The 57,671-nt window shown below is 67.3% G+C and carries 47 protein-coding genes (2 of these 47 running past the window's edge); 39 read left to right on the forward strand and 8 right to left on the reverse strand.

The features are described from left to right. The 4 genes from SFB74_RS01240 to SFB74_RS01255 form a co-directional block, all read left to right on the forward strand. Positions 1-442, forward strand: partial view of a formimidoylglutamate deiminase gene (locus SFB74_RS01240; protein ID WP_432728845.1) — the 3' portion only. Its footprint begins 944 nt before the window's first position; the window shows 442 of its 1,386 coding nt (coding positions 945-1,386); its start codon lies beyond the left edge, outside the window; its stop codon occupies positions 440-442. Positions 443-450: 8 nt separating this feature from the next. Then, entirely contained in the window at positions 451-1,275 is an 825-nt protein-coding gene (gene hutG, locus SFB74_RS01245; protein ID WP_432728846.1) for an N-formylglutamate deformylase, read from the forward strand. 40 nt (positions 1,276-1,315) lie between these two features. Continuing rightward, entirely contained in the window at positions 1,316-2,368 is a 1,053-nt protein-coding gene (locus tag SFB74_RS01250; RefSeq protein WP_432728848.1) for a homocysteine S-methyltransferase family protein, read from the forward strand. A gap of 73 nt (positions 2,369-2,441) precedes the next feature. After that, positions 2,442-3,167: an SH3 domain-containing protein gene (locus tag SFB74_RS01255; protein ID WP_432728849.1), complete on the forward strand. Its 726-nt coding sequence runs from the start codon at positions 2,442-2,444 to the stop codon at positions 3,165-3,167. A gap of 18 nt (positions 3,168-3,185) precedes the next feature. On the opposite strand, the gene SFB74_RS01260 is transcribed toward SFB74_RS01255, so the two are convergent. The 3 genes from SFB74_RS01260 to SFB74_RS01270 all read right to left on the reverse strand — a co-directional run bounded on the left by SFB74_RS01260 (position 3,186) and on the right by SFB74_RS01270 (position 5,887). Next, on the reverse strand, positions 3,186-4,220 hold the full coding sequence (locus tag SFB74_RS01260) for an NADP-dependent oxidoreductase (RefSeq protein WP_432728850.1): 1,035 nt from the start codon (positions 4,218-4,220) through the stop codon (positions 3,186-3,188). A gap of 86 nt (positions 4,221-4,306) precedes the next feature. Then, complete coding sequence (locus SFB74_RS01265; protein WP_432728851.1) at positions 4,307-4,921, reverse strand: TetR/AcrR family transcriptional regulator; 615 nt, start codon at positions 4,919-4,921, stop codon at positions 4,307-4,309. Positions 4,922-4,954: 33 nt separating this feature from the next. Further along, positions 4,955-5,887 (reverse strand): LysR family transcriptional regulator, encoded by a 933-nt coding sequence (locus tag SFB74_RS01270; protein WP_432728852.1) that lies wholly within the window; start codon positions 5,885-5,887, stop codon positions 4,955-4,957. A gap of 101 nt (positions 5,888-5,988) precedes the next feature. Here SFB74_RS01270 and SFB74_RS01275 point away from each other — a divergent pair, with 101 nt between their 5' ends. Continuing rightward, positions 5,989-6,429 carry a PACE efflux transporter gene (locus SFB74_RS01275; protein ID WP_432728853.1) on the forward strand — a complete coding sequence of 147 codons (441 nt, stop codon included), beginning with the start codon at positions 5,989-5,991 and terminating at the stop codon, positions 6,427-6,429. Positions 6,430-6,471: 42 nt separating this feature from the next. Here the strand turns inward: SFB74_RS01275 and SFB74_RS01280 are convergent, their stop codons facing one another. Beyond that, a complete protein-coding gene (locus SFB74_RS01280; protein WP_432728854.1) occupies positions 6,472-7,413 on the reverse strand; it encodes a lipase secretion chaperone in 942 nt (313 codons plus the stop codon). A gap of 7 nt (positions 7,414-7,420) precedes the next feature. Next, the gene (locus SFB74_RS01285; RefSeq protein ID WP_432728855.1) at positions 7,421-8,293 is read right to left on the reverse strand and encodes an esterase/lipase family protein; all 873 of its coding nucleotides are present in this window, start codon (positions 8,291-8,293) and stop codon (positions 7,421-7,423) included. A gap of 353 nt (positions 8,294-8,646) precedes the next feature. Between SFB74_RS01285 and metH the strand changes: the two genes are divergently transcribed. The 4 genes from metH to SFB74_RS01305 are packed head-to-tail and all read left to right on the forward strand — an operon-like array spanning position 8,647 to position 14,606. Further along, a complete protein-coding gene (metH, locus tag SFB74_RS01290) occupies positions 8,647-11,361 on the forward strand; it encodes a methionine synthase (RefSeq protein WP_432728856.1) in 2,715 nt (904 codons plus the stop codon). A gap of 52 nt (positions 11,362-11,413) precedes the next feature. Continuing rightward, a complete protein-coding gene (locus tag SFB74_RS01295; RefSeq protein WP_432728857.1) occupies positions 11,414-13,216 on the forward strand; it encodes an ArnT family glycosyltransferase in 1,803 nt (600 codons plus the stop codon). Then, positions 13,213-14,208: a glycosyltransferase family 2 protein gene (locus SFB74_RS01300; RefSeq protein ID WP_432728858.1), complete on the forward strand. Its 996-nt coding sequence runs from the start codon at positions 13,213-13,215 to the stop codon at positions 14,206-14,208. The genes SFB74_RS01295 and SFB74_RS01300 overlap by 4 nt, the downstream gene beginning before the upstream one ends. Next, entirely contained in the window at positions 14,205-14,606 is a 402-nt protein-coding gene (locus SFB74_RS01305; RefSeq protein WP_432728859.1) for a GtrA family protein, read from the forward strand. Before SFB74_RS01300 ends, SFB74_RS01305 begins: the two co-directional genes overlap by 4 nt. Positions 14,607-14,640: 34 nt before the next feature. Here the strand turns inward: SFB74_RS01305 and SFB74_RS01310 are convergent, their stop codons facing one another. Genes SFB74_RS01310 through SFB74_RS01320 form a run of 3 tightly spaced genes read right to left on the reverse strand, consistent with a single transcriptional unit; the run spans position 14,641 to position 17,367 of the window. Next, on the reverse strand, positions 14,641-15,840 hold the full coding sequence (locus SFB74_RS01310) for an amidohydrolase family protein (RefSeq protein ID WP_432728860.1): 1,200 nt from the start codon (positions 15,838-15,840) through the stop codon (positions 14,641-14,643). Further along, complete coding sequence (locus tag SFB74_RS01315; RefSeq protein ID WP_432728861.1) at positions 15,795-16,574, reverse strand: TetR family transcriptional regulator; 780 nt, start codon at positions 16,572-16,574, stop codon at positions 15,795-15,797. The genes SFB74_RS01310 and SFB74_RS01315 overlap by 46 nt, the downstream gene beginning before the upstream one ends. Positions 16,575-16,593: 19 nt before the next feature. Then, on the reverse strand, positions 16,594-17,367 hold the full coding sequence (locus SFB74_RS01320; protein ID WP_093206758.1) for a ferredoxin--NADP reductase: 774 nt from the start codon (positions 17,365-17,367) through the stop codon (positions 16,594-16,596). Between the two features lie 338 nt (positions 17,368-17,705). On the opposite strand from SFB74_RS01320, the gene SFB74_RS01325 reads away from it, so the two are divergent. From SFB74_RS01325 to SFB74_RS01470, 30 genes are all read left to right on the forward strand, one after another. Next, positions 17,706-19,328 carry a 6-hydroxynicotinate reductase gene (locus SFB74_RS01325; protein ID WP_432728862.1) on the forward strand — a complete coding sequence of 541 codons (1,623 nt, stop codon included), beginning with the start codon at positions 17,706-17,708 and terminating at the stop codon, positions 19,326-19,328. A gap of 2 nt (positions 19,329-19,330) precedes the next feature. Then, positions 19,331-20,248 (forward strand): UPF0280 family protein, encoded by a 918-nt coding sequence (locus tag SFB74_RS01330; RefSeq protein WP_432728863.1) that lies wholly within the window; start codon positions 19,331-19,333, stop codon positions 20,246-20,248. A gap of 21 nt (positions 20,249-20,269) precedes the next feature. Then, positions 20,270-20,911 carry an amino acid synthesis family protein gene (locus tag SFB74_RS01335; RefSeq protein WP_432728864.1) on the forward strand — a complete coding sequence of 214 codons (642 nt, stop codon included), beginning with the start codon at positions 20,270-20,272 and terminating at the stop codon, positions 20,909-20,911. A 43-nt stretch (positions 20,912-20,954) separates the two neighbouring features. After that, the gene (locus SFB74_RS01340; RefSeq protein ID WP_093206762.1) at positions 20,955-21,539 is read left to right on the forward strand and encodes an amino acid synthesis family protein; all 585 of its coding nucleotides are present in this window, start codon (positions 20,955-20,957) and stop codon (positions 21,537-21,539) included. A 79-nt stretch (positions 21,540-21,618) separates the two neighbouring features. Then, positions 21,619-22,824, forward strand: a complete 1,206-nt coding sequence (locus SFB74_RS01345; protein ID WP_369660063.1) for an ABC transporter substrate-binding protein — start codon at positions 21,619-21,621, stop codon at positions 22,822-22,824. Between the two features lie 79 nt (positions 22,825-22,903). Further along, positions 22,904-24,844, forward strand: coding sequence for an ABC transporter permease (locus tag SFB74_RS01350; RefSeq protein ID WP_432728865.1), 1,941 nt, complete (start codon positions 22,904-22,906; stop codon positions 24,842-24,844). Continuing rightward, a complete protein-coding gene (locus SFB74_RS01355) occupies positions 24,841-25,629 on the forward strand; it encodes an ABC transporter ATP-binding protein (RefSeq protein ID WP_093206764.1) in 789 nt (262 codons plus the stop codon). Before SFB74_RS01350 ends, SFB74_RS01355 begins: the two co-directional genes overlap by 4 nt. Beyond that, complete coding sequence (locus tag SFB74_RS01360) at positions 25,626-26,360, forward strand: ABC transporter ATP-binding protein (protein ID WP_432728866.1); 735 nt, start codon at positions 25,626-25,628, stop codon at positions 26,358-26,360. The genes SFB74_RS01355 and SFB74_RS01360 overlap by 4 nt, the downstream gene beginning before the upstream one ends. A 28-nt stretch (positions 26,361-26,388) precedes the next feature. Beyond that, positions 26,389-27,114: a bifunctional nicotinamidase/pyrazinamidase gene (pncA, locus tag SFB74_RS01365; RefSeq protein ID WP_432728867.1), complete on the forward strand. Its 726-nt coding sequence runs from the start codon at positions 26,389-26,391 to the stop codon at positions 27,112-27,114. A 57-nt stretch (positions 27,115-27,171) separates the two neighbouring features. Beyond that, positions 27,172-28,332, forward strand: coding sequence for an ABC transporter substrate-binding protein (locus SFB74_RS01370; protein ID WP_432728868.1), 1,161 nt, complete (start codon positions 27,172-27,174; stop codon positions 28,330-28,332). Further along, positions 28,310-28,810, forward strand: a complete 501-nt coding sequence (locus SFB74_RS01375; RefSeq protein ID WP_432728869.1) for a (2Fe-2S)-binding protein — start codon at positions 28,310-28,312, stop codon at positions 28,808-28,810. Before SFB74_RS01370 ends, SFB74_RS01375 begins: the two co-directional genes overlap by 23 nt. Further along, complete coding sequence (locus SFB74_RS01380; RefSeq protein ID WP_432728870.1) at positions 28,807-32,556, forward strand: molybdopterin cofactor-binding domain-containing protein; 3,750 nt, start codon at positions 28,807-28,809, stop codon at positions 32,554-32,556. The genes SFB74_RS01375 and SFB74_RS01380 overlap by 4 nt, the downstream gene beginning before the upstream one ends. Before the next feature lie 105 nt (positions 32,557-32,661). Next, a complete protein-coding gene (locus SFB74_RS01385) occupies positions 32,662-33,843 on the forward strand; it encodes a fumarylacetoacetate hydrolase family protein (protein ID WP_432728872.1) in 1,182 nt (393 codons plus the stop codon). 152 nt (positions 33,844-33,995) lie between these two features. Then, positions 33,996-35,093, forward strand: a complete 1,098-nt coding sequence (tssA, locus tag SFB74_RS01390; RefSeq protein ID WP_432728873.1) for a type VI secretion system protein TssA — start codon at positions 33,996-33,998, stop codon at positions 35,091-35,093. Positions 35,094-35,177: 84 nt separating this feature from the next. Then, positions 35,178-35,747 carry a type VI secretion system contractile sheath small subunit gene (gene tssB / locus SFB74_RS01395; protein WP_432728874.1) on the forward strand — a complete coding sequence of 190 codons (570 nt, stop codon included), beginning with the start codon at positions 35,178-35,180 and terminating at the stop codon, positions 35,745-35,747. A 30-nt stretch (positions 35,748-35,777) separates the two neighbouring features. After that, positions 35,778-37,286: a type VI secretion system contractile sheath large subunit gene (tssC, locus tag SFB74_RS01400; RefSeq protein WP_432728875.1), complete on the forward strand. Its 1,509-nt coding sequence runs from the start codon at positions 35,778-35,780 to the stop codon at positions 37,284-37,286. Positions 37,287-37,335: 49 nt separating this feature from the next. Continuing rightward, on the forward strand, positions 37,336-37,818 hold the full coding sequence (locus tag SFB74_RS01405) for an Hcp family type VI secretion system effector (protein ID WP_432728876.1): 483 nt from the start codon (positions 37,336-37,338) through the stop codon (positions 37,816-37,818). Positions 37,819-37,955: 137 nt separating this feature from the next. Continuing rightward, entirely contained in the window at positions 37,956-38,819 is an 864-nt protein-coding gene (locus SFB74_RS01410) for a type VI secretion system accessory protein TagJ (RefSeq protein ID WP_432728877.1), read from the forward strand. Positions 38,820-38,827: 8 nt separating this feature from the next. Further along, entirely contained in the window at positions 38,828-39,355 is a 528-nt protein-coding gene (gene tssE / locus SFB74_RS01415) for a type VI secretion system baseplate subunit TssE (RefSeq protein WP_126022556.1), read from the forward strand. Next, positions 39,355-41,226: a type VI secretion system baseplate subunit TssF gene (gene tssF, locus SFB74_RS01420; protein WP_432728878.1), complete on the forward strand. Its 1,872-nt coding sequence runs from the start codon at positions 39,355-39,357 to the stop codon at positions 41,224-41,226. The genes tssE and tssF overlap by 1 nt, the downstream gene beginning before the upstream one ends. Continuing rightward, on the forward strand, positions 41,223-42,458 hold the full coding sequence (gene tssG, locus SFB74_RS01425) for a type VI secretion system baseplate subunit TssG (protein WP_432728879.1): 1,236 nt from the start codon (positions 41,223-41,225) through the stop codon (positions 42,456-42,458). Before tssF ends, tssG begins: the two co-directional genes overlap by 4 nt. Before the next feature lie 124 nt (positions 42,459-42,582). After that, positions 42,583-45,321: a type VI secretion system ATPase TssH gene (gene tssH, locus SFB74_RS01430; protein WP_432728880.1), complete on the forward strand. Its 2,739-nt coding sequence runs from the start codon at positions 42,583-42,585 to the stop codon at positions 45,319-45,321. Between the two features lie 21 nt (positions 45,322-45,342). After that, positions 45,343-47,685 carry a type VI secretion system Vgr family protein gene (locus tag SFB74_RS01435; protein ID WP_432728881.1) on the forward strand — a complete coding sequence of 781 codons (2,343 nt, stop codon included), beginning with the start codon at positions 45,343-45,345 and terminating at the stop codon, positions 47,683-47,685. 84 nt (positions 47,686-47,769) lie between these two features. Continuing rightward, complete coding sequence (locus SFB74_RS01440) at positions 47,770-50,103, forward strand: type VI secretion system Vgr family protein (RefSeq protein ID WP_432728882.1); 2,334 nt, start codon at positions 47,770-47,772, stop codon at positions 50,101-50,103. 39 nt (positions 50,104-50,142) lie between these two features. Next, entirely contained in the window at positions 50,143-52,470 is a 2,328-nt protein-coding gene (locus SFB74_RS01445) for a type VI secretion system Vgr family protein (protein ID WP_432728883.1), read from the forward strand. Positions 52,471-52,519: 49 nt separating this feature from the next. Next, positions 52,520-52,954 (forward strand): hypothetical protein, encoded by a 435-nt coding sequence (locus SFB74_RS01450; protein ID WP_126472482.1) that lies wholly within the window; start codon positions 52,520-52,522, stop codon positions 52,952-52,954. Beyond that, on the forward strand, positions 52,954-55,620 hold the full coding sequence (locus SFB74_RS01455; protein WP_432728884.1) for a DUF2169 family type VI secretion system accessory protein: 2,667 nt from the start codon (positions 52,954-52,956) through the stop codon (positions 55,618-55,620). Before SFB74_RS01450 ends, SFB74_RS01455 begins: the two co-directional genes overlap by 1 nt. Beyond that, positions 55,617-56,702 (forward strand): pentapeptide repeat-containing protein, encoded by a 1,086-nt coding sequence (locus SFB74_RS01460; RefSeq protein ID WP_432728885.1) that lies wholly within the window; start codon positions 55,617-55,619, stop codon positions 56,700-56,702. The genes SFB74_RS01455 and SFB74_RS01460 overlap by 4 nt, the downstream gene beginning before the upstream one ends. Next, the gene (locus SFB74_RS01465) at positions 56,699-57,400 is read left to right on the forward strand and encodes a DUF3540 domain-containing protein (protein ID WP_177213749.1); all 702 of its coding nucleotides are present in this window, start codon (positions 56,699-56,701) and stop codon (positions 57,398-57,400) included. Before SFB74_RS01460 ends, SFB74_RS01465 begins: the two co-directional genes overlap by 4 nt. Positions 57,401-57,444: 44 nt before the next feature. Further along, a protein-coding gene (locus SFB74_RS01470) for a DUF4150 domain-containing protein (RefSeq protein WP_093206783.1) crosses the window boundary here: on the forward strand, positions 57,445-57,671 show its 5' portion. Its footprint extends 157 nt past the window's final position; only the first 227 of its 384 coding nucleotides appear in the window; its start codon is at positions 57,445-57,447; its stop codon lies off the right edge, out of view.

Here is a 57,671-nt window from a genome sequence, read left to right on the forward strand (position 1 = left end):
CAGCCACGGCGGCGCATGGGGCGTGGGCTCGGACAGCCACGCCAGCGTGAACGCGGCCGAGGAACTGCTGATGCTCGAATACAGCCAGCGCCTGGGCAAGCGCCAGCGCAACGTGGGCGCCAGCGCGGCGCAGCCGCATGTGGCGACCGCGCTCACGCTCGAATCGGTGCAGGGCGGGGCGCAGGCCTCGGGCCGCGCCGTCGGCGGACTGGCCGCGGGACAGCAGGCCGACTTCGCCGTGCTCGACGCTTCGCACCTCGCGCTGCAGGGGCTGTCGGCGCCCGATATGCTTTCCGCCCACGTCTTCGCGAGCCATCGCACCTCGGCCATCGATAGTGTCCGGGTGGCAGGCCGCCCGCGCGTCTCGGCTGGCCGCCATGCGCTGCACGACGAAGCCGCCGCCGCCTTCGTGACTGCGCGCACCCAATTGCTACAGGATTGATCCCCACCATGGCCTTCACCACCGCCGAACCGCCGTTCCGCTTCCGCCAGGGCACGCGCCCGCTGCTGATCTCGATGCCGCACGTCGGCACGCACGTGCCACCGGCGCTCGCCGCCCGCCTCACTGAAGAAGCGCGCCACGTGCCCGACACCGACTGGCACCTCGAGCGTCTCTACGACTTCGCCGACGAGCTCGGAGCCTCGGTGCTCGTCGCCACGCATTCGCGCTACGTGATCGACCTGAACCGTCCGCCGGACGGCGCGAGCCTGTACCCGGGCCAGAGCGTGACGGGCCTGTGCCCGGTCGACACCTTCGACGACACGCCGCTGTACGCCAACGCGGCCGACGTGCCGGGCGAGGCTGAAGTCGCCGAGCGCCGCGACGCCATCTGGCAGCCGTACCACGCCAAGCTGGCCGAAGAACTCGCCCGCATCCGCGCGCAGCACGGCGTGGCCGCGCTGTGGGACGCGCACTCCATCCGCTCGGTGCTGCCGCGCTTCTTCGAGGGCAAGCTGCCCGACCTGAACCTGGGCACCGGCAAGGGCATCAGCTGCGACCCGGCATTGGCGCAGACGCTGCTGGGCATCGCCGAGAGCGCCACCGGCTACACGGGCGTGCTCAACGGCCGCTTCACCGGTGGCTACATCACGCGCAACTACGGCAACCCCGCGAAGAACGTGCACGCGGTGCAGCTGGAGATGACGCAGTCGAGCTACATGCAGGAGAAGCTGCCCTTCGACTACCTGCCCGAGGTGGCGGCGGGCGTGCAGCCGCACGTGCGGCGCATGATCGAAGCGGTGCTGGCCTTCGTGGAAGGCCGCGCAAAGAACTGACGGCGGGCAGGGACAGGGCCTCTTCCTACAATCGGGGCCTATGAAGCCCCTCGTCTATACCCGCGGCCAGGCACTGCCCGGCATCCTCGCCAAGCGCATCGCCATCCTCGATGGCGCCATGGGCACGATGATCCAGCGCTTCAAGCTCACCGAGGAGCAGTACCGCGGCGAGCGCTTCAAGGATTTCGACCGCGACATCAAGGGCAACAACGAGCTGCTGTCGCTCACGCGGCCCGACGTGATCCGCGACATCCACGAGGGCTACCTCGCGGCCGGCGCCGACCTGATCGAGACCAACACCTTCGGCGCGACCACCATCGCGCAGGAGGACTACAAGATGGCGCACCTCGCGCGCGAGATGAACCTCGAATCCGCGAAGCTGGCGCGCGCGGCCTGCGACAAGTTCAGCACGCCCGACAAGCCGCGCTTCGTGGCCGGCGCCCTCGGCCCGACGCCCAAGACGGCGAGCATCAGCCCCGACGTGAACGACCCGGGCGCGCGCAACGTCAACTTCGAGGAATTGCGCGCGGCCTACTACGAGCAGACCGAGGCGCTGGTCGAGGGCGGCGCCGACGTGATCCTGGTCGAGACGATCTTCGACACGCTCAACGCCAAGGCCGCGCTGTTCGCGGTCGACGAGTACTTCCACAACAGCGGGCAGCGCCTGCCGCTCATCATCAGCGGCACGGTGACCGACGCCTCGGGCCGCATCCTCAGCGGCCAGACCGTCACCGCCTTCTGGCACAGCGTGCGCCACGCGCAGCCGCTGGCCATCGGCCTGAACTGCGCGCTGGGCGCGGCGCTGATGCGCCCGTACATCCAGGAGCTGGCGCGCGTGGCCGGCGACACCTTCATCAGCTGCTACCCGAACGCCGGCCTGCCCAACCCGATGAGCGACACCGGCTTCGACGAGACGCCCGATGTCACCTCGCGCCTGCTGCACGAGTTCGCGTCGGAAGGGCTGGTGAACATCGTGGGCGGCTGCTGCGGCACCACGCCGGACCACATCGCGGCCATCGGCAAGGCCGTGGCGCCGATGGCCGGGCGAGCCTTGGGAAGCAACGCCGCCGGCTTCTACAAGGAAGCAGCCTGAGCGCTCCGGTCGCGCCCGCGGCCGATTGACGGGCTCCAGCCCCCGGCCTAGGCTGGGTGCAAGGAGCCTTGCCATGAACTCACTCGCACAACGCTGGGCCGCCGTCGGCGCGCTCGCACTGGCGCTTCCGCTCGCGGCGCAGGCGCAGCAGGCCTTCACCCGTGGCGCGGTCAACCTGCGCGCCGGGCCCTCGGGCGACTATCCGCTGGTGGCGCGACTTGGACCGGGCCAGCCGCTCGAAGTGGTCGGCTGCACCAGCGGCTACGGCTGGTGCGACGTGGTGCTGCCCGACGGCGGGCGCGGCTGGGTCTGGGCGCGCAATCTCGATTACGCCTACCAGGAGCAGCGCGTGCCGCTGGTCAGCTACGGCGCGCTGATCGGCGTGCCGATCATCGGCTTCGCGATCGGCAGCTACTGGGCCGACTACTACCGCGACCGGCCCTGGTACGGCGACCGGCGCTGGTGGGGCAATCGGCCGCCTCCGCCGCCCGTGGCGGGCTGGCGTCCGCCGCCGCCGGTGCGTCCGGGGTGGCAGCCGCATCCTTGGCAGCCGGGGCCCGGTTTCCGTCCACCCGGTCCGGGGTTCCGTCCGCCGCCCGGGCCGGGCTTCCGGCCTCCGCATCCGCCCGGCGTTCGTCCGCCGGTCGATCCGGGTGTCAGGCCTCCGCGCCCGCAGCCGGGGTTCCGTCCGGGGCCGCCGCCGGGCATGCCGCATCCGCACCCCGGCGGGGGCGGGCATCGCGGAGGCGGCCATGGGGATGGTCGCGGCGGTGGCCATGGCGGCCGGCACCGGCACTGAGGGCCGGCCCGTTCGTCGTCAATCTCCGGCGACGCGCACCACGCGCTTGCCGAAATTGCGCCCCTGCAGCAGGCCGATGAATGCGGCCGGCGCGTTCTCCAGTCCGTCGATGCGGTCCTCGCGCAGCGTGATCTGCCCGGCGGCGACCCATTCGTCCATCTCGCGCCGGAAGGCATCGAAGCGCTCGCCGTAGTGGTCGAGGATGACGAAGCCCTGCATACGGATGCGCTTCTGCAGCAGCGCCGCCATCAGCAGCGGCAGCCGGTTGGGGCCGGAGGGCAGCGACTCGCTGTTGTAGTCGGCGATATGCCCGCACACCGGCACGCGCGCGCCGACGTTGAGCAGCGGCAGCACCGCGTCGAACACCGCGCCGCCGACGTTCTCGAAATAGACGTCGATGCCATTGGGGCAGGCGGCCGCGAGGCGTGATGCGAACTCCGGGTCGTGACGGTCGATGCAGGCGTCGAAGCCCAGTGTCTCGACCGCGTGGCGGCACTTGTCCGCGCCGCCCGCGATGCCGACCACGCGCGCGCCCTTGAGCCGCGCGATCTGCCCGACCACCGAGCCGACCGCGCCGGTCGCCGCGGCCACCACAACGGTCTCGCCCGGCTTCGGCTGGCCGATGTCGAGCAGGCCGACATGCGCGGTGAACGCCGGCATGCCGAGCCCGCCCAGCGCCAGCGAGGGCTGCGCCATGTCGCCGAGCGGCATCAGGTCCTGGCCGTCGGTCAGCGCGTAGTCCTGCCAGCCGGCGTTGCCGAGCACGAGATCGCCGGGGTGGAACTGCGGATTCCGGGAGGCGACGACGCGGTTGACCGTGCCGCCCGGCATCGCCTCGCCCAGCTGCACCGAGGAGGGCGCGTACAGCGGCGGAACCTCGTCCATCAGCTGGCGCATGTACGGATCGAGCGACAGGTGCAGCGTGCGCAGCAGCACCTGGCCTTCGCCGGGCGTGGGAACGGCGGTTTCCTCGAGGCGGAAGTTCTCCGGCGTCGGCAGGCCGCGCGGCCGGGCGGCGAGGACGATGCGGCGGTTGACGTTGCTCTGGGACATGGGTCATGGCTCCTTGATTAATAGACCAGTCGTCTAGTGAGTGGGCGAAAAAAGCGGGAGCGCGCACGCCTCCCGCCTGGTGGGTTTCAGTGGTCCGAAGACAGGCCCAGCAGTTGCCGGGTGTCTCGCATTGCTGCGTCCAGCGACGAGCGGTCGCGCGTGATCTTGGCCAGCAGGCTGGCGCCGAGCCAGCGCTGGTAGAGCGCGACGGCGACGCCCTGGGCGTCCTGCCCCTGCGGCATCGCCTTGATCGAGCCGTCGGCCCGGCCGGCCTCTATGCAGCGCGCGAGACGATCGGTGATGCCGCCGGTGCCGCGCGCCAACGCCGAGCGCATGCTCTCGGACAGGTCGCAGACCTCCGCGCCGAGCTTGACGACGAGGCAGCGGCTTTGCGCCTCCTCGCCGGTCTGCGAGTCGAGCCAGTCGTCGAAGTAGGCGACAAGCCGTTGGGCGGCGGTGCCCGGGCCTTCGGTCAGGAGGGCATCGGTGCGCCCCAGGTACTCGGTGAAATAGGCTTCCAGCACCGCCTCGCCGAAGACTTCCTTGGAGCCGAAGTAGTGATAGAACGAACCCTTCGGCACCTTCGCCGCCGCCAGCACCTCGGCCAGCCCGACGCCGGTGAAACCCTTTCGCAGCAGCAGCGGATGGGCCACGTCGAGGATGTGCTGGCGGACGTCGGTGATGGGAGCGATCGCGTTCATGGGCCGCACTCTAGCGGCAATTAGACCAGTCGTCTAGTGCGACGGATCCCCGCTGACCTTCGGGCTGCATTCGCCCGCCGCAGCCCGTCCCTTGGCGATCAGATTCACGAAATGCTGGGCTCCCAGGCCGAGTGGGCGCTCACGTGACCACACCACATCCACCCACAGGTCCAGCCCGTTGCTGAGGTTCTCGAACGGAATCTCGACCAGTGCGCCAGCCGCGACGTGCGGCCGCGCGAAGTTGCGCGGCAGCCAGCCCCAGCCCAGCCCGGCGGTGATCAGGCTCAGCGCGGCCAGCGCGTTGTCGGAGCGCCAGACGTGGCGCGCGAACACGAAGCGCGGGTCGCTGGTGGCGAGGTCGCGGCCGGCCACGACGATCTGGCGGGTGTTGGTCAGGTGGTCCTCGCGCAGACGGCCGCCGTTGGCGGCGAGCACTGGGTGGTCGGGCGCCATCACCGCAACCATGAGCTCGCTGCCCACTTCCTGGAAGCCCTCGCGTCCGTCGAGACTGGGGCGCTCGAACACCAGCGCGAGCTGTGCGCGCCCGCTGTGCAGCAGCGCCAGTGCGTCGGCCTGCGGTGCCGCCAGCACTTCCACCTGCAGCAGCGGATGTTCCCGCGCCAGTTCGGACAGCGGCCCGGTCCACGGTGCGGCCAGCAGCTCGGGCGCGATGGCCAGCGTGAGCCGGTCTTCAAGTCCCTGCGTGAGCGCCAGCGCCTGCACCTGCAGCTGCCTGAGTTGCGACGCCAGCAAGCGCGCCTGCGGCTCGAGCGAGCGCGCGGCGGCCGTGGGCTGGGGCTCGCGGCCGCTGCGGTCGAAGAGCGCCAGGTCGAGCTCGGCCTCGAGGTTGGCGATGGCCATGCTCACTGCCGACGGCACCCGGCGCAGCGCCCGCGCGGCGGCCGAGAAGGAGCCGTGGTCGATCACGGCCAGGAAGACTTCGACGTTGTCGCTGGAAAAAGCCATGGCAGCTGACCTATCAATAAAACTGAAACAAGTTAACTTTTTATATCAGCCAATGACAAATAAAGTCCAGTCATCGCATCAACGAACACAGAGAGAAAGCCATGCAAGGGATTCAGCGTCGCATCGTCTACATCAGCCTCTACGAAGGCATCGCCATCGTGGCCGCCAGCGCCGGCCTGGCCCTGATGACGGACGCGGGCCTGGGCCATTCGGGCGTTCTGGCGGTGGCCGCCTCGGTCATCGCGGTGATCTGGAACCTGGTCTTCAACTCGCTCTTCGAGCGCTGGGAGTCGCGCCAGGCCGTGCGCGGACGCAGCCTTCGCCGCCGCATCGCGCACGCCATCGGCTTCGAGGGCGGCCTGATCGCCTTCCTGGTGCCCATGTTCGCCTGGGGCCTGGGCGTCTCGCTCTGGCAGGCGCTGGTGATGGACCTGGGGCTGGTGCTTTTCTTCCTGGTCTACACCTTCGTCTTCAACTGGGCCTTCGACCGCGTGTTCGGCCTGCCGGCTTCGGCCGCGGCGAAGGTGCCTGTGGCGGCCTGATCGCCACACGTACACGCACACGCACACGGGGCAGGGCAGAAATCAAGGCGGCGAGGCCGCCTTTTTCTTTTGCCCGGCGGCCCGCATTTCCAGCGCGGCCTGCAGCCGCAGCGCCTCCTGCGGCGTGAAGAGCTCTGCCTGCAGCTGCGCCCGCGTGGCCTCGTCGGCCGCGGCATAGCGCGAGAGGCGGCCCTGCCAGTCCTGCTCCTGCTGGTCGAGCGTCGCGAGCCGTTGCGCCGCTTCGTAGCCGTACTGCTTCGAGCGCTCCTCGAACCGCTCCTGCGGGCTGGCGCCACGTGCTTCCAGCGCGGCGGTCTGCTCGCCCACGGCCAGTTGCGCGACGGAGGCGGTGCGGTCGGCGCGCTGCTCGGGCGTGAGCCAGGTTTCCTCGGTCTTCGCCAGAGCCTGGCGTTTCTGCTCGGGCGTGAGGTTCGCGTTGCGCTCGATCTCCAGCTTCTCGACGCTGAAGCGGTCGAACTTCTCCTCGGCGTCGAACAGCCCCTCGACCTCCTCCGGCGCGAAGTAGCGCGAGCGGATGCCGGCGCGGGCGTCGAGGATCCTGCGTAGCCCCGCCGGATCGCCGATGTTGGCCGCAGGCAGCGCCTCGAGCGCGTTGCGGTAGTCGATGTAGCGCTCCAGCAGGCCCAGCGCGCGCACGCGCCACTCGGGTGGCAGGTATTTGTCGATCTTCGCGCGCATCTCGGCCATCAGGCCTTCCTTGTCGCGGGCCTGGCTGCCGTCGAGCATCTGCTCGAAGATGCGCAGCAGGTTGGGCGTCAGCAGCGCGTCGGGGGCGTGGCTGCTTCCGCCCGGGGCTGCGGCGGAAACTTCAGGAGCGGTGGCAGGGCCGGCCGCAGGCATCGTGGAGGCAGTGGCCGAGGAAGCCGGTGCCTCCGTGCTGTCGGCCTGCCACCACCACGCGGCACCCGCGACCGCCACCACCACCCCGGCTGCCATGAGCGGGCGCAGGAGCCTGGTGGGCATGGTCTCTTCAGAGGCCGAGCTGCTTCAGCTTCGCCGCCTGGTTGACGTACAGCGTCACCGGGCTCACCGAGAACAGGTCGCGCAGTCCGAGCAGCTGGTTCACCTCGTCCAGGTGGTTCTGCCGGTAGCTGCCGAGGTAGGTGCCCAGGTGGGAACTGCAGGCCGATGCGAGCCCGTCGTTGGGCTCGCCGTGCACCACGCTCGTCAGCGACAGTGCGTAGTCGGAGGCGTCGAACACGTTGGTCAGCGGCTGGGTGCCCGACCAGGAGAAGTACCGCACGCCGTTGACCAGCTCGGTGCCGTTGCCGCAGGCGGTGGTGGGCACGCCGTCGGGGAACTTGGCGTTGAACTTCGCCGAGCCGGCGGTGTTGAGCGAATCCAGCGCGCCCAGCCCGTTCTGCGGCGTGTTGTTGCCCGAAAGAATGCCGATGAGGCTGGAGAACGCGTTGACCACGCTCACCACCACGGCCCGGCTGATGCTGCCGTCCGGCAGCGTGTTGCCGAGCACGTCGGCCACCTTGCTGCCCTTGTGCGGGCTGCCTACCGTGGTGACCGAGGCCACCAGCTGCGGCGCCACGCCTGAGACGTAGCGCGCCGTCGGGCCGCCGTGCGAATGGCCGATCAGGTTGACCTTGCTCGCGCCGGTGAGCGCCAGCACGTCCTTGACCTGCTTGAGCAGCTGCTCGCCGCGCACCTCGCTGCTGTTGGTGGCCGCCACCTCCGCGACGAAGACCTTGGCGCCCTGGGCGCGCAACTCCCCGGGAATGCCGTACCAGTAGTCGATGCCGGCGATGGTGTCGAAGCCCAGCATGCCGTGCACCAGCACGATCGGATAGGCCGTCTGCGCGCTGGTGCTGGCCGCCTGGGCCGTCTGCGTCATGGGTGCGAGCGCCAGCATGCCGCACACCAGGAGCGCGCCGGCCGTTCGCCGGGCCGCGCCGCCTTTCCTGCCCGTCGTCCTTGTCCTCGAAGCCGCAATCCTCTTCAGTCGAATCATCGGAACTCCCTTTTGTGGGTTGATCGGTTTGGGGGGCACGCAAAAAAGAACGAGCGTGCACTTTTCATTCTGCGAAACCGACGGGACCGGATCGATCCGGACTTTCCCTTTCATGATTCGGACTTACTCCTGCAGTAGCTGCGGCGAATGCGGGGGCGATAGACTCGCCCCAACCCGCGCACGAATAACCGCTTTTGCCCCCGAGTCCAACCATGTCTTCCCCAATGCCGCCTCCCATGAAGCTTTCAGGCCTGGAGCCGGTCTCCATCGGCGAAGGCACGCTGTTCGTCAACATCGGCGAGCGCACCAACGTCACGGGCTCCAAGGCCTTCGCGCGCATGATCCTCAACGGCCAGTTCGAAGAAGCGCTGGCCGTGGCGCGCCAGCAGGTCGAGAACGGCGCGCAGGTGATCGACGTGAACATGGACGAGGCCATGCTCGACAGCAAGGCCGCGATGGTCCGCTTCCTCAACCTCATCGCCAGCGAGCCCGACATCGCGCGCGTGCCGGTGATGGTCGACAGCTCGAAGTGGGAAGTCATCGAGGCGGGCCTGCGCTGCATCCAGGGCAAGGGCATCGTCAACTCCATCTCCATGAAGGAGGGTGTCGACAAGTTCAAGCACGAGGCCACGCTGGTGAAGCGCTACGGCGCCGCCGCCGTGGTGATGGCCTTCGACGAGAAGGGGCAGGCCGACACCTACGCGCGCAAGATCGAGATCTGCGAGCGCGCCTACCGCATCCTGGTGGACGAGGTGGGCTTCCCGCCCGAGGACATCATCTTCGACCCGAACATCTTCGCCATTGCCACCGGCATCGAGGAGCACGACAACTACGCGGTCGACTTCATCGAGGCCGTGCGCTGGATCAAGCAGAACCTGCCGGGTGCGAAGGTGTCGGGCGGCGTGTCGAACGTGAGCTTCAGCTTCCGCGGCAACGACCCGGTGCGCGAGGCCATCCACACCGTGTTCCTGTACCACGCGATCAAGGCGGGCATGGACATGGGCATCGTCAACGCAGGCATGGTGGGCGTGTACGACGACCTCGAGCCCGGCCTGCGCGAGCGCGTGGAAGACGTGGTGCTCAACCGCCGCCCCGATGCCGGCGAGCGCCTCGTCGAAGTGGCCGAGACCGCCAAGAGCGGCGCCAAGGACGACAGCAAGAAGCTCGAATGGCGCGGCACGCCGGAGAACCCGGTGCCGGTCAACCAGCGCCTGTCGCACGCGATGGTGCACGGCATCACCGACTTCATCGTCGAAGACACGGAAGAGGCCTACCAGCAGATCCTCGCCACCGGCGGCCGTCCGCTGCACGTGATCGAAGGTCCGCTGATGGACGGCATGAACATCGTGGGCGACCTGTTCGGCCAGGGCAAGATGTTCCTGCCGCAGGTGGTGAAGTCGGCGCGCGTGATGAAGTCGGCCGTGGCCCACCTCATTCCCTACATCGAGGAAGAAAAGCGCCAGGACGAGGCCGCGGGCCGCGACGTGCGCACCAAGGGCAAGATCATCATCGCCACCGTGAAGGGCGACGTGCACGACATCGGCAAGAACATCGTCACCGTCGTGCTCCAGTGCAACAACTTCGAAGTGGTGAACATGGGCGTGATGGTCCCGTGCCACGAGATCCTGGCCAAGGCGAAGGTCGAGGGCGCGGACATCGTGGGCCTGTCGGGCCTCATCACGCCGAGCCTGGAGGAAATGCAGTACGTGGCCGGCGAGATGCAGAAGGACGACCACTTCCGCATCAAGAAGATTCCGCTGCTGATCGGCGGCGCCACCACCAGCCGCGTGCACACGGCCGTGAAGATCGCGCCGCACTACGAGGGCCCCGTGGTCTACGTGCCCGACGCCTCGCGCAGCGTGAGCGTGGCGCAGAGCCTGCTGAGCGACCAGGCCACGGCGTACATCGACGAGATCAACGCCGACTACCACAAGGTGCGCGAGCAGCACGCCAACAAGAAGCAGGTGCCGCTGTGGCCGCTCGCGAAGGCGCGCGCCAACAAGACGCCCGTCGACTTCGCGAACTACCTGCCGCCGGTGCCCAAGTTCATCGGACGGCGCGTGTTCAGGAACTTCGACCTGACCGAGCTCGCGAAGTACATCGACTGGGGCCCGTTCTTCCAGACCTGGGACCTGGCGGGCCCGTTCCCGGCCATCCTGAAGGACGAGATCGTCGGCACCGAGGCGGTGCGCGTGTATGCGGACGGCCAGCGCATGCTCAAGCGGCTCATCGAGGGCCGCTGGCTCAGCGCGAGCGGCGTGATCGGCTTCTGGCCCGCCAACACCGTGAACGACGACGACATCGAGCTTTACACCGACGAGTCGCGCAGCGAAGTGGCGCTCACCTGGTACGGCATGCGCCAGCAGACCGAGAAGCAGGAAATCGACGGCGTGATGCGCCCGAGCCGCTGCCTGGCCGACTTCGTCGCGCCGAAGGACAGCGGCGTGAAGGACTACGTCGGCATGTTCGCCGTGACCGCCGGCCTGGGCGTGGAGAAGAAGGAAAAGTATTTCGTCGACGACCTCGACGACTACTCCGCCATCATGCTCAAGGCCCTGGCCGACCGGCTGGCCGAGGCCTTCGCCGAGGCGCTGCACCATCGCGTGCGCACCGACCTCTGGGGTTACGCGAGCGAGGAAAGCCTGAGCAACGACGACATGATCGCGGAGAAGTACCGCGGCATCCGCCCCGCGCCGGGCTACCCGGCATGCCCCGACCACAGCGTGAAGAAGCCCATGTTCGACCTTCTGAACTGCGCGGACATTGGCATGAGCCTGACGGAAAGCCTCGCTATGATGCCCGCCGCCAGCGTGAGCGGGTTCTACCTGAGCCACCCCGATTCGACGTACTTCAACGTCGGCAAGATCGGACACGACCAGTTACAGGACCAGGCCGCGCGACGCAAGGAAAGCGAAGCCGACCTCGAACGCCTGCTCGCGCCCAACCTTTGAACCTGCCGGCCGGCGTGGCCGTCCGGCACCGGGAGTTGTTATTCAGAAGCTGATGTTTGCAGCCGCGCACTACGCGGCCCTGGCGGTTTTCGTGACGGGCTGCTGGGGCTATGGGCGCGCGCTGCTGGGCCGCCTCGCGCCGCCGCCGCGACGCGACGCGGGGCTCGAAGCCGCGATGGCCGTGGCGCTGGGCATGGGCTTCTTCATCTGCGCCTTCCAGGCGCTGGCCATCTTCGGGGCCTTCAAGACCGGCGCGACCGTGGCCCTCGTCGCCGTGGGCGTGGCGGCCGCGGCGCTGCAGCTTCCCGCGTGGCTGCGCGAGCGCCGCGCTCTGCTCGCAAATGCGCCCGCCGCGCCGTGGTCCTACATCGAGCGTGTCGCGGCGATCGCGCTGGCACTGGTCGTGCTGCCCGCGCTGGCGGCGCCGCTTGCGCCGCCCATCGCCTTCGACGAGCTGATGTACCACCTGCCGTATGCGCGGCAGGTCGCGGAGCACGGCTCGCTGGGCATCCACGACTGGCTGCGCTACCCCTGGTTCCCGTACAACTACAACCTGCTGTACGCCGGCGCGCTGCAGCTGGGCGACGACGTGCTGCCGCACTTCCTCAACGGGCTGGCCGGCGCGCTGTCGGTGGTCATGATCTACCGCCTGGGCATGCTGCACGCCGACCGGCTCACCGCCTGCATCGGCGCGGCCATCTGGCTGGGGCTCGGCGACTACTCCAACGCGCTGATCGACATGGGTGTGGCGCTCTTCGTGCTGTCGGCCTGCGTGGCGCTGTGGTGGTGGCGCGAGTCGGAGGTCGGCAAGCCCACGCACGGCGGCATCCGCTGGCTCGGCGTGGCGGCGTTCTGCCTCGGCGTGGCCGCGGGCTCGAAGTACCAGGCGCTGGTCTTCCTGCCGCTGATCGCGCCCTTCGTCTTCCGCCAGGAGCGCAGCCTCAAGGCATGGGCGGTGGTGTTCGTCTGCTTCCTGCTGCCGTGCGTGTACTGGTACGCACGCAACGCCATCATGACGGGCGACCCCTTCAACCCCATCGGCGCGCGCGTGTTCGGCTTCACCGAGTGGACTCCGGCCGACTACGTGCAGCAGGTTGCGGACGTGCGCGTGCACGCCGAGCTGCCCAACGCGCTGATCTGGTCGGTGTTCTTCGCGCCCTTCAGCCCGCTGTGGAAGCGCTCCGCCGCGGTGCGCGCAGCGGGCTGGTTCTGCCTGTACTCCGTGGTCGTCTGGGTCGCGACCTCGCGCTATCCGCGCTACCTGACGGCTTCGTTCCCGCTGCTGGCGGCCACCGCGGCCATCGGCTGGCAGGTGGTGTTCGGCTGGATCGTCGCGGGCTTCCGCCGCCTGCGCGGAGCGACTGCCGCGGTCCCGGCTGCTGCCGTCACCAGCCGCACGCCGGCCCGCGTGGGCGACTGGGTGATCGTGCTGCTGCTGGCTGTGCTGGCCGCCGTTTCCGTACGGCAGACGGCCGTGAAGATCTCGCTGATCTCCACCACGCCCGAGGCCCGAGAGGCCGTGCTGCGCAAGCATGTGCCGGGCTATGCCGTCATGGACTACCTGCGACGCAACGCCAAGGGGCGCGTCTACCAGATCGCGCTGAACGAGGCGATCTACTACGGCCCCAACCCCATCTGGGGTGACACCCTCGGGCCGTGGCGCTACACCGACTTCGGGCGCCTGTCCGGCGGCGACCTTGCGCGCAAGCTCTCTGGCATGGGCTTCGTGGCGATCGTGCTGCCCGATTCGGTGGTGCCGGTGTTCACCGCGCGCATCGACTTCGACAAGTACTTCGCCGTCGAATACCAGAAGGACGGCAGCCGGGTCTACCGTATCCTTCCCGTCGCACCATGAACGCCACCGTCGAATCCTCCGGTACCCTGCAAGGCCGCGGTGGCACTGCCGGCGGCTTGCGCGTCGCCGTGGTCATCCCCTGCTACAACGAGGCGCTGGCCATCGAGCAGGTGGTGCGGGGCTTTCGCGCCGCGTTGCCCGAGGCCGAGATCCACGTCTTCGACAACAACTCCAGCGACGACACGGCCGGCGTGGCCCGCGCGGCCGGCGCCACGGTCACGCACGTGGCCCTGCGCGGCAAGGGCAACGTGGTGCGGCGCATGTTCGCCGACGTCGATGCCGACGTGTACGTGATGACCGATGGCGACGCCACCTACGACCCCGGCGCCGCGCGCCGCCTCGTGGAACGGCTTGTGAGCGACAACCTCGACATGGTGGTCGGCAGCCGCGTGGACGACGGCCAGGACGCGCACACCTACCGCGCCGGCCATCGCTTCGGCAACCGCATGCTCACCGGCGCCGTGGCCCAGCTCTTCGGCGGCGGCCTCACCGACATGCTCTCGGGCTACCGCGTGTTCTCGCGGCGCTATGCCAAGTCGTTCCCGGCGCTGTCGCGCGGTTTCGAGACGGAGACCGAGCTCACCGTGCACGCGCTCGAGCTGCGCATGCCCTATGCCGAGGAAGCCACCGCCTACAGCACGCGCCCCGAAGGCTCGGTGAGCAAGCTCTCGACCTACCGCGACGGCTGGCGCATCCTCAAGACCATCTGCAAGCTGTTCGTGAGCGAGCGGCCGCTGCAGTTCTTCTCGATCATCGGCGGCCTGCTTGTGCTGATGTCGATCGCACTGGTCGTGCCGCTCTTCATGACCTACATGCAGACCGGCCTGGTGCCGCGGCTCCCCACGGCGGTGCTGGCCACCGGCGCGATGCTGGCGGCCATGCTGTCCTTCGTGTGCGGCGTCGTCATGCAGGCCATCACCCTGGGGCGACGGGAGGCCAAGCGGCTGAGCTATCTCGCGATTCCCTGCGTGCGCGAGCAGGCCTCGCGATGAAGATCGGCCGCGAGTTCCTCGCGTTCGCCGCCGTCGGCGTGATCGGGCTCGTGGTCGACGTCGTGGTGCTGTACCTGCTGGCGCCGCTGCTGGGCTGGTATGCCGCTCGGGTGGTCTCGTTTCTCGCGGCGGCCACCACCACCTGGGCCTTCAACCGCCGCTACACCTTCGCGGCGAGCGCGGCCGCCAACCCTTCGATTTGGCGCGAATACTTCGGCTACCTGGCGACCATGGCGGCTGGCGCGGTGCTCAACTACGGCGCCTATGTGCTCACGCTGCACTGGGTCGAGGGCCGCTGGGCCGCGGCGCTGGGCGTGGCTCTCGGCAGCCTCGCGGGCATGAGCGCCAATTTCCTGTCGGCGCGCTACCTGGTCTTTCGCTCGCACCGCAACGGCTGAGGCCGGCGATGCGGCGCATTGCGCCGCATCGTGCTCAGTGCGCGCCCGAGACGACCACCGGGATCTCGGTCGCCGGCGGCGTGTTGCGGCTGCGGCCGCAGCGCACGATGCCGTCGATCATCACCATGCCCACGCCCGGGATGTCGCCGAGCTGCACGCTCTCGAGCAGCCCCGGCGCGGGCGAGTGCTGTGCCCGGTCCATGAATACGAAGTCGGCTGCGCGGCCCGTTTCGATGAGTCCGCAGTTGAGCTTGCGGATCTTCGCGGTGTTGCCCGTCGCGAAGCAGAACACCAGCTCGGCCGGAATGTTCGCGATCGACGACAGCATCGCCACCATGCGCAGGATGCCCAGCGGCTGCACGCCCGAGCCTGCCGGGCCGTCTGTGCCGAGGATCACGCGGTGCGGGCACTTGAGTTCCAGCGCTGCCTTCGCTGCCGCGATGGCGACCTTCTCGTTGCCGTTGTGCACGATCTCGATGGCGCGCGAGCTCTTCTCGCACAGCTCGCACACATGCGCCTCGGGCAGCGAGGTGTGGCCGCCGTTGATGTGGCCGATGACGTCGGCGTCGGCCTCGAGCACCACGTCCTTGTCGATCAGGCCCGAGCCAGGGATCGACGGACCACCCGTGTGGATCGTGCTCTGGATGCCGTACTTGCGCGCCCAGGCCACCATCTCCTTGGCTTCGTAGCCGGCCTTCACCGAACCCAGGCCCACTTCGCCGAGCAGCCCCACGCCGGCCTCGGCCAGTTCCTTGAAATCGCTCTCGACCATGCCCTTCTCGATGACGGGCGCACCCGCCAGCACCTTCACGCCGCCGGGGCGGAAGTTGTCGAAGGCTCGCTGCGCGGTGATGGCCAGGGCCTTCAGGCCGACGATGTCCTTGGGGCGGCCGGGCAGGTGAACCTCGCCGGCGGAAATCATGGTGGTCACGCCGCCGTGCATGGTGGAGTCGATCCAGCCGAGCTGGCCCTGGCGCGGGGTCCAGTCGCCGAACACCGGGTGCACGTGGCTGTCGATCAGGCCGGGCGCCACGCAGGTCTTCTTCGCGTCGATGACGGTGACCGCGCCTTCGAGGTCGCAGTCCTTTTCCTTGCCGACCGCGACGATCAGGCCGTCGTTCACGACGATGGTGTCGGCATCGAGGATGGGCTTGTCGATGTCGCCCGAGAGCAGCAGCCCGATGTTCTTTATGACGACCTTGCCCGACTTGCCGCTGCTTGCGATTTCTGCCATTTCGATGTGTCCTCGTGGGATGTGGTGGAGTTGTTCTTGTCGTCCTGCGGCTCGTCGGCGTCCGCGCGCACGGTGCGCAGCAGCGTCTCGATCACGAAGTCTTCCCAGTGCGCGATGGCCTCGGGCGACTCCAGCGGCTCACCGAGGAAGGCGGTGAGCGTGTGCCGGTTGGATGTGTAGAAGTAGCCCGTGGACGCGATCAGCAGGTAGATGTCGCGTGCCACCAGATCCTTGCGGAACAGGCCCTGCGAGGCGCCGCTCGCCAGGATCTCCGCAATGATCGCCACCGCGCGCGACGAATACTCGCGGGCGCGCAGCGACTTCGAAATGTGCCGGCCCTTGTGCAGGTTCTCGGTGTTCAGCAGCGTGACGAACTCGGGGTTCTTGCGGTAGTAGCCCAGCACGAAGCGGATGACTTCGGTGAGCGCGTCCACCGGCCGCGAGGCGTCGAGCGCGATGGCCGCCTCGGCGTCGTCCATGCGCTGGTAGATGCCTTCGAGCACTGCAATGAAGAGGCCTTCCTTGCTGCCGAAGTAGTAGTAGATCATCCGGTCGTACGACTTCGCGGCCTTGGAGATCTTCTCCACGCTGCCGCCGTCGTAGCCGTACCTGGCGAAGACCTTGGTTGCCGCCTTCAGGATGCTGTCGCGCGTGGCCTGGGCAGCCGCCTCGCGCACGCCCGTGCGGCGCTGCGGCTTGGGCTTGTGGGAGGCGGAGCGGCTGTTGTCGGCCATCGTGCGCGCGAGGCCCGGCTTATTTCTCGGCGAAGGCGCGCTCGACGACGAAGTCGCCCGGCGTCGAAGTGTTGCCTTCCTTGAAGCCGCGCTTTTCCAGGATGTGCTTCAGGTCGACCAGCAGGCCGGGGCTGCCGCACAGCATGACGCGGTCTTCCTCGACGTTCAGCGGCGGCAGGCCGAGGTCGTCGGTGAGCTTGTTGCTCTCGATCAGGTCGGTGATGCGGCCCTGGTTGCGGAACTCCTCGCGGGTGACCGTGGGGTAGTACAGCAGCTGCTTGGCGATCATCTCGCCCAGGAACTCGTGCTTGGGCAGGTGGTCGGTCACGAGGTCGTGATAGGCCAGCTCGTCGACCTGGCGCACGCCGTGCACCAGGATGACCTGTTCGAACTTCTCGTAGGTGTCCGGGTCGCGGATGATGCTCATGAACGGTGCGAGGCCGGTGCCGGTGCCGAACAGGTACAGGCGCTTGGCCGGCAACGTGTAGTCGATCAGCAGCGTGCCGGTGGGCTTGCGGCCCACGATGATGGTGTCGCCCACCTGGATGTGCTGCAGCTTCGAGGTCAGCGGGCCTTCTTCCACCTTGATGCTCAGGAACTCGAGATGCTCCTCGTAGTTCGGGCTCACGATGCTGTAGGCGCGCAGCAGGGGCTTGTTGTTGACCTTCAGGCCGATCATCGTGAAATGACCGTTCGAGAAGCGCAGCGCCGGGTCGCGCGTGGTGGTGAAGGTGAACAGGCGATCGGTCCAGTGGTGGACGCTCAGGACGCGTTCTTCGCTGAATGCACTCATACGGAACTCAAGAGTTGGTTGGTAACTTGGGAGGTTGGCTGAGCCTGCGTGCACGCCTTTGGGGCGAAAGCCGCCGGCCGGCTCCGAACCCTCCATTGTCGTTGGTCGGAGAAACCCCGATGAACACCGCGAGAAAACACCATTGCAAGCATCGGGCCCGTTTGCTACATTGACCTTTGATGTAGTGAATGCAACATGAAAGTGTAGGGAATGCTACACAAACGGAAGTCGATGCACAAGCGGGCGTACGGCACGTTTGTTGCAAACCCCGGCAGCCTGAAATTGCAACTTCGCACACCACCGAACGCCCAGAGCCCAAGAGCCGAGAGATCGCCCCGATGACCGAACACACCAAGACAGATGGCCTCCCCGGCATGGACATGCCCGTCGTGGCCGAGGCCGGCAGCACCGCCTTCGGCAAGGCGCCGCTGCGCAACGAGCGCATGAGTTCCGCCAAGGTCGAGTGCAACGCCTGCCCGGTGCTGTGCCAGATCTCCGACGGCCGCACCGGTGCCTGCGACCGCTATGCCAATAAAGAGGGCGTGCTGGTGCGCGTCGATCCCGTGGTGCTGCTGCGCCGCACGATCGAGAGCGAAGCGCCCGTGCTGGTGCCCTTCGACCGCCCCGGCGCCGACGCTGCAGAGTCGGCCGATGCCGCTCCCGACTGGAACGGCGACCTGCTGCACTCCGACGAAGTCTTCGTCACCGGCGTGGGCTCCTCCACCACCTACCCCGACTACAAGCCCGCCCCCTTCATCGTGGCCTCCAAGGCCCGGGGCGTGGACATGGTCACCGTCGTCACCGAGGGCATCTTCAGCTACTGCAGCTTCAAGGTGAAGATCGACACCGACCGCTTCCTGGGCCCCGAGCAGGCCAACGTGCGCTACCGCGGCGAGGTCGTGGGCCACGTGACCACGGCCGAATACGGCTCGCAGATGCTCTCGCTGGGCGGCGTGCACCACCTCACCGGCGGCAGCAAGAAGGAGGGGCGCATGACGGCCGAGCTGATGCAGCTGCTGGGCAACAAGAAGGCGGTGGAGTGCACCATCGACGGCGGCTCCACTCTCGTCATCCAGGCCGGCAAGGCGCCCATCGTCAACGGCGTGGAAGAGCAGCGCATGCGCGTGGGCTGCGGCTCGGCCGCGGTCGGCATCTTCGCGCGCCAGTTCGCGGGCGTGGCCGACGAGGTGGTGGTGGTCGACGACCACATAACGGGCGTGCTCACCGAGCACCAGGCCGGCCGCTGCCTCGACATGGCGCCCTCGGGCATCCAGATGCTGGGCCGCAAGTCCACGCCGGGGCGCTACTTCCAGGTGGCGAATCCGGGCAACGGCTGGGGCGGCACCGACATCGCCGATCCGCTCGCGATCATCGAAGGCTGGGAAGAGGGCGTCGCGCGCCCCGGCCTGCGCCTGCTCATGACCTCGACCACCGGCGAGCATGCGCAGTGGTACGTGCTCGACGATGCACTGAAGCCCGTCGAGCAGCCCATGCCTGCGGAGGTGAAGCGCATCGTCGATCGCATCGGCGAGAACTGCGAACCCTCGCTGTGCACCGTGCTGTTCCTGGGCGGCGCCGGCGGCAGCCTGCGCGCGGGCGTCACCGAGAACCCGGTGCTGCTCACGCGCGCCATCAAGCGCGCGCTGGTCAACGTCACCTGCGGCGGTGCGCCGGCCTACGTGTGGCCGGGCGGCGGCATCACGGTGATGGCCGACGTCATGCGCATGCCCGACAACAGCTTCGGCACCGTGCCCACGCCCGCCATCGTCGCGCCCATCGAGTTCAGCATGCGGCGCGACGACTACGAGGCGCTCGGCGGCCACGTCGAACACATCTTCCCGCTCGAACAGGCGCTCGCGCGTGGTGCATGGCAGGAAGACGGCGCACCGCTTGCGCGCCAATGGCTCGCGGTGGACGACGCCAACCCGTGGCCGCTCGGCCACGCCCCGATGCTGGGCTGATCATGTCCGCCCAACGCAGCGCGCTCGACGGCGGTCGCTGGCACTTCAACCACGGCCCGATCGACATCGTGGCCGAGGCGCACGGCGACCCGTACGCCGTGGCCGCTGCGCACGACGCGGCCTGGGCGCGCTTCGTCCACGTGCTCGACGAACTGGTGCGCGAACTGCCGCTGCTGCGCTTGCCCGTCACTGAAAAGATGCGTCCGCGCAATGTGGTGGCCCGCCGCATGTGGGACGCCTGCGCCGCCTTTTCCCCGATGTTCATCACGCCGATGGCGGCAGTGGCCGGCTCGGTCGCGCAGGAGCTCATCGCGTTCTACGAGCGCCCCGGCATCGAGCGCGCGTGGATCAACAACGGCGGCGACATCGCGCTGCACCTCGCTCCCGGGCAGTCCGCGCGCGTGGGCGTGTTCGCCGACATTGCGCGCTTCGACTGGCGCAGCCATGTCGATGGCGGCAGCGGCATCCTCACGACGGACGGCCAGTTCGAACTGCGCGCCGACCAGCCCGTGCGCGGCGTCGCCACCAGCGGCTGGCGCGGGCGCAGTTTCTCGCTGGGCATCGCCGACAGCGTGACGGTCCTGGCCGCCACGGCAGCGCAGGCCGATGCCGCCGCGACAGTGATCGCCAACGCCGTCGACGTGGACGACGAAGCCATCGCGCGCCGCCCCGCGAACGAATGCAAGGACGACAGCGACCTCGGCGACATGCTCGTCACCGTCGACGTGCCCGCACTGGCCCCCGAGCAGGTGCGCAGCGCACTCGATACGGGCGCGGTGTGCGCCAAGGTCCTGCAAAAAGGAGGGCTTGTCTGGGCCGCTCTACTCGTTTGTCAGGGGCAGTGGAGACTTGTCGAACCCTTATGCTCGAAGGCACTCGACACAGAGCTGCCGAAATCCGTTGGTTCAGTATTTGCTTAACGAAAAGCAAGGTTCTTTTTCATGATCGAAATCCGCCGCGTCTTCACCCATGTCGAGCACATCCACCACGAGTTCGGACCGCGTGCCGACACCCCGCTGGTGCGTGGTGCCATCGGCGCGGTGCTGACCAATCCGTTCGCGGGCCGCTACGAGCCCGACATCCTGCCGATGATGGCGTTGCTCGACCCGGTGGGCGTCGACATGGCGCACCGTCTTCACGCCGCCATGGATGTGCCGCTGGAGCAGATCGCCACCTACGGCAAGGGCGCCATCGTCGGCGCCGACGGCGAACTGGAGCATGGAGCGCTCTGGCACGTGCCGGGCGGCTATGCGATGCGCGAACTGCTCGGCTGGAAAGGCAGCCGCGCCGCCTACACCGCGGGCAAGGCCGAGGAGAAGACCGGCCAGCCCGGCAACGCGCTGTCGATCGTGCCTTCGACCAAGAAGGTCGGCCCGCCCGGCGCAACGCTCGACGTGCCGCTGACCAACATCAACGCCAGCTACGTGCGCGGCCAGTTCGACGCCATCGAGGTGCGCGTGCCCGGCGCGCCGGCCGCGGACGAGATCGTCTTCATCCTCGCGATGAGCACCGGCTACCGCGTGCATGCCCGCGTGGGCGGGCTGCTCGCCAAAGACATCAGCAAGTGGGACGGCCTGCGCTGACCCGCGAGACACCCGAAGAGACAAATCAAGGAATCAAGAGAACATGACCGCCAATATCCGCAAGCTCGTCATCCAGGTCGACGAAACCCGCAAGGAAATGGGCAAGGACATCACGCCGCCCACGCGCCGTGCCGTCGCCATCGCCGTCATCGAGAACCCCTATGCGGGACGCTACAGCGAGAACCTCGACGAACTCATCGCCATCGGCGAGGAACTCGGTGCGCTGCTGGGCCAGAAGGCCGTGAAGGCGCTGGGCATCGAGCCCGGCCAGGCGCAGAGCTACGGCAAGGCCGCCATCGTCGGCGAGCGCGGCGAGCTCGAGCATGCTGCCGCCATCCTGCATCCCAAGCTGGGCGCGCCGCTGCGCGTGGCAGTGGAGAAGGGCGCGGCGCTCGTGCCCTCGGCCAAGAAGCAGGGCACGCTGGGCACCGCCATCGACGTGCCGCTGGGCCACAAGGATGCCGCCTTCGTGCGCAGCCATTTCGATGCGGTCGAGGCCCGCGTGAGCGACGCGCCGCGCGCCAACGAGATCGTGGTGGCCGTGGCCGTCACCGACAGCGGCCGTCCGCTGCCGCGCATCGGCGGCCTGCAGGTCTCCGAGATCAAGGGCGAGGACGGCCTGCGCTGAGACGCGCCGCATCGTCCAGCCAGAGTCTCGCGCCCATACAACTCGAATTCTTTCTGCCTTAACCCCTAGGAGCTTCTCGATGAATCCATTGCGCCATGTTTTCTGCGCCGCTTCCGTCGTCACGCTGGCTTCGGCCCTCGTTCCCGCGCACGCGCAGGGCGTGATCAAGATCGGCGAAATCAACAGCTACAAGGCGCAACCCGCCTTCCTCGAGCCCTACAAGAAGGGCATGGAACTCGCGGTCGACGAGATCAACGCCAAGGGCGGCATCAACGGCAAGAAGATCGAGCTCATCAGCCGCGACGACAACGCCAACCCCGGCGACGCGGTGCGCGTGGCCGAAGAACTCATCTCGCGTGAGAAGATCGACGTGCTGGCTGGCGCCTTCCTGTCGAACACCGGCCTGGCGCTGACCGACTTCGCCAAGCAGAAGAAGTTCTTCTATCTCGCCGCCGAGCCGCTCACCGACAAGATCGTCTGGAGCAACGGCAACAAGTACACCTACCGCCTGCGTCCCTCGACCTACATGCAGGTCGCGATGCTGGTGCCCGAGGCCGCCAAGCTCAAGAAGAAGCGCTGGGCGCTCGTGTACCCCAACTACGAATACGGCCAGTCGTCGGTCGCCACCTTCAAGACGCTGCTGAAGGCCGCGCAGCCCGACGTCGAGTTCGTCGCCGAGCAGGCGCCGCCGCTGGGCAAGGTCGATTCGGGCAGCGTGGTGCAGGCCCTGGCCGATGCCAAGCCCGATGCCATCTTCAACGTGCTCTTCGGCGCCGACCTCTCCAAGTTCGTGCGCGAAGGCAACACGCGCGGCCTCTTCAAGGACCGCGAGGTGGTGAGCGTGCTGACCGGCGAGCCCGAGTACCTCGACCCGCTGAAGGATGAAGCGCCCAACGGCTGGATCGTCACCGGCTATCCGTGGAGCGGCGTGAAGACGCCCGAGCACAAGGCCTTCCTCGACGCCTACCAGGCCAAGTTCAAGGACTATCCGCGCCTGGGCTCGGTGGTCGGCTACAGCGCCATCCACTCGATCGCGGCCGGCATCAAGAAGGCCGGCGGCACCGACACCGAAAAACTCGTCGCTGCCTTCAAGGGCCTGCAGGTCGACACGCCCTTCGGCAAGATCAGCTACCGCGCGCAGGACAACCAGTCGACCATGGGCGCGTACGTGGGCAAGACCAAGAACGACGGTGGCAAGGGCGTGATGGTCGACTATGTCTACCTCGACGGCGCCAAGTTCCAGCCGAGCGATGACGAAGTGAAGAAGATGCGCCCCGCCGACTGATCGCGCGGCTCCTGCACCGCATCCGCAGCCCTTGCACCAAGGCGCGGATGCGGATGTCTCCAGTTTCCTCAGGGTCCTTATGAGTTTCTCAGGCTTCGTTGTTCAGTTGCTCAACGGGTTGGCCGGTGCGTCTTCGCTCTTCTTCGTGGCGGCCGGTCTCTCGTTGATCTTCGGCGTGACGCGCATCGTCAATTTCGCCCATGGATCGTTCTTCATGGTGGGCATCTACCTCGCGTACACGCTCGTGGACAAGCTGGGTTCGAGCCTGGGCTTCTGGCCCGCGCTGCTGATCGCCGCGCTGGCGGTCGGCGTGCTCGGCGCGCTGATCGAGGTGCTGCTGCTGCGCCGCATCTACAAGGCGCCGGAGCTGTTCCAGCTGCTCGCCACCTTCGCGCTGGTGCTCGTCATCAAGGACGCGGTGCTGTGGCTGTGGGGCCCCGACGAACTGCTCGGCCCGCGCGCGCCCGGCCTCAAGGGCTCGGTCGAGATCCTCGGGCGGCAGTTTCCTTCCTATGACCTGTTCCTGATCGTCATCGGCCCGGTGGTGCTCGGCCTCGTGTGGCTGCTGCTCACCCGCACGCGCTTCGGCACGCTGGTGCGCGCCGCCACGCAGGACCGCGAGATGGTCAGCGCGCTGGGCGTCAACCAGGCCTGGCTCTTCACGGCGGTGTTCGCGCTCGGCGCGCTGCTCGCGGGCCTCGGCGGCGCTTTGCAACTGCCGCGCGAGCCCGCCACGCTCGAGATGGACCTGAACACCATCGGCGCCGCGTTCGTGGTCGTGGTGGTGGGCGGCATGGGCTCGCTGCCCGGCGCCTACATGGCCGCGCTGCTCATCGCCGAGATCAAGGCGGTTTGCATCTGGCTCGGCGTGGTGCAGATCTTCGGCATCGACGTGTCCTTCTCCAAGCTCACGCTGATGGTCGACTTCCTGGTGATGGCCATCGTGCTGGTGTGGCGCCCCTGGGGCCTGTTCGGCCGCCCGCAGGCGCCGAGCCGCTACGTCGGCATGCAGGAAGAACCGCTGCGCCGACCGAGCAACGCCTACATGGTGGCCGCCGCCGTGTTCGCGCTGCTGCTGGCCGTGGTGCCGTTCCTGACGGTGAACTCGCCCTACACCACGGTGCTGATGATCGACCTGATGATCGCGGCCCTCTTCGCAACCAGCCTGCACTTCATCATGGGTCCGGCCGGCATGCACTCCTTCGGCCATGCCGCGTACTTCGGCCTCGGCGCCTACGGCGCGGCGCTGCTGGTGCGCGCGCTGCACCTGCCGATGGAGCTCGCGCTGATCGTCGCGCCGCTGGTCGCCGCACTCGGCGCCTTCGTCTACGGCTGGTTCGCGGTGCGGCTGTCGGGCGTGTACCTCGCCATGCTCACGCTGGCCTTCGCGCAGATCACCTGGGCCGTCACCTACCAGTGGGACAGCTTCACCGGCGGCAGCAACGGCCTGACCGGCGTGTGGCCCTCCGAGTGGCTTTCCGACAAGCGGGCCTACTACTGGCTCACGCTGGTGCTCGTGGGCGCGGGCGTGTGGTGGCTGCGCCGCGTGCTGTTCTCGCCCTTCGGCTACGCGATGCGCGCGGGCCGCGACTCGGTGCTGCGCGCCGATGCCATCGGCATCGACGTCAAGCGCATGCAGTGGGTGGCGTTCGTCATCGCGGGCACCGTGGCAGGCCTTGCGGGCGCGCTCTTCGCCTTCTCCAAGGGCAGCATCTCGCCCGAGACGCTGTCGGTGGGCAGGTCGGTCGACGGCCTCGTGATGGTGCTGCTCGGCGGCATCCAGACGCTCGCGGGCCCGGTGGTCGGCGCCGTCACCTTCACCTGGCTGCACGACACCGTGGCGCGCAACACCGACTACTGGCGCGCGATGCTGGGCGCCATCATCCTCATTCTGGTGCTGCTGTTCCCGCAGGGCATCGCGGGCTCCATCAAGCAGCTGGCCGACCGCTGGCGTTCGCCGAAGGAAGACGAAGTTGCAAAGACCGAAGCCAAGGCCAAGCTCGAGGAGGTGAAGGCATGACCGGAACGCTCCTCAAGGTCGAGAACCTCGGCAAGTCCTTCGGCGGCGTGAAGGCCGTGGACGGCATCAGCTTCGAGCTGCCGCCCGGCGAGCTGCTCGCGCTCATCGGTCCCAACGGTGCCGGCAAGTCCACCACCTTCAACATGGTCAACGGCCAGCTCAAGGCCGACCAGGGCTCCATCACGCTCGACGGCCAGGAGCTCGTGGGCCGCAAGCCGCGCGAGATCTGGCGCATGGGCGTGGGCCGCACCTTCCAGATCGCCGAGACCTTCGCTTCGCTCACCGTGGTCGAGAACGTGCAGATGGCGCTGCTCTCGCACGACCGCAAGCTGTTCTCCACATGGCGCCGCGCCGCCGACCACAAGCGCGACGAGGCGCTGGCCCTGCTCGACCAGGTCGGCATGAAGTCGCAGGCCGACCGGCCCTGCAGCGTGCTCGCCTATGGCGACGTGAAGCGCGTCGAGCTCGCCATCGCGATGGCCAACTCGCCCAAGCTGCTGCTGATGGACGAGCCCACCGCCGGCATGGCGCCCAAGGAGCGCAACTCGCTCATGGCGTTGACCAAGGAACTCGTCATCCAGCGCGGCATGGCCGTGCTCTTCACCGAGCACAGCATGGACGTGGTGTTCGCGTATGCCGACCGCATGATCGTGCTGGCGCGCGGGCGTCTCATCGCGCAGGGCAAGCCGCTGGAGATCCGCGACCATCCCAAGGTGCAGGAGGTGTACTTCGGCACCGGCAAGACATTCGAGAAGAAGGCTGCGGCCGTTGGAGAAGCTGCATGAGCACGCATGAACCCCTCCTGCAGGCGAAGGCCCTGTGCGCCTGGTACGGCGCCGCGCAGATCCTCTACGACGTGGACCTCGAAGTGCGTCGCGGCGAAGTGGTCGCGCTCATGGGCCGCAACGGCGCGGGCAAGTCGACCACGCTGAAGGCGCTGATCGGCATGCTGGCCAAGCGCCGCGGCGCGGTGCGCTTCATGGGTCACGACATCTCGAAGAGCGAGCCGCACCATGCGGCGCGCCTGGGCCTGGGCTTCGTGCCCGAAGACCGCCGCGTGTTCACCGACCTCACGGTGATGGAGAACCTCGAAGTCGGCAAGCAGGCTCCGCGCCGCTGGGCCGACGGCAGCGACGCGCCGCTGTGGACGCCCGAGCGCCTGTTCAAGCTCTTCCCCAACCTCGGCGAGATGCCCAACCGCCCCGGCGGGCGCATGAGCGGCGGCGAGCAGCAGATGCTCACGGTTGCGCGCACGCTCATGGGCAATCCGTACCTCGTGCTGCTCGACGAACCTTCCGAAGGCGTGGCGCCGGTGATCGTCGAGCAGATGGCCAACATGATTCTGGAGCTCAAGGCGCAGGGCGTGAGCATCCTGCTGTCGGAGCAGAACATGCACTTCGCCGAGCTGGTGTCCGACCGCGCCTATGTGCTCGAGAAGGGGCAGATCCGCTATCACGCCACGATGGCCGAGCTTGCCGCCAACGACGAAGTCCGCCGCGCTTACCTGAGCGTCTGAGTTTTTCTTCAACCCCGGAGTCCACGCCATGCATCGCAGAACCCTCGTGAAATCCGCCGCAGCCCTCGGGCTGGCCGGTGGCCTCGGCAGTGTCGCTTTCAACGCCTTCGCGGCCGGCAAGATCAAGCCCGGCGCCAAGGCGGCGCTGATCGTGGTCGACGTGCAGAACTGTTTTCTCGACGGCGGCACGCTCGCGGTGAAGGGCGGCAACGAAGTCATCCCGGTGATCAACGCGCTCGCGCCGGCGTTCGAGAACATCGTCGTCACGCAGGACTGGCACACGGCGGGCCATGCGTCGTTCGCCAGCACCTACAGCGGCAAGAAGCCCTTCGAGACCACCAAGCTCAGCTACGGCACGCAGGTGCTGTGGCCCGACCACTGCGTGCAGGGCTCCGACGACGCCGCGCTCGGCAAGGACCTGAAGGTGCCGACCGCGCAGCTCATCATCCGCAAGGGCTTCCACAAGGAGATGGACAGCTACTCGGCCTTCGAGGAAGCCGATCACAAGACGGCCACGGGCCTGGCAGGCTACCTGAAGGCGCGTGGCATCAAGACCGTGTTCGTCACCGGCCTTGCCACCGACTTCTGCGTGGCCTGGACCGCGATGGACGCGCGCAAGGCCGGCTTCGAGGCCTACGTGATCGAGGACGCCACGCGCGGCATCGACCTCAACGGCTCGCTGGCAGCGGCCTGGAAGCAGATGACGGCCAAGGGCGTCAAGCGCATCCAGTCGGCCGACATCCAGGCCGCCTGAGGGCGCATCGCCGCAAGAGCCGAAAAGAGCAACAAGAAAACACGAGACAGACAACGCATGAAGCCCTCGATCTCAAGGCGCGCCGTTGTAGCGGGCGGCGCCGCCCTGGCCCTCGGCCCCGGCCTGCTGCGATCCGCACGCGCGGACAACGGCGTGACGGACACCACCATCCGCATCGGCCAGTCGGCCGTGTTCAGCGGACCGGCGAAGGACTTCGGCATCGACTACCGAGCGGGCATCAAGCTGTACTTCGACCGCGTCAACAAGTCGGGCGGCGTGAACGGCCGCAAGATCGAGCTCGTCACCTACGACGATGCGTACGACCCCGCCAAGACGGCCGTCAACACCGCGAAGCTGATCGACGAGGACAAGGTCTTCGCGCTCACCGGCTACGTGGCCACCGGCAACCTCGCGGCGGCAATGCCGCTCGCCGAGAAGGCCGGCGTTCCGATGTTCGCGCCGCTGGTGGGCACCACCTCGTTCCGCACCAAGGTCAACCGCTACCTGTTCCACGTGCGCGCGGGTTACGACCTGGAATTGCGCAAGATCATCAGCCACCTCTCGACCATCGGCATCCAGTCGATCGCGGTGGTCTACCAGGACAGCGCCTTCGGCAAGTCGAACCTCGCCACCTGCGAGGAACTGGCGGCCGACTACAAGGTGAAGGTGCTCAAGACATTCCCGCTGGCCATCACGGCCGAGGATGCGAAGCAGGTCGTCACCGGCCTCGCGGAGGCCAGGCCGGGCGCGGTCGTGATGATCATGGCCGGGCGCATGGTGGAAGTGTTCATGCACGACTACCGCGCCAATGCCGTCGGCGCGCCGCTGTACACGCTCTCGGTCGGCATCACCGATGCGGCGGGCTCGGCCAAGCGGCTCGAAGGCAAGCTCGCGGGGCTGGTCACGGCCAGCATCGTGCCGCCCCCGCAGGCGCAGCGCGTGCCCATCGTGGCCGACTACCAGCGCGACCGCGCGGAGTTCGGCGAGAAAATCGACAGCTACACCGCGCTGGAGGGCTACATCGTCGCGCGCGTGATGGTCGAGGGCCTGCGCCGCGCCGGCAAGACGCCCACGCGCGACAGCTTCATCGCAGGCCTGGAGAGCATCGGCAGCACGCGCTTCGGCGATTTCCCCATCGAGTACAGCGCGAAGAACCACAACGGCTCGACCTTCGTCGATCTGGAGATTTACGCCCGTGACGGCCAGTTGCGGCGCTGAGCCGCTGCGCCTGCAGGTCAACGGGCAGGCGCAATCGATAACGGGCGTGCCGCGCGAGGCGACGCTGCTGCACCTGCTGCGCAACGACCTGGGGCTGAACGGCCCCAAGTACGGCTGCGGGCTGGGGCAGTGCGGTGCGTGCACCGTGCACGTCGACGGCGTGGCGGCGCGCTCCTGCGTGATTCCGGCACACGGCGTGGCGGGCCGCGCCATCACCACGCTCGAAGGGCTGGGCTCGCGCGGCGATTGGCATCCGGTGCAGGCCGCGTTCGAAGAAGCACAGGCCGCGCAGTGCGGCTACTGCCTCAACGGCATGGTGATGCAGGCGGCCGCGCTGCTGGCGCGTGACCCCGGCGCGAGCGAGGCACGCATCCGCAGCGAGCTGTCGGGCAACCTGTGCCGCTGCGGCACGCACATCGAGATCCTCGATGCGGTGCAGCGCGCGGCGGTGCGCATGCGCGAGCAAGCGGCCCCATGACGCGCCGAGCCGATCTTCCGCGCACGCGCGCCGAATTCCTCGCTTCAGACGGCGTGCTGCTGGTGGTGCGCGAGACGCCGGCCGCGCCGGCGCCCGCCAAGGGCCAGCCCGCTTTCGTCGCCGGCAATCCGCTCGAGGGCGATGAAGTGCTGCTCGCGGTATGGGACGACGGCAGCGCCTCGGCACTCAACGGCCACGTCGACCTCGGCACCGGCATACAGACAGCGCTCGGCCAGATCGTGGCCGAAGAACTCGACCTCGGCATGCCCTGCGTGCGCGTGATGCTCGGCGACACGGCGCGCGCGCCGAACCAGGGCGCGACCATCGCCAGCGCGTCGATACAGATCCATGCACAGCCGTTGCGGCTTGCGGCGGCGCAGGCGCGTGCCTGGCTGCTGGCGCGCGCGACCGAACGGCTCGGCGTGGCCGCGGATGCGCTGCAGATGCGCAACGGCGTGGTGCGCGTCGCCGAGGCGCCGGACCGCCACATCGCATATGCCGAACTGGTCGCCGGGCAGCGCACCGTGTTGCGCCTCGACCCGCAGGCCAAGCCCAAGGACCCGGCGGACTATCGCGTCGTCGGCACGCGGCAGGCCCGTGTCGACATCCCCGCCAAGCTCGCGGGTGAGCTCGTGTTCGTGCACGACATGCGCGTGCCCGGCATGCTGCACGGCCGGGTGGTACGCCCGCCGTATGCGGGTGCTGATCACGGCGAGTTCATCGGCAACACGCTGGAGTCGGTCGACGAGTCTTCGATTGCGCACATTCCCGGCATCCGCGCGGTGGTCGTCATCCGCGACTTCGTCGGCATCGTGGCCGAACGCGAGGAGCACGCCGAGCAGGCCCTGCGCGAGCTGCGCGTGAAGTGGAAGCCGTGGCCCGGCATGCCCGACCTGGGTGACCTCGCACAGGCCTTGCGCGACAACCCCTCGACGCAGCGGCTGCTCGTCGACGAAGGCGACGTCGACGGCGCCATCGCATCGGCGGCGCAGCCCATGCACCGCACCTACGTGTGGCCGTACCAGATGCATGCGTCCATCGGCCCCTCGTGCGCGCTGGCCGAATGGCAGCCCGCCGACGGCAGCGGCATGCAGCTGCGCTGCTGGGCCGGCTCGCAGAATCCGCACGTGCTGCGCGCCGATCTCGCGAAGCTCATGGGCGTGGAGGACGTGCAGGTCGACGTGGTCCGCATGGAGGCCGCGGGCTGCTACGGCCGCAACGGCGCCGACGACGTGGCCGCCGATGCGGCGCTGCTCGCGCGCGCGGTGGGCGCGCCGGTGCGCGTGCAGCTCACGCGCGAACAGGAGCACGCGTGGGAGCCCAAGGGCGCCGCGCAGCTCATGGAGATCGACGGCGGCCTCATGGCCGACGGCAGCGTCGCCGCCTACGACTTCGAGACCTCGTACCCGTCGAACGGCGCGCCCACGCTGGCGCTGCTGCTCACACGCACCATCGAGCCGGTGGCGCAGGCCTTCGAGATGGGCGACCGCACCGCGCGCCCGCCCTACAGCTACGACAACCTGCGCGTGAAGGTCAACGACATGGCGCCGATCGTGCGGGCCTCGTGGCTGCGCGGCGTGTCGGCGCTGCCGAGTTCGTTCGCGCACGAGTCGTACATCGACGAACTGGCGACGGCTGCGGGCATCGATCCGGTGCAGTTCAGGCTGCGCCATCTGGAGGATCCGCGCGCCGTCGAGCTGGTGCAGGCCACCGCGCAGAAGGCCGGCTGGCGCATGCGCACAGGGCCGCAGGAGAACGCCGACGGCGGACTCGGCGAGGGCGGCGACATCCTCTTTGGCCAGGGCTTCGCATACGCGCGCTACATCCACAGCAAGTGGCCGGGCTTCGGCGCGGCATGGGCCGCGTGGGTGGCCGACGTGGAGGTCAACCGCAGGACCGGCGAGGTGCACGTGCGCCGCGTGGTCGTGGGGCACGACGCGGGGCTGCTGGTCAATCCGGCGGGCGTCGAGCACCAGGTGCACGGCAACGTGATCCAGACGACGAGCCGGGCGCTTAAGGAGCGGGTGCAGTTCGCGCCGCAACAACAGCAGCAGAAACAGGAAGGCACGGCGACTGGCGCTCAGCTGCCGGGCGTGCTGCCCTCTGGCGTGGTCGCGAGCCGCGAGTGGGGCAGCTACCCGATCATCAACTTCCGCGAAGTGCCGGTGATCGAGGTGATGCACATGCCGCGGCCGGGCGAGCCTTCGCTGGGCGCAGGCGAGTCGTCGTCGGTGCCGGGCACTGCGGCGATCGCGAACGCGATCTTCGATGCGACGGGGGTGCGGTTCAGGGCGCCGCCGTTCACGCCGGAGACAGTGCTGGCTGAGTTGAACCGCGGCTCTCTTCCTCCACCGCCAACCGAGGGCGAGGGAAACGCGAATGGCGACGCTGCGGTGCCTCCATCCGGACCAGCTTCCAGCAGCGAAGCAAGGAGCCAAGCAGTCTGGCCGCGTCGAAAAGGCGTGTGGGCCACTGGAGCGGCGCTCGTCGTCGGCGGCATCGGCGTCATCGCAGGCCTGCTCGGCTGGCGTTCCGCCATCGCGCCCGTCTCGCTCACGGCGCCGATCTACAGCCAGGCCACCATCGAGCGTGGCCGCGTGCTCGCCGCCGTCGGCGATTGCGCCGTGTGCCACACCGCGCCCGGCGGTACGGCCAACGCGGGCGGGCGCGCCATGGACACGCCCTTCGGCACGCTCTACACGACCAACCTCACGCCAGATGCCGAGACAGGCCTCGGCCGCTGGTCCTTCAGCGCCTTCCAGCGCGCGATGCGCGAGGGCGTCTCGCGCGACGGCCACTATCTGTATCCCGCGTTCCCGTACACAGCCTTCGCGAAGACCAGCGACGACGATCTGCAGGCGCTGTATGCGTACTTCATGTCGTTGCCTGCGGTGCGCGCGGAAACGCCGAAGTCCGAACTCAAGTTTCCGTTCAGCGTGCGGCCGCTGATGGCGGGCTGGAACGCGCTCTTCCACGATCCGGCGCCGATGCAGCCCGTGGCCACGCAGAGCGCGGAGTGGAACCGCGGCGCCTATCTGGTCAATGGCCTGGGGCATTGCGGCGCCTGCCACACGCCGCGCAATGCGCTGGGTGCGGAGCAGGGCGGCAGCGCGTTCCTCTCGGGCGCGATGGTCGATGGCTGGGAGGCGCCTGCGCTCACGCAACTGGCGTCGAAGTCGGCGGTGCCGTGGGATGCCGACGAGCTTTACCGCTATCTGCGCAATGGCCACACGCAGCGTCACGGCATCGCGGGCGGGCCGATGGCCGAAGTCGTGCGAGAACTGGCGCAGGTGCCGGACGAGGACATCCGCGCGATGGCGACCTACCTCGGCTCGTTCAATCCGGAGCCGGCCGCACAGCCCTCCGCCGTGGCGCAGAAGGTCGTGGACAACGCGGCGCGCACGCAGGGGCAACTGCTCGGCCCCGCGCAGCGCATGTTCGACAGCGCGTGCGCGTCCTGCCATCACGACGGCAACGGCCCCACGCTGCTCGGCGTCAACACGCCGCTGGCGCTCAACAGCAACCTCACCAGCGCACGGCCGGACAACCTGCTGCGCACCATCCTCGATGGCGTGCGCGAACCGGCGAGCCGCGATATCGGCTTCATGCCCGGCTTCCGCGAAGTGCTCGACGACCGGCAGATCGCCGAACTCGCCGGCTACATGCGCGCACGCTTCGCGCCGCAGGAGCCTGCGTGGAACGACCTGCCCGCCGAGGTGGCGCGCGTGCGCGCATCGAAGCACTGAGGCAGGTCGTAAACAAGGAAGGTCGAGCCGGCCGCGCAGCCTGTTTTCTCCGTGCGCCGCTACGATGCAACGTAGCAGCCACATTCATCACGGAGACACCACGCCATGCCGCTCGATCTTTCGACTTCTTCCTGCCTGCCCAGCGACGCCGGACGCGCCACCCTCGTTGGACGCTTGTGGCAACCCGGCGTGGGCCCCGTGCTGGTGGCAGTTCACGAAGGTGGCCTGCACGACCTGTCGAAGCTTGCGCCCACGATGAGCGATCTTCTCGAGGGCAACACGCCGCCTGCAGAAGCGGTTCGGGGCGCGTTGAAGAATGCACCGCGCATCGCTTCGCTCGACGAGGCTCTTGCCAACAGCGACGAGACCGCGCGCGACACGGGCAAGCCATGGCTTCTCGCGCCGTGCGACCTGCAGGCCATCAAGGCAAGCGGAGTCACATTTGTTGCGAGCCTGCTCGAACGCGTGATCGAGGAACAGGCGCGCGGCGATGCATCGAAGGCCGAGGCCACGCGCGCGGCCATCGGCAGCGTGCTCGGCGACAACCTCGCGGACATCGTGCCGGGCTCGCCCGAGGCCATGAAGGTCAAGGAAGTGCTGATCGCGCAGGGTGCGTGGTCGCAGTACCTGGAGGTGGGCATCGGCCCCGACGCCGAGATCTTCACCAAGGCCCCGGTGCTTTCGGCCGTCGGCACCGGCGCGGACGTCGGCATTCATCCGGGCTCGGTGTGGAACAACCCCGAGCCGGAGGTCGTGCTCGCCGTCAACAGTCGTGGCCAGACTCTGGGCGCGGCGTTGGGCAACGACGTCAACCTTCGTGACTTCGAAGGCCGCAGTGCGCTGCTGCTGGGCAAGGCGAAGGACAACAACGCCTCCTGCGCGATCGGGCCTTTCATCCGCTTGTTCGATGAACACTTCGGTATTGCGGACGTGCGGCGCATCACCGTCGGACTGGAGGTGACGGGGCCCGAGGGCTTCATGCTGGAGGGGTCGAGTTCGCTGTCGAAGATCAGCCGCGATCCGCTCGACCTCGTGGCGCAGACGGTAGGAAAAAATCACGCTTATCCGGACGGCTTCATGTTGTTTCTCGGAACGATGTTCGCGCCGACACAAGATCGTCATGGGCCTGGGCAAGGATTCACGCATGTTGTGGGAGACCGCGTGCGCATTGCCGCACCGGAACTTGGTGCACTGGTCAATCGCGTAGTACATGCGGACAAGGCACCGATGTGGACTTTTGGTATCAGTGCGTTGATGCGCAATCTCGCCGCGCGCGGTTTGCTGTGATCGGCATGTAGACGTTCCGTTTGAGTTTCGAAAAGGGGTGTACTCCTTAGTAATTCATACGCGTCGTGTTGCAATCTGTTGCTGTTGACCGCATCACTTGTTCCCCTCAAGATTGCTGCTGTTAAGAAACGTTTGAACGAGGGGAGTAGAGGTTGGCGCAGAGCGAGATCGATCTATTGCAGGAGCCCGTGGAAGGCCCGCAACCTTGCGGTGAAGACCTGGAATACGACCCCGATTTCATGGCGTTGCATCAGGCGACAGCGGGCAAGCGCGAGCAGCAGTTCGGCTCGACGATCATTCCCGCCGAGCCGCCCGACTGGGCCCGCGTGGAGCGCATCGCGAAGCAGCTTTGCACGCGCACGCGAGACCTGCGCGTGCTGGTGCCTCTCACTCTGGCCTGGACCGAGAACCGCGGCCTGCCCGGTTATGTGGAGGGCCTGCAGCTCGTCGACGTTGTGCTTCAGAAATTCTGGGACGACGTGCATCCGCGCGTTGTCGACGACGGCTTCGAAGACCCGCTGCCGCGCATGAATGCGCTGGCTGCACTGGCCGAAGCCGAAGGACTCGGACGCAGCGTGCGCGATGCGCGGCTGCTCGACGACGGTGGCGCATCGATGAACCTGCGCCAGGTCGAGGCCTTGCTCGATTCGAGCAAGACCGACCATCAGATCGATTACCCGGGCGGTATCGGCCGGCTGAAGGACACGGTGCGGCGCGCGCAGGAGAAGGCGGCGCCTCCGGTGGTGGCGTTGCGCGCGGCGCTGGAGTTGCTGCAGCGCATTCGCGAGACCTGCGAGCGCGCTCTCGGACAGAGCTGGGCGCCCGACTTCTCGCGGCTCGAACGCTCGCTGCGCACTGTTGCCCAACTGTTGCCCGAGCAGGCGCAGGTCGAGGAGGCGGCGGCAGGCGAAGCCCACTCCGGAGCCGAACCGCAAGGCAGTGGCGACGGCGGGGTCGTGGCGAATGGTGCCGCCGGCGGTACTGCAGCAAATGGCGGTACCGGCCTACGTCAGGTACTTATTAAGGATATTGAAATATCGAGCCGTGAAGATGTGCAGGTGTTGCTCGAAAAGGCTTGCCAGTTCATGGAACGCACGGAGCCCAGTCATCCGGCGCCCATGCTCATACGCAGAGCGCAGCGGCTGCTGGACCTCAACTTCTTCCAGATCATCGAAGAGCTCGTGCCAGAGGGATTGCAGAAGATTGAGAGCCTTGCAGGACGTCCGTTGAACGGGGGCAGCACGGAGTAGCAGGCGGAGGCCGTTGCGGGCCCCGCGAGCCGGGAGGCCGGTCGGGGTCGTACCCACACGCATTACAGATTCAAGAGGAAGCTTATGGCAGACAACCGTGTCAGAAACAGTGGTCAGAAGTTCATCGCGCGCAATCGCGCACCGCGTGTGCAGATCGAGTACGACGTCGAGATCTACGGCAGCGAACGCAAGATCCAGCTGCCCTTCGTGATGGGCGTCATCGCCGACCTCGCGGGCAAGCAGATCGACCCGATGCCCGACCTCGCCGAGCGCGAGTTCATGGCGGTGGACATCGACAACTTCGACGAGCGCATGAAGGCCATCAAGCCGCGCGTTGCCTTCCAGGTGCCCAATACGCTCACCGGCGACGGCCAGATGAACGTCGACATCACCTTCGACAGCATGGACGACTTCTCGCCCGCACGCATCGCCCGCCAGGTCGACGCGCTGCAGCAGCTGCTCGAAGCCCGCACCGAGCTGTCGAACCTGCTGTCGTACATGGACGGCAAGAACGGCGCGGAACAGCTGATCGCGCAGGCACTGCAGAACCCGGCACTGCTGAAGTCGCTGGCGTCGGCACCGAACCCTGCCGTTGCAAAGGCGGTGGAAGCCGCGAACGAAAAGGCCGGCACGCCCGGCACGTCTTCCGAATAAGCGCGAGCAGCAGCAAGGACCGCCACCATCATGAGCACCGCCCCCAAACAGACCACCGCGCGCGCACCGGCCTCCGTGGAAACGCTGGAGCCGAACGAGTTCTCGAACCTGCTGCAGCGCGAGTTCAAGCCCAAGACCGACCAGGCCCGCGAGGCCGTGGAAAACGCCGTCAAGACGCTGGCCGTGCAGGCGCTGGAGAACACGGTCACCATCTCCAACGATGCCTACCGCTCGGTGCAGGCCATCATTACCGAGATCGACCGCAAGCTCTCCGAGCAGATCAACCAGATCCTGCATCACGAGGACTTCCAGCAGCTCGAAGGCGCATGGCGCGGCCTGCACTATCTGGTGAACAACACCGAGACCGACGAGCAGCTCAAGATCCGCGTGATGTGCGCCTCCAAGCGCGAAGTCGCGCGCTCGCTCAAGCGCCACAAGGGCATCGGCTGGGACCAGAGCCCGCTGTTCAAGAAGATCTATGAAGCCGAGTACGGCCAGTTCGGCGGCGAGCCCTTCGGCGCGCTGATCGGCGACTTCCACTTCGACCACAGCCCGCCCGACGTCGAGATGCTCGGCGAAATGGCCAAGATCGCCGCGGCCGCGCACTGCCCCTTCATCGCGGGCGCATCGCCCACGGTGATGCAGATGGACTCGTGGCAGGAACTGTCGAACCCGCGCGACCTGACCAAGATCTTCCAGAACACCGAGCACACCGCATGGCGCTCGCTGCGCGACTCGGAAGACGCGCGCTACATCGGCCTGGCCATGCCGCGCTTCCTGGCTCGCCTGCCGTACGGTGCCCGCACGAATCCGGTCGACGAATTCGAGTTCGAGGAAGAGACCGATTCGGCCGCGCACAACCGCTACACCTGGGCCAACTCGGCCTATGCGATGGGCGTGAACATCAACCGCTCGTTCAAGCAGTACGGCTGGTGCACCTCCATCCGCGGCGTCGAATCGGGCGGCGCGGTCGAGAACCTGCCCACGCACACCTTCCCGACCGACGATGGCGGCGTGGACATGAAGTGCCCGACCGAAATCGCCATCAGCGACCGCCGCGAGGCCGAGCTCGCCAAGAACGGCTTCATGCCGCTGGTGCACCGCAAGAACTCCGACTTCGCGGCCTTCATCGGCGCGCAGTCGCTGCAGCTGCCGGCCGAGTACTACGACGCCGACGCCACGGCCAACGCGAACCTCGCGGCGCGCCTGCCGTACCTGTTCGCATGCTGCCGCTTCGCGCACTACCTGAAGTGCATCGTCCGCGACAAGATCGGCTCGTTCCGCGAGCGCGAGGACATGGAGCGCTGGCTCAACGACTGGATCATGAACTACGTCGACGGCAGCCCAGGCACCTCGTCGCAGGACACGAAGGCAATGAAGCCGCTGGCGGCAGCGGAAGTCCAGGTGGAAGCCATCGAGGACAACCCCGGCTACTACGCCGCCAAGTTTTTTCTCCGGCCGCACTATCAGCTCGAAGGGCTGACGGTGTCGTTGCGGCTGGTTTCGAAGCTGCCATCCAACAAGAAGGACAGCAGCTAATCCAACGGCGTTCCGGAATCGGGCGCAAATAACTCTGGGGGTTTAAATCATGGCAGTAGACATGTTCATGCGCGTTGAAGGCGCGAACGGCGAATCGAAGGACTCGAACCACAAGGAATGGTCGGACATCAAGTCGTTTGCGTGGGGAGCAACGCAGCCTGGCAACATGGTCAGCGGTGGTGGCGGTGGCGTTGGCAAGGCCAGCTTCAACGACCTGCAGGTTCTGGCGCGCATCGACAAGGCGGCTCCGTCCGTCATGAAGAACTGCGCCAGCGGCAAGCACCTGAGCAAGGTGGAGGTATCGGTGTGCAAGGCGGGGGGCTCGCAGATCGAATACACACGCGTGACGCTCGAAGAAGTGCTGGTGACGTCGGTGCAGTACACGGCCGAACAGGGTTCTGACGCCGTGTTCGTGCAGTACGCCTTCCAGGCCGCGAAGGTGAAGCAGCAGTACTGGGAACAGACCGACAAGGGCGGCAAGGGCGCCGAGACGGTTCTGGCCTGGAACATCAAGGAAAACAGGGAGTCCTGATCTCCTTTTCCCGATGCGCGGCCGGCCTTTCGGGCCGGCCGCGACGTTTTTCCCGACGGCCTCCACGGCCGTCCTTCGCACAGCGGCCTTCCCGACAACGTTCGCGCCGCGTGCCAGCCAGTCAGCGAGGAAGCTTCATGGGCGATGGGTTTGCAGTACTGGGCGAGCGCTCAGTGGCCGAGCACACCGAATGGGTACAGCGGCAGATCCGCGCCAATCCCCAGAATGCAGGCTTGCGTCTTGCCTTGTGCCACTTCCTCGCGTTGCGCGGAGAGTGGCAGCGGGCCGAAGACCAGCTCAAGCTCGCCACCAAGCTGGACCCGACTTTCACACCCGCCAGCGTCACCTGTTCGATGGCGCTTTCGGGCGAACGCCACCGCAGCGACTTCTGGTCGGGCGGGCGCGCTCCGGCCATCGTCGGCGGCAACGCCGAATGGGTCGAGCAACTGATCGCCGCGGCAGCCTTGCCGGCAGATCGCGCCGAAGAGGCCGCGGCCCTGCGCGAGAACGCGCGGCAGGCCGCGCCCGCCTTGCGCGGCAAGCTCACCAGCGTGGACCGTTCCGATTCGCGCGCCGTGCAGGCGCTCGACGGCGAGCCGGTGCAGCACAGCGATTTCGAATGGCTCTGCGACGGCGACGTGCGCATCGGCACCGTGTTCGAACTGCTCACGCCTTCGGGCTACGCATGGCTGCCGCTGACCGAGGTGCGCCGTGCCAAGTTCTCCCGGCCGCAGCACCTCGTCGACCTGCTGTGGGCTCCCACCGAATTCGAGCTGCATGACGGTCGCGCGCTCAACGGCCTGGTGCCGGTGCGCTATCCGGGCCAGCTCGAAGGCCTCGACGACGAGGCCGCGCTGGGCCGCCGCACCGACTGGCTGCCGCTGCCCGGCGAAGAGCAGTACGCCGGCCTGGGCCAGCGCACCCTGATCAGCGAGGCCGGCGACCATTCGCTGCTCGACCTGCGTCTCATCGAGTTCTCGCGCGAGGGCGGCGCCGGATGAGCGGAATGATGGACACCGACGGCGACCAGCAGGAAAGCGTCGCGCGCGACCGCCTGCAGCCGGTGCTGCTCGACCGCCTCACCGACAAGGCGCCGCAGACCCGGCAGGAGCGCGCGGGTGCCTTCCTCATGAGCGGCAGGCTGCTGCGCGACTCGGTGCTGCGCGACCTGCAGTGGCTGCTCAACACCACCAACTTCGGCGCCGAGCACAACATCAACACCATGCCGCGCGCGCGCCGCTCGGTGCTGAACTTCGGCGTTCGTGGCTGGGCCGGCGGGCGCATGTCGGAGGTCGACTTCGCGGACGTCGAGGCGGCCATCCGCGCGGCCATCATCGACTTCGAGCCGCGCATCATGAAAGACAGCATCGACGTGCGCTGCGTGACCGACGCCACCGATCTCGAACACCACAACCTGCTCGCGCTGGAGATTCGCGGCACGCTTTGGTCGGTGCCGTACCCCATCGAATTCATCCTGCGCTCCGAGCTCGACCTCGAAAGCGGCCACATGGTTCTTCGGCCCACCGGAGGCCTCTGATGGACGCACGGCTGCTCGACTACTACAACCGTGAGCTCACCTACATGCACGAGCTCGGGGCCGAGTTCGCGCAGCGCTATCCGAAGATCGCGGGCCGCCTCGGCATGCGCGGTATCGAGGTCAGCGATCCGTATGTGGAGCGCCTGCTCGAAGGCTTCAGCTTTCTCACCGCGCGCATCCAGCTCAAGATGGATGCCGAGTTTCCGCGTTTCTCGCAGCGGCTGCTCGAGGTCGTGTACCCCAACTTCCTCGCGCCGCTGCCCGCCATGGCCGTGGTGCAGATCGACGGCAACCTCAACGAAGGCTCGCTGAAGGCCGGCTACGAACTGCCGCGCCACACCATCCTGCGCGGCCGCATGATCAAGGGCGAGCAGACGGCCTGCGAGTTCCGCACGGGCCATGCCGTCACGCTGTGGCCCATCCGCATCGCCGAGGCCGGCATCGGGCCGGTGCCGGCCGAGATCGCGCATGCGATGCCCATGGTCGCGCGGCAGGCAAAAAGCGCCATCACCATCAAGCTCGAGGCGGTCGGCGGCGCGCGCTTTGCCGACATGCCGCTCGACCGGCTCGAATTCTTTCTCTCGGGTGCAGAGCTGCACGCGCTGCGCGTGCTCGAGCTCGCCACGCACCACGGCGTCGGCGTGGTGTGCCGCAGCGGACCGGGCACCACGGCGCGCATCGTGCCGCTGGGCGACGAGGCCATCAGGCACGAGGGCTTCGAGCCCGACCAGGCGCTGCTGCCCTACGACGCGCGCTCGTTCCAGGGCTACCGCCTGCTGCACGAGTACTTCGCCTTTCCTGATCGCTACCTGTTCTTCAGCGTGAACAAGCTGCGCGCGGCGGCCGCGGCCATGAGCGGCACCACGATGGAGATCGTGATCCTGCTCGACCGTGCCGACGCCGACCTCGAGCGGCTGGTGGATGCCAAGCACTTCTCGCTGTTCTGCACGCCCATCATCAACCTCGTGCCGCGCCGCAGCGACCGCATTCCGGTGGGGCCGGGCCAGCACGAGCATCACGCGGTGATCGACCGCACGCGGCCGCGCGACTTCGAGATCTTCACCGTCGAGCGCGTCACCGGCCACATGGCCAACGGCTCGGAAGAGCGCGAGTTCAGGCCCTTCCTCGGTTCCTTCGCGGCGGACGACGGCGACTTCGGCGCCTACTTCTCGCTGCGCCGCGAGCCGCGCCTCGTGTCGGACCGCGCGCGCGCCCAGGGCACGCGCACCAGCTACACCGGCAGCGAGGTCTACGTGTCGCTCGTCGACCAGCACGACGCGCCGTTTCCGCACAGCCTGCGCCACATCACGCTCGATGCGCTGTGCACCAACCGCGACCTGCCGCTGCTGCTGCCGACCGGGCTCGAATCCGACTTCACGCTGCGCGTGTCCGCTCCGGTGCGCTCCATCCGAATCCTGCGTGGGCCCTCGCGGCCTTACCCGGCGCTGGCCGAGGGCGCGCTCACGTGGCGCCTCATCAGTCACCTGGGGCTCAACTACCTGAGCCTCACCGACGTCGACCCGACGCAGGGCGCTGCCGCGCTGCGCGAAATGCTCGACCTGTATGGCAACCTCGCCGACCCTTCGGTGCGCCGCCAGATACAGGGCGTGCGCTCGATGGCTCTGGCGCCGGTGTTCCGCCGCCTGCCTGAGCCCGGCCCGATCGTGTTTGGGCGCGGTGTTGAGATCGCGCTGAAGATCGACGAGGTCGCGTTCTCCGGCGCGAGCCCGTATCTCTTCGGCGCGGTGCTGGAGCAGTTCTTCAGCCGCCACGTGTCGCTCAACGCGTTCACCGAATTCGCGCTGGCCAGCCTCCAGCGCGGCGAAATCGCGCGCTGGACCCCGCGCGTGGGACGCCGCCCAGCCGTATGAGCGAAACCGGCTTCACCGACGCGGTGCAGCAGCACCAAGAGCAGCAAGAAGCCTTGCCGGCCGGTCATGCGGACGAAGCCTTGCTGGACGCGGCTGGAACCATCGCCGCTCGCGAGGCAGGGCAAGGCGCGCAGGCGCCCGCGCGCGGCATTCCGCAGGCCGACCCGGTGCTCTGGGCCAGGCTGCTCGAGCAACCCTTCGAGCATGACCTCTTCATGCTGCTGCGCCGCCTCGACGCGCATGACGACCATCCGCTGCTGGGCCGCGCGCCGCGCCCGCTCGATGAGCCGCTGCGCCTCGGGCAGGAGCCCTCGATGGCCTTCGCGCCCTCGAACGTGTCGGGCGTCGAGGCCGATGGCGACGGTCCGCCCCGCATCTCGATCTACGGCTTCGGCCTTTTCGGACCCAACGGACCGCTGCCGCTGCACCTGACGGAGTACGCGCGCGAGCGCAAGCGGCATCACTCCGACAACACCATCAGCGCGTTCGCGGACCTGTTCCACCACAGGCTCATCCTGCTGTTCTACCGGGCCTGGGCCGATGCGCAGTCGGTCAACAGCCTGGACCGCACCGACGGCCACCGCTTCGTCGATTACGTCGCGAGTCTCATGAACATGGGGCAGCCCGGCCTCAAGGAGCGCGACCGCATCGCCGACCATGCGCGCACCTTCATGGCGGGGCACCTCGTGCGCCAGACGCGCAACCCCGAGGGACTGATCCAGATCCTGCGGCTCTACTTCGACGTGCCCGTGCGCATCGAGGAGTTCGTGAGCGACTGGGTGATGATCGACGAGCGCCAGGTCAGCCGCATCGGCCTGCTCGGGCGCAACCACCGTCTCGGCGGCGGCGCCACCATCGGGCTGGCCGTGCGCGACGCGCAGAGCAAGTTCCGCCTCGAACTCGGGCCGCTCTCGCAGGAGGAATACCGCCAGTTCCTGCCGGGCAGCAAGCGGCTGCAGCAGGTGGTCGACTGGGTGCGCCAGTACGTCGGCATCGAGTTCGCGTGGGAGCTGCGGCTCGTGCTCAAGAAAGAGGACGCGCATGGCATGCAGCTCAACAGCAACCAGCGACTGGGCTGGGGCAGCTGGCTCGGCACGCGCCTCTCGGACACCGACGCTGGCGACATGCTCTTCCAGCCCGAAGCATTGTTTTCCCGTTCCGCATCGGCGGCTCCTACCGATGCATCCCTTACCCGGTCTTCCGCGAAATCGCGCGAGATGCCCACGACATGACCGCATCACGGTCCTTTCGGGAAACACCGTGGAACCGGCTTTGCCGGGCCGCCGGTGTTGCCCCCTGCAAGGGGGTTGGCGTAGCGACACGAAGTGCGCGAGGACTGGGGGTTAGTTCAAACCTATGACCGACATTCGCCGCGTCTCTCTGTTCTCCAAGCTCAATCCGATGCTCTACAAGGCATTGGAGACCGCCACCGCCTTCGCCAAGCTGCGCGGCAACGCCTACGTCGAGCTGGTGCACTGGCTGCACCAGATCCTGCAGCAGCAGGACAGCGACATGCTGCGCATCATCAAGCGCGCGGGGCTCAACCTCGATGCGGTCGAGCAAGACCTCGTGCGTGCGCTCGACCGGCTGCCGCACGGCGCCACCTCGATCAGCGACATCTCCGAGCACGTCGACAACGCCGTCGAGCGCGCATGGGTCTATGCAAGCCTGCGCTTCGAGGCCACCTCGATCCGCGGCGCCTATCTGCTCGCGGGCATCATCAAGACGCCAGGGCTGCGGCAGGTGCTCTCGGGCATCTCGCGCGAGTTCGACAAGATCGTGCCCGACGTGCTGGTGGCGCAGCTGGCCTCTTGGACCGAAGGCTCGCCCGAGGACGACTTCGACGCAGCTCCAGCCGGCGCTGCCGCCGGAGCACCAGCCGCGGCGCATCACCAGGGCGACGGCCCCGCCGCGGGCGGCTCCGCGCTCGCCAAGTACGCGAGCGACCTCACCGCCAAGGCGCGCGCCGGCGAACTCGACCCGGTCTATGGCCGCGACGACGAGATCCGCCAGATCATCGACATCCTGATGCGCCGCCGCCAGAACAACCCGCTGCTGACCGGCGAGGCCGGCGTCGGCAAGACGGCGGTGGTCGAAGGCCTTGCCTCGCGCCTTGCGTCAGGCGACGTGCCGCCTTCGCTGAAGGACGTGTCGCTGTGGGTGCTCGACCCCACGCTGCTGCAGGCCGGCGCTGGCGTGAAGGGCGAATTCGAACAGCGGCTGCGCCAGGTGATCGACGAAGTCGAGAAGAGCCCCAAGCCCATCGTGCTTTTCGTCGACGAAGTGCATACGCTGGTGGGCGCGGGCGGCCAGGCCGGTACCGGCGACGCGGCCAACCTGCTCAAGCCGGCGCTCGCGCGCGGGCGGCTGCGCACCATCGGCGCGACCACCTGGTCGGAGTACAAGAAGTACATCGAGAAGGATCCGGCGCTCACGCGGCGCTTCCAGACCATCCAGGTGCACGAGCCCACCGAGCCCAAGGCGGTGCTGATGCTGCGCGGCATCTCGGCGGAGCTCGAGAAGCACCATGGCGTGCTCATCCTCGACGCTGCGCTCGAAGCGGCCGTGAGCCTGTCGCACCGCTACATTCCCGCGCGCCAACTGCCCGACAAGGCCGTGAGCCTGCTCGACACGGCATGCGCGCGCGTCGCGCTGAGCCAGCATGCGCTGCCAGCCGCCATCGAAGACCTGCAGCGCCGAATCGAGGTGCTGGGCATCGAGTCGGGCATCGCGGGACGCGAGGCTGCCATCGGCGTGGGCGAACACCAGCGCGTGGAAGACATCGCGGCGCAGGTCGCGCAGGCGAAGGTCGAGCTCGAGGTGCTGGAGAAGCGTCGCGTGGAAGAAAGCGCGCTGGTCGAGCGCATCGTGGCGCTGCGCAAGCAGCTCTCGCCGGCGGCCGTGCCGCAGACGCAGGCAGAGGCATCGGACGCCGACGATGTCGAAGCAGCGAACGTCGACGTGGACCCCGACACGCCTCCCGTCGAACCGCAGCGCACGCCCGACGAGATCCGCGCGGAACTCAACGAGGCGCAGGACAAGCTCTCGCAGCTGCAGGGCGAATCGCCGCTCATCCTCGCGGCCGTCGATGCACAGGCCGTCGCCACCGTGGTGGCCGACTGGACCGGCATTCCCATCGGCCGCATGGTGCGCGACGACGCGCAGTCGGTGCTCAAGCTCGGCGAGATCCTCTCGGCCCGTGTGGTCGCGCAGCCCGATGCGCTGGAGACCATCTCCCGCCGCATCCGCACCGCGCGGGCACGGCTGGACAACCCCAACAAGCCCGTCGGCGTGTTCCTGCTGTGCGGCCCTTCGGGTGTCGGCAAGACCGAGACGGCGCTCGCGCTCTCCGAAGCGCTGTACGGCGGCGAGCAGAACCTCGTCACCATCAACATGAGCGAGTTCCAGGAGTCGCACACCGTCTCCACGCTGAAGGGCGCGCCGCCCGGCTACGTGGGTTATGGCGAAGGCGGCGTGCTCACCGAGGCCGTGCGCCGCAGGCCCTACAGCGTTGTGCTGCTCGACGAGATCGAGAAGGCGCACACCGACGTGCACGAGATCTTCTTCCAGGTCTTCGACAAGGGCTGGATGGAAGACGGCGAAGGCCGCCACATCGACTTCCGCAACACCGTGATCATCATGACCTCCAACGTCGGCACCGACCTGGTCATGCAGCTGTGCGAAGACCCGACCCTGCGCCCCGACCCCGAGCCGCTGGCCGCCGCCTTGCGCGAACCGCTGCTCAAGGTGTTCGCGCCCGCGCTGCTCGGCCGCCTCGTTGTAGTGCCTTATTACCCGTTGCATGCTGAGGCATTGCACCGCATCATCCGCCTTCAGCTCGATCGCATCGCGACACGCCTCCAGGCGAACCACGGCATCGCACTGGCCTACGACGACAGCGCCGTCGAACTCGTCGCGCGCCGTTGCACCGCCATCGAATCGGGCGGCCGGATGATCGACGCGATCCTCACGCACACGATCCTTCCGCGGCTGAGCGAGGAAGTCATCGGCGCCACGGTCAGTGCGCGCAAGCTGAGCGGCGTGCAGTTGAGCGCCGCGGGCGACGACTTCCGCTACGAGTTTTCCGAAGCCTGAGAAGTACAAGGAGACAACCCCATGGCCAGAGTCGTTCGAGCCCACACACCGCTGGATGAAAGCCAGCTGCTGTTTCGCTCGATGCGTGGCACGGAAGGGTTGTCGCAGCTGTTCGAGTTTGAAGTCGACCTGCTGAGTCCCGATGCCGGCATCGACCTCAAGTCGATGCTCGGCAAGCCGCTGGTGCTCGAGATCCAGACGGCCGTGGCCGGTTCACCGCGCTTTCTCAATGGCCAGATAGTGCGTTTTGCGGCGGCAGGACGTGAGGGCGGCACCTCGCGCCACACGGTCTACCGCGCCACTGTGCGCCCGTGGCTCTGGTACCTGACGCGTTCGAGCGACAACAAGATCTTCCAGGACAAGTCGGTGGTCGAAGTCATCGAGGAGGTGTTCTCCGACTACGGCTTCGCCTATGAGAACAAGCTCTGCGAGAACTACCGTCAGTGGGAGTACTGCGTGCAGTACAACGAGAGCGACTTCGCCTTCGTGAGCCGTCTCATGGAACTCGAAGGCATCTACTACTACTTCAAGCACGACAGGAATCAGCACACGCTGGTGCTGGCCGACGACCTCAGCGCGCACGAGCCGATGCCGGGGTACGAGACCGTCGACTACTTCGCGGCAGACCGAGACATCAGCGAGGATCTGGAGGTCATCCGCGAATGGCAGCCCAGCGAAGAGATCCGCTCGGGCAGCTACACCGTCAACGACTTCAACTTCACCACGCCGAAGGGCGACCTTTCGAACGTGCGCGCCCAGCCGAGGCAGCACGACCACGCCGACCACGAGATATACGAATGGCTCGGCGACTATCCGTCGCCCGGCGACGGTGAGCACTACGCGCGCGTGCGGCTGGAAGAAGTACAGGCCCTCGCGCAGCGCAGTGCGGGCCATGCCACCGTACGCGGCATGGCGCCAGGCTACAGGTTCAATATGCGCAATTCGCCGCGCGGAGAGGACGACCAGGAACACTTGGTCGTTGCCGTTTCGTACGGCTTGCGCGAAGGCGGCTATGCGAGCGGTGCTGAGCCGGGTGAATACGATTTCAACTTCGTGGTGCAACCTACAGCGCTGCCGTTCAGGGCACCGCGTCAGACACCGCTGCCGCGCATGGGCGGACCGCAGACGGCGACGGTGGTAGGCCCCGAAGGCGAGGAGATCTGGACGGATGAATACGGTCGGGTGAAGGTGCAGTTTCACTGGGACCGGTATGGCCAGAGCAACGAGAACAGCTCGCGCTTCGTGCGGGTGTCGCACATCTGGGCGGGGGAGAGGTTCGGGGGAGTGTTCACGCCGCGCATCGGGCAGGAGGTGGTGGTGGACTTCATCGGCGGCCGGGTGGACCGACCGGTGATCGTGGGGCGCGTGTACAACGCCGACCAGATGCCGCCGTTCGCGCTGCCGGGCGAGGCGACGAAGAGCGGGGTGGTGACGCGTTCGAGCAAGGGCGGTTCGCCGGCGAACGCGAATGCGCTGGTGTTCGAGGATGCGATGGGTGCGGAGCAGATCCTGCTGCATGCGGAGCGCAACCTGGACACGGAAGTAGAGGCGGACGAGACGCACACGACGGGAGCGACGCGCACGACGCTGATCAAGGGGCACGAGTCGGCGACCTACGAGTCGGGCGAGGAGCGGCATATCACGGCGGGGGCAGTGGAGACCATCGACGGTGGCGAGGAGCGCACGGTGACTGGGGGCGCGACGGAGACGGTGACGGACGGCGAGAAGCGCACGATCACGGGCGGCGCGACCGAGACGATCACGGGGGGGGAGACCCGCACGGTGAACGGCGGCATCGTCGAGACCGTCAACGGCAGCGTGCAGCTGACGGTGAACGGCAGCACGATCCGGCTCGTGAGCGGCTCGGATATCCGCATCGTGGGCGGAGGGCGCATCGAGATCGTCAATGCCGTCGACACGAAGATCGTCCTCGGCCCCGACACGACCGTCGTCACTGGTCCCAAGATCGTGGACGCGCCCACGATCGTGCACAACGCCACCAACTACACGCTCAACACGAGCAACTACACGTTGAATGCCGACGTGATCGTCTACAACGTGCCGGACCACACGGTGAATACGGACAACCATTTCCACTGGCGCGAGAAAAACTATCACGCGTCATGGGTGAAGAAGTCCCAATTCACGGCGCAGGCCTACGACATCTACGCAATCAAGGTAATGCTGTCAGTGACGACCTTCACTTCGCTCAACGGGATCTTCGTCAACATGGCGGTGGTCAACTCCAACGAGAACATCTGGCAGAAGAAGATCGCGTTCGCCGATCTGAAGATCGTGGGCAAGCATCTGTCGAAAGGCGCTTTGCGCCTGGCCTACGGGGCGTTCTGGGTCCGCGGTAACTGAAGCGTTGGACGCGACGAAGAAGAACTTTTCGTCGGCTTCCGGGAAAAGGGCAGGAGAAGGAAAAGAGCACAAGGAGACACATTCATGGCCAGAGTCGTACGCGCACACACTCCTCTCGGGGACGACCAGTTGCTGTTCCGCTCGATGCGTGGAACGGAGGGCCTGTCGCAGCTGTACGAGTTCGAGGTGGATCTCCTGAGCCGGAATCCGACGGTCGATCTCAGGTCGATGCTGGGCAAGCCGTTGACGCTGGAGATCCTCACCGCCGGCCAGAAGCCGCGATTCCTGGATGGCCATGTGGTGCAGTTCTCCGCCGTCGGCCGCGAAGGCGGCACCGAGCGCCATACCGTCTACCGGGCCTCGGTGCGGCCGTGGTTGTGGTACCTCACGCGTTCGAGCGACTGCAAGATCTTCCAGAACAGGACAGTGGTGGAGATCCTCGAGGAAGTGCTCGGCGGCTACGGCTTTCCGTTGGAGAACAGGCTCTGCGGCAGTTACCGCCAGTGGGAGTACTGCGCACAGTACAACGAGAGCGACTTCGCCTTCGTGAGCCGACTCATGGAGCTCGAGGGCATCTACTACTACTTCAAGCATGAGAACGGCCGGCATACGTTGGTGCTCGCCGACGACGAGAGCGCGCACGAGCCGCTGCCCGACTACGACTGCATCGACCATTTCGCCGTCGACCGTGACATCACCGAAGACATGGAAGTGATCCGCGAATGGCAGCCGGCCGAGGACCTGCGAAGCGGGCGCTACGTGGTGGACGACTACAACTTCACCACTCCCAAGGGCGATCTGATCACCGTGCGCAGCCAGCCTGGCGGCTACGACAACGCCGACCACGAGATGTACGAATGGCTCGGCGACTACCCTTCCGCGGGCGACGGCGAGCACTATGCACGCATGCGCCTGGAAGAGGCGCAATCGCTGGCGGTGCGCGGTGCGGGGCGCTCCACGGTGCGCGGCATGGCGCCAGGCGGCACGTTTGCCCTGCGCAACGCACCCCGTGGCGACGACAACCGGGATTACCTCGTGATCGCCGTGTCGTACGTGCTGCGCGAAGGCGGCTATGCGAGCGGTGCGCAGCAAGGCAACTACGACTTCGACTTTATCGTGCAGCCGGTGGACAAGCCGTTTCGCGCACCGCGCCAGACACCGCTGCCGCGCACGGGCGGACCGCAGACGGCGACGGTGGTAGGGCCCGAAGGCGAGGAGATCTGGACGGATGAATACGGTCGGGTGAAGGTGCAGTTTCACTGGGACCGGTATGGCCAGAGCAACGAGAATAGCTCGCGCTTCGTGCGGGTGTCGCACATCTGGGCGGGGGAGAGGTTTGGGGGAGTGTTCACGCCGCGCATCGGGCAGGAGGTGGTGGTGGACTTCATCGGCGGCCGGGTGGACAGACCGGTGATCGTGGGGCGCGTGTACAACGCCGACCAGATGCCGCCGTTCGCGCTGCCGGGCGAGGCGACGAAGAGCGGGGTGGTGACGCGTTCGAGCAAGGGCGGTTCGCCGGCGAACGCGAATGCGCTGGTGTTCGAGGATGCGATGGGTGCGGAGCAGATCCTGCTGCATGCGGAGCGCAACCTGGACACGGAAGTAGAGGCGGACGAGACGCACACGACGGGAGCGACGCGCACGACGCTGATCAAGGGGCACGAGTCGGCGACCTATGAGTCGGGCGAGGAGCGGCATATCACGGCGGGCGCAGTGGAGACCATAGACGGTGGCGAGGAGCGCACGGTGACTGGGGGCGCGACGGAGACGGTGACGGACGGCGAGAAGCGCACGATCACGGGTGGCGCGACCGAGACGATCACGGGGGGGGAGACCCGCACGGTGAACGGCGGCATCGTCGAGACCGTCAACGGCGACGTCCTGCTGATGGTCAACGGCACGGTCGTACGGCTGGTAACGGGTGCCGACATCCGCATCACGGGGAGCGGGCGGCTGGAGATCATCAATGCTCTCGACGGCAAGTTAGTGATCGGGCCGCATCTGACGACGGTGACCGGCACCAAGACCGTGTCCGCGCCGACGATGACCTACAACGCCACCAACTACATCATCAACACCACCAACTACACGCTGAACGCGAACGTGTCGGTGTTCAATACTCCGAGCCAGACCAGCAATGCCGCGGACCAGTCCTGGCTCTACAAGCTGTGGAACGGCATCACCTACAAGCGATTCCGGATCTTCCTCCGGGCGACCGACGTCTACGGCGCCAAGGTTCAGCTCTCGGTGGCCAACACCATGCTCAACGTCGTCTTCGCGAACTGGTCGCTCCAGTTCATCATCGACGCGCCCATCGCGATGAAGACCCTCACGAAGGAACGTCACATCTTCGGATTGAAGATCGCGCAGCCGAGGGGAATCAAGTTCACCCTCAACAAGGCCACGAACCGGAAGTGAAGAGCCGACCCGCCGAAGCCGCAGGAAAGGAAAGCTGCCATGGACAGAATCGTCCGCGCCCATACCCCGCTGGGTGACGACCAACTGCTGTTCCGCTCGATGCGCGGCAGCGAGGGGCTGTCGCAGCTCTTCGAGTTCGATGTCGAACTGCTGAGCACCGATGCCTCGATCGATGCGAAGTCCCTGTTGGGCAAGCCGCTCGCACTCGAGATACGCACCGCGGGCGCACCGCGCTTCCTGCACGGGCATGTCGCGCGCTTCACCGTCGCCGGCCGCGAGGGCGGCAGGACACGCCACACGGTCTACCGCGCGGTGGTGCGCCCATGGCTGTGGTATCTCACCCGCACCAGCAACAGCCGCGTCTTCCAGGGCAAGAGCGCGGTACAGATCATTGCCGAGGTGCTGGATGCCTACGGCTTCGTGTTCGAGAACCGGCTCTGCGCGGACTACCGTGCCTGGGACTACTGTGCCCAGTTCAACGAGACAGACTTCGCCTTCGTCAGCAGGTTGATGGAGCTTGAAGGCATCTACTACTACTTCAAGCACGAGAAGAACCAGCATACGCTGGTGCTTGCCGACGATATCTCCGGCCACGACGAACTGCCCGACTACGCTTGCATCGACTGTTTTGCGGCCGACCGCCCCTTGGAGGACGATCTGGAGGTCATCGACGCCTGGCAGGCCAGCGCCGAGCTGCGCACCGGCAGCTATGCCGTGGGCGACTTCAACTTCACCATGCCCAAGGCCGACATGTTCAGCGCGCGGCAGCTGCCGATCGGTGCGAGCCAGGATGGCCACGACATGTACGAGTGGATGGGCGATTACGCAGCGCCCGGCCAAGGCGAGCACTACGCGCGCGTGCGCCTCGAGGAGGTTCAGGCCCTGTCGGAGCGAAGCGATGGCCATGCCACCGTGCGCGGCATGGCGCCCGGCTGGCGATTCACCATGCGGGGCGCGCCGCGCGATGCCGACAACCGCGAATACCTGCTGGTCTCGGTTTCGTACGACCTCCGCGAGGCCGGCTATGCGAGCGCCGAAGGCCGGGGCCGCTACAGTTTCGGTTTCGTGGCACAGCCCGCGGCCTTGCCCTTCCGTGCGCCGCGCGGCACACCCATGCCGCGAGCCACCGGCCCCCAGACCGCTACCGTGGTCGGCCCCGACGGACAGGAAATCTGGACCGACGAGTATGGTCGCGTGAAGCTGCAGTTCCGGTGGGACCGGCAGGGCCAGTCCAACCAGGACAGCTCGGCCTGGGTGCGTGTATCGCAAGCCTGGGCCGGGGACGGCTTCGGCACGGTGCACGTGCCGCGTGTGGGTCAGGAAGTGATGGTCGACTTCATCGGCGGACGCGTGGACCGGCCCATTGTGATCGGGCGCCTCTACAACACCGACCGCATGCCGCCCTTCGACCTGCCGGCGGAAGCCACGAAGAGCGGCATCGTGTCGCGCTCGACCCCCGGCGGTTCGCCCGCGGATGCCAACGCCATCGTGTTCGATGACATGATGGGGGCCGAGCAGGTGCTGCTGCATGCGCAGCGCAACCTCGACACCGAGGTCGAGGCCGACGAGATCCACACCACCGGCGGCACTCGCACCACGTTGATCAAGGGCCATGAGTCTTCCACTTTCGAGTCCGGCGAAGAGCGTCATATCACCGAGGGTGCCCTGGAGACCATCGACGGCGGCGAGACGCGCACCGTGACGGGAGGTGCGATCGAGCGCGTGTCTGATGGCGAGACGCGCACCATCACCGGCGGCGCCATCGAGACCATCAGCGGCGGCGAGCGGCGAACCGTCACGGGTGGCATCGACGAGACCGTCAACGGCGACGTGATCGTGACCGTCAACGGCGCGGTACTGCGCCTCGTGACCGGCGCCGACATCCGAATCACGTGCGCGGGGCGAGTGGAAATCGTCAATGCCATCGACGGCAAGCTCGTGCTGGGCCCCGACAACACTGTGGTCACGGGGCCCAAGACGGTTACCGCGCCGGACATCACCTACAACAGCACCACGTCCGAGATCAACGTGACGAACTTCAAGCTCAACGCAACCGTGAGCGCCTACAACACCCCGACCCAGGTCATGAAGGGAGACACCGACAACTGGTGGCAGAGAATGATGATGGAGGGCACCAAGCGACAGGCGCTCGCGTATGCCTGGAGTTTCGACCGGTACGGCAACAAGATGCAGTTCTCAGGCGTGAACTGGCTGATCCAGAGCCTGTTCTTGAACATCTCCGGCGTCAACTGGCTGGAGGCCAAGTACAGGCCCAAGCTGAAAGCGCTGAAGAGGAAGAAGAGCGTCGTCACAGCCAACGCGGGCGGAACCGAGTCGACCAGCACCGGGCTGGAGAACAACACATGAGACGCGCGCGATCCGGCCCCGGAAAGCGGCAGACCGAAGGAGTTCTCACGTGCAGTGGGCCGACGTTCTCGGCATGAGCGTCGGCGACCTCGTGGCGCTGGCCGCCGTCGTGCTGGCCGCCGTTCTCATCGTCGGCAGCGTGGTCACCAATTCGCGCTTCCGCGGCGAGGAGAAATTGTGGGAGCAGCTGCGTGCTCATGGGCGACGCACGGAGGCCGAGATCGTCGGAATCGCGCGCCCGCCCGACCGCCTCATCAAGCGTGGACGCCATGCGGCGGACATGGCTGCCGCGGAGCTTCGGCTGACATTCAGCGACGCCGCCGGCCAGCGCCACGACGCCAACGTGCGCACCTTCATCGACACCGAGCTGATCGCCAACTTCACCGCGGGCCGCAAGGTCCATGTAGTCCACTCGAATGACAAGCCGCCCCAGGTGGCGATCGACCGCGACCGCACGCAACTCGAGATACCCAGTACCGACTGATGAAGATCATCAAGCCGCTGCGCGTCAGCATGCTCACCCGCCCCTTTCCGAAGGACCAGCGCCACTGGCTCTCGATGACGGCCATCGCCATGACCGACAGCCTTGCCGCCGACGCGCGCCTGGTGCCGGAGCCCGAGGTGTGGAAGACCCTCGCCGCCGAACTGGGCAGTGATTTCGCGTTCGACGCGGGAATGCCCAAGGCCGGACCCGAATTCCTCGTCACCGGCAATGCCTATACGCACCACCAGCAGGACAAGACCCAGTGTGCTGTGTCGGTGCAGGTGCAGGGCCGGCGCAAGACGCTGCACGTATCCGGCGATCGGTTCTGGCTCGACGGACGGGCCACCGCGCCGCAGCCCTTCGATGCGATGCCCATCGATTGGGGCCATGCCTTCGGTGGACCGGGCCATGCGGAAAACCCTGTCGGCATCGGCACGAGCGACGAGGTCGTCAACGGACTGCGTACGCGACGCCTTCCCAACATCGAACTGCCGACGCAGCGCCTGAACCGGCCGGACGACGTCCGCGCCCCTGCGGGTTTCGGTGCCATGGACGAAACCCGTCCTTCGAGGGCCGCGCGCCTCGGGCGCAATTACGACGAGCATTGGAAGCAGCACCTGTTTCCGGGCTATGCCTCCGACATGGACTGGCGCTACTTCAATATCGCACCCGAAGACCAGTGGCTTACACCGGCGGACGGCGGCCTGTCCGGTGCGGCCTTCGAAGTCGTCAACATGCACCCCACGCATCCTGTGCTGTCGGGGCGGTTGCCCGACTGGCGCGTGCGTGGCTTCGTGGTCCGCGGCGCGCATCATCCGCGCCCGCTGGACGGCGCGGTGCTGGAGGACTTTCCGCTCACCGCGACGACCGCATGGTTCTTTCCGCACCTCGAGCGCGTGGCCCTGATCTTCCATGGCGTGACGCCGATCGCCGAGGACGACGCGGCAGACATCAGCCATGCGATGGTCGCGCTGGAGGAAGGCGCCGGGGAGCCGCTTCCGCTCGAAGGTTATCGCGAGACGCTGGTCACGCGCTGCGAATCCGAAGACCGCGCGCTCTACTTCATGCGCGACGAGCAGCTGATGCCGGAGCGCATCATCGGCCCTTGGCCGGATCTCGACGCGGCGATACCGCCACCGAGCCCGCTCAAGCGCAACATGCAGGCACGCGCGCAGCAGCTGAGCGCCGAACTGGACGCGAAGGCCCGCGCAGCCGGCGTGGACACTTCCGAGTACGAGCGGGCCGTGCCCGCGGATCCGGCCTTGCCCACGCTGCGAGAGCTGCCCGCCTTCATTGCGAAGATGCGCCAGTCGATCGCCGATCAACGCCGCAAGCTCGACGAGGCCCGCGAGGAAATCGACCGCGCGGCGAAGGCCAACGCGGTCGAGTCGCGAAAGGCCGGCTTCGACACCTCCACCTTCGTTGCCGAGGCGGCCTCTATGAAGCCCAAGGGCCCGCCGCGTTTCGACATGTGGCCGCGCGTCGAGCGGATGGCAAGCGACAACCATGCGGGTGGTGCGACCCCAATGACTGCCGAAGCCAGGGCGCAGATGAAGCGCATGATCGAAGGGGCGGACGAGAAGCTGCTCGCGAACTATCGGCGAACGGCCCAATACCAGGATGCCGCCGATCCCATGGCCTCGGAGGCGGCACAGCGCGTCCGCGAGCAGGTCGCGTCCATCCTGGCGGGCTCCCGCGATTTTTCCGGCATGGACCTGACAGGTGCCGATCTCTCCGGAATGGACCTTCGCGGCACACGCTGGCACGAGACGCTGCTCGAAAGCGCGGACTTCACCGACAGCTGCCTCGACGAGGCCGACATGTCGCAGGCGCTGCTTGTGCGCGCCAGGTTCATGCGGACTTCGCTTCAGGGGGCGAACTTCGCCAAGGCCAACATGGCGCTGGTGCAGGCCGAATCGGCCGACTTCAGCCGGTCCCGCTTCGACGGGACCACGCTCGACCAGGTCCGCGCGAGCGGCTGCGATTTCGCCGAAGCGGCCATGGACAACCTGGTGCTGAGCCAGGCGCGTCTGGAAGGCTGCAGCTTCGAGGACGCCAGGCTCTCGTCCGTGGATTTCGACGATGGCACCGAACTGAAGGTGGTGCGCTTTGACCGCGCGCGTCTGCAAAAGGCATCGTGGATCGAATGTGCCGTGCAGGACCTGAGCTTCGCTGGCGCCCGGCTTGAAACCTGCGACTGGACGGACACCCGCTGCGACGGCGGCATCGATTTCTCGGCCGCACGGATCGACAGCACCTGCTTCGTGGGCGACGCGGTACTGCGGCATGCCTGCTTCCGCAATGCCGCGCTGGTCGACTGCAGCCTGCGTGACGCGCGGCTCGACGAAGCCGACTTCACGCAGGCGAAGCTGGACAACAGCGACTTCTCGAATGCGTCGATGCGCGGCGCCGTACTGCACCGTGCTGACGCCGTGAACTGCATGTTCGTGCGCACCGATCTCACTGCGGCTTCGCTGGTCGACATCAACCTCATTGCCGCGAACCTCGACAAGGCCGTGCTGGTATCGGCCGACTTCCTGCGTGCCAACCTGTTCCAGGCCGACCTCGGGCAGTGCTTGATCGACGACACGACCCGCTTCGACGAGGCCTATACCGAGCAGGTCAAGACGGTGCCACGGCGCAAGCCCGAAGAGAAGACCGCATGACACCCACGCGATTGCAGGCCATGGTCAAGGGCGGACAGGAAATCAGGGAGCGGTCATTGCGTGGTCTGGACCTGCGCGGGCTCGACCTCTCCGGTGGATTGTTCGCGCACAGCGATTTCACCGGCGTCGACCTGGAGGGCGCGAACCTGGAGGGGAGCGTGTTTGACGAATGCAGGTTGGAGGGCGCCGCCCTGAGGTCCGCCCACCTGGCCGACTGTGTCTTCAATGCCTGCGAGGCTCCTGGTGCTCTTCTGGACGATGCCGTGCTCCGGGACGTGACGTTCCATCGCTCGGACCTGTCGGGTGCGAGCATGCAGCGCGTGGACGCCGGCGTCGCCAGCTTCGATCACTGCACGATCGACGGCGCATCTTTCCGCGGTGCGGTGTCGGAATCGTTGATCTTCTACGGTTGCACGCTCGATCGCACCGATTTCATGGGCACCTCGCTACCGAAGGCGACCTTCTACCAAGCCGACCTGCGCACCGCGATGTTCGCCGGATGTGACTTCGACAAGGCGATCTTCACCGAGTGCGACTTGTCGGGGCAGGTGATGAGCGGACTGCGCTTCGAGTCATGCCAGTTCACCGATGCCGATCTTCGTCACTGCGATTTCGAAGGTGCATCGCTTGCGCGCTGCAACTTCAAGGGCGCGCAGATGGAGGGGGTCAGCCTTCGGCGCGTCCAGGCGCCGCAATGCCTGTTCCCGTTCGTGCAGTTCGCGGACGGAGCGTGCGTAGCCGGCGTTTTCACGCAGAGCATCTGGATCGATGCGCAGCTTGAGAGGGCCGACTTCTCTTCGGCCGACCTGGAGCAATGCATCTTTCATCGCGCGCGTTGCGGCGAGGCCCGCTTCACGGAGGCCCGGCTCACATATGCGGATTTCTCCTACGCCGACCTGCACGATGCCGACTTCCGTGGTGCTACGCTGATGCGAACCAAGGTGCACCGCGCGTTGCTCGAGGGCACGCGCATTCCCGATCGGGGCGGCCTGCTGGCGAACGAGCCCGAGCTCTTCGCCGCCGAGGAGTTCTCCGCGCGCCGCCGCTTCGACCCATTGACGACGAATCGAGGTTCCTCATGACAGTCGCTTCGCTGAGAACAACACAAAGGCCTGCCGCGGCGGCCGTCGAGGGCGCGCAGCCGGCGGCTGCGCCGGGAGGAGTGGTCAACGCGCTGGGCGTGGTCGCCTCGGTGCTGCCGGGCGGCATCTACAGCGTCGAGAGCGATGGCCGTGTGCTGCGCTGCCTGCGCGCCGCCAGCTGCCTGCTGCGTCCGGAAATCGGCGACACGGTGCTGGTCAACGGTCCCGACGAACGCCGCCTCTATCTCACGGCGGTGGCCGAGCAGGCCCAGCCCGGCGTGGCGCGCGTCGAAGTCGAGGGCGACCTGATGCTCGCCTCGGTCCGCGGAGCGGTCAGCATGGAAAGCGCCACGCAGCTGAACTTGCGGGCGCGCCAGGGAACCACGCTCAGGGGGCCGCAGCTCGAGATCGACGCGGACGAGGCCCGCTGCCGCATCGGGCGGCTGGACTACAGCGGCGAGGAAGCCCGGGCGACAGTGTTCAGCATGCGGGTGATCGGGCGGGTCTACGAGGTCGTGGTGGACCGCCTGGTGCAGCTGAGCAAAAGCGCCTTCCGCATGACCGAAGGCATCGACCAGGTGCAGGCCGGACAGATCGACTACCGCGCGAGCGAGATGACACGGCTGCACGGCAAGAACACCGTGATCACAGCGCGAGACCTCGTCAAGGCCGACGCCAAGCAGATCCACATGGGCTGACCGCATTCCGGAAAGCCGCAAGAAACCCGCAAAGGAGAATCCGCATGTTTGCCAACTGCCAGCTCATGGGCGTCGACATTGCCTTTCCCGATGTCTGCAAATCGCCAATTGTTCCGATCCCGTGGCCGAACTTTGCGCTGGGATGCACCGCTATACCGAAGGCCTGGAACATCCTCTACCTGTGCACGCCTGCGCACAACCTCGCGACCACCACGCCGCTGACCAACGGCGACAACGCCGGCGTGGGCCTGGGCGTCGTGATGCCGCGCGT

It is taken from the genome of Variovorax xiamenensis (assembly GCF_050916385.1).
Taxonomy (GTDB): Bacteria; Pseudomonadota; Gammaproteobacteria; order Burkholderiales; family Burkholderiaceae_C; genus Variovorax.

What these genes read in the sequence shown, in the direction of transcription:
- hutG (WP_432728846.1), top strand. Translation starts at nt 451, where the DNA reads ATGGCCTTCACCACCGCCGAACCGCCGTTCCGCTTCCGCCAGGGCACG.
- SFB74_RS01250 (WP_432728848.1), top strand. Translation starts at nt 1,316, where the DNA reads ATGAAGCCCCTCGTCTATACCCGCGGCCAGGCACTGCCCGGCATCCTC.
- SFB74_RS01255 (WP_432728849.1), top strand. Translation starts at nt 2,442, where the DNA reads ATGAACTCACTCGCACAACGCTGGGCCGCCGTCGGCGCGCTCGCACTG.
- SFB74_RS01260 (WP_432728850.1), bottom strand. Translation starts at nt 4,220, where the DNA reads ATGTCCCAGAGCAACGTCAACCGCCGCATCGTCCTCGCCGCCCGGCCG.
- SFB74_RS01265 (WP_432728851.1), bottom strand. Translation starts at nt 4,921, where the DNA reads ATGAACGCGATCGCTCCCATCACCGACGTCCGCCAGCACATCCTCGAC.
- SFB74_RS01270 (WP_432728852.1), bottom strand. Translation starts at nt 5,887, where the DNA reads ATGGCTTTTTCCAGCGACAACGTCGAAGTCTTCCTGGCCGTGATCGAC.
- SFB74_RS01275 (WP_432728853.1), top strand. Translation starts at nt 5,989, where the DNA reads ATGCAAGGGATTCAGCGTCGCATCGTCTACATCAGCCTCTACGAAGGC.
- SFB74_RS01280 (WP_432728854.1), bottom strand. Translation starts at nt 7,413, where the DNA reads ATGCCCACCAGGCTCCTGCGCCCGCTCATGGCAGCCGGGGTGGTGGTG.
- SFB74_RS01285 (WP_432728855.1), bottom strand. Translation starts at nt 8,293, where the DNA reads ATGACGCAGACGGCCCAGGCGGCCAGCACCAGCGCGCAGACGGCCTAT.
- metH (WP_432728856.1), top strand. Translation starts at nt 8,647, where the DNA reads ATGAAGCTTTCAGGCCTGGAGCCGGTCTCCATCGGCGAAGGCACGCTG.
- SFB74_RS01295 (WP_432728857.1), top strand. Translation starts at nt 11,414, where the DNA reads ATGTTTGCAGCCGCGCACTACGCGGCCCTGGCGGTTTTCGTGACGGGC.
- SFB74_RS01300 (WP_432728858.1), top strand. Translation starts at nt 13,213, where the DNA reads ATGAACGCCACCGTCGAATCCTCCGGTACCCTGCAAGGCCGCGGTGGC.
- SFB74_RS01305 (WP_432728859.1), top strand. Translation starts at nt 14,205, where the DNA reads ATGAAGATCGGCCGCGAGTTCCTCGCGTTCGCCGCCGTCGGCGTGATC.
- SFB74_RS01310 (WP_432728860.1), bottom strand. Translation starts at nt 15,840, where the DNA reads ATGGCAGAAATCGCAAGCAGCGGCAAGTCGGGCAAGGTCGTCATAAAG.
- SFB74_RS01315 (WP_432728861.1), bottom strand. Translation starts at nt 16,574, where the DNA reads ATGGCCGACAACAGCCGCTCCGCCTCCCACAAGCCCAAGCCGCAGCGC.
- SFB74_RS01320 (WP_093206758.1), bottom strand. Translation starts at nt 17,367, where the DNA reads ATGAGTGCATTCAGCGAAGAACGCGTCCTGAGCGTCCACCACTGGACC.
- SFB74_RS01325 (WP_432728862.1), top strand. Translation starts at nt 17,706, where the DNA reads ATGACCGAACACACCAAGACAGATGGCCTCCCCGGCATGGACATGCCC.
- SFB74_RS01330 (WP_432728863.1), top strand. Translation starts at nt 19,331, where the DNA reads ATGTCCGCCCAACGCAGCGCGCTCGACGGCGGTCGCTGGCACTTCAAC.
- SFB74_RS01335 (WP_432728864.1), top strand. Translation starts at nt 20,270, where the DNA reads ATGATCGAAATCCGCCGCGTCTTCACCCATGTCGAGCACATCCACCAC.
- SFB74_RS01340 (WP_093206762.1), top strand. Translation starts at nt 20,955, where the DNA reads ATGACCGCCAATATCCGCAAGCTCGTCATCCAGGTCGACGAAACCCGC.
- SFB74_RS01345 (WP_369660063.1), top strand. Translation starts at nt 21,619, where the DNA reads ATGAATCCATTGCGCCATGTTTTCTGCGCCGCTTCCGTCGTCACGCTG.
- SFB74_RS01350 (WP_432728865.1), top strand. Translation starts at nt 22,904, where the DNA reads ATGAGTTTCTCAGGCTTCGTTGTTCAGTTGCTCAACGGGTTGGCCGGT.
- SFB74_RS01355 (WP_093206764.1), top strand. Translation starts at nt 24,841, where the DNA reads ATGACCGGAACGCTCCTCAAGGTCGAGAACCTCGGCAAGTCCTTCGGC.
- SFB74_RS01360 (WP_432728866.1), top strand. Translation starts at nt 25,626, where the DNA reads ATGAGCACGCATGAACCCCTCCTGCAGGCGAAGGCCCTGTGCGCCTGG.
- pncA (WP_432728867.1), top strand. Translation starts at nt 26,389, where the DNA reads ATGCATCGCAGAACCCTCGTGAAATCCGCCGCAGCCCTCGGGCTGGCC.
- SFB74_RS01370 (WP_432728868.1), top strand. Translation starts at nt 27,172, where the DNA reads ATGAAGCCCTCGATCTCAAGGCGCGCCGTTGTAGCGGGCGGCGCCGCC.
- SFB74_RS01380 (WP_432728870.1), top strand. Translation starts at nt 28,807, where the DNA reads ATGACGCGCCGAGCCGATCTTCCGCGCACGCGCGCCGAATTCCTCGCT.
- SFB74_RS01385 (WP_432728872.1), top strand. Translation starts at nt 32,662, where the DNA reads ATGCCGCTCGATCTTTCGACTTCTTCCTGCCTGCCCAGCGACGCCGGA.
- tssB (WP_432728874.1), top strand. Translation starts at nt 35,178, where the DNA reads ATGGCAGACAACCGTGTCAGAAACAGTGGTCAGAAGTTCATCGCGCGC.
- tssC (WP_432728875.1), top strand. Translation starts at nt 35,778, where the DNA reads ATGAGCACCGCCCCCAAACAGACCACCGCGCGCGCACCGGCCTCCGTG.
- SFB74_RS01405 (WP_432728876.1), top strand. Translation starts at nt 37,336, where the DNA reads ATGGCAGTAGACATGTTCATGCGCGTTGAAGGCGCGAACGGCGAATCG.
- SFB74_RS01410 (WP_432728877.1), top strand. Translation starts at nt 37,956, where the DNA reads ATGGGCGATGGGTTTGCAGTACTGGGCGAGCGCTCAGTGGCCGAGCAC.
- tssE (WP_126022556.1), top strand. Translation starts at nt 38,828, where the DNA reads ATGGACACCGACGGCGACCAGCAGGAAAGCGTCGCGCGCGACCGCCTG.
- tssF (WP_432728878.1), top strand. Translation starts at nt 39,355, where the DNA reads ATGGACGCACGGCTGCTCGACTACTACAACCGTGAGCTCACCTACATG.
- tssG (WP_432728879.1), top strand. Translation starts at nt 41,223, where the DNA reads ATGAGCGAAACCGGCTTCACCGACGCGGTGCAGCAGCACCAAGAGCAG.
- tssH (WP_432728880.1), top strand. Translation starts at nt 42,583, where the DNA reads ATGACCGACATTCGCCGCGTCTCTCTGTTCTCCAAGCTCAATCCGATG.
- SFB74_RS01435 (WP_432728881.1), top strand. Translation starts at nt 45,343, where the DNA reads ATGGCCAGAGTCGTTCGAGCCCACACACCGCTGGATGAAAGCCAGCTG.
- SFB74_RS01440 (WP_432728882.1), top strand. Translation starts at nt 47,770, where the DNA reads ATGGCCAGAGTCGTACGCGCACACACTCCTCTCGGGGACGACCAGTTG.
- SFB74_RS01445 (WP_432728883.1), top strand. Translation starts at nt 50,143, where the DNA reads ATGGACAGAATCGTCCGCGCCCATACCCCGCTGGGTGACGACCAACTG.
- SFB74_RS01455 (WP_432728884.1), top strand. Translation starts at nt 52,954, where the DNA reads ATGAAGATCATCAAGCCGCTGCGCGTCAGCATGCTCACCCGCCCCTTT.
- SFB74_RS01460 (WP_432728885.1), top strand. Translation starts at nt 55,617, where the DNA reads ATGACACCCACGCGATTGCAGGCCATGGTCAAGGGCGGACAGGAAATC.
- SFB74_RS01465 (WP_177213749.1), top strand. Translation starts at nt 56,699, where the DNA reads ATGACAGTCGCTTCGCTGAGAACAACACAAAGGCCTGCCGCGGCGGCC.